The 56,226-nt window shown below is 52.6% G+C and carries 54 protein-coding genes and 2 tRNA genes (1 of these 56 running past the window's edge); 49 read left to right on the plus strand and 7 right to left on the minus strand.

What is annotated here, in order from left to right:
- Window positions 1–213 precede the first annotated feature (213 nt).
- Both LIZ87_RS00830 and LIZ87_RS00835 read left to right on the plus strand, forming a co-directional pair.
- Complete coding sequence (locus LIZ87_RS00830) at window positions 214–1,782, plus strand: hypothetical protein (protein ID WP_227144798.1); 1,569 nt, start codon at window positions 214–216, stop codon at window positions 1,780–1,782.
- Window positions 1,783–1,849: 67 nt separating this feature from the next.
- Window positions 1,850–2,698 (plus strand): DUF2812 domain-containing protein, encoded by an 849-nt coding sequence (locus LIZ87_RS00835; RefSeq protein WP_178316466.1) that lies wholly within the window; start codon window positions 1,850–1,852, stop codon window positions 2,696–2,698.
- Here LIZ87_RS00835 and LIZ87_RS00840 read toward each other — a convergent pair.
- On the minus strand, window positions 2,695–3,558 hold the full coding sequence (locus LIZ87_RS00840) for a TylF/MycF/NovP-related O-methyltransferase (protein WP_227144800.1): 864 nt from the start codon (window positions 3,556–3,558) through the stop codon (window positions 2,695–2,697). The genes LIZ87_RS00835 and LIZ87_RS00840 overlap by 4 nt on opposite strands.
- Before the next feature lie 232 nt (window positions 3,559–3,790).
- Here LIZ87_RS00840 and LIZ87_RS00845 point away from each other — a divergent pair, with 232 nt between their 5' ends.
- From LIZ87_RS00845 to LIZ87_RS00900, 12 genes are all read left to right on the plus strand, one after another.
- Window positions 3,791–4,849 (plus strand): molybdopterin-binding protein, encoded by a 1,059-nt coding sequence (locus LIZ87_RS00845; RefSeq protein ID WP_178316464.1) that lies wholly within the window; start codon window positions 3,791–3,793, stop codon window positions 4,847–4,849.
- A gap of 31 nt (window positions 4,850–4,880) precedes the next feature.
- On the plus strand, window positions 4,881–5,375 hold the full coding sequence (moaC, locus tag LIZ87_RS00850) for a cyclic pyranopterin monophosphate synthase MoaC (RefSeq protein WP_178316463.1): 495 nt from the start codon (window positions 4,881–4,883) through the stop codon (window positions 5,373–5,375).
- The gene (moaA, locus tag LIZ87_RS00855) at window positions 5,372–6,433 is read left to right on the plus strand and encodes a GTP 3',8-cyclase MoaA (protein WP_227144802.1); all 1,062 of its coding nucleotides are present in this window, start codon (window positions 5,372–5,374) and stop codon (window positions 6,431–6,433) included. The genes moaC and moaA overlap by 4 nt, the downstream gene beginning before the upstream one ends.
- 5 nt (window positions 6,434–6,438) lie before the next feature.
- The gene (locus tag LIZ87_RS00860; protein WP_227144804.1) at window positions 6,439–7,437 is read left to right on the plus strand and encodes an MOSC domain-containing protein; all 999 of its coding nucleotides are present in this window, start codon (window positions 6,439–6,441) and stop codon (window positions 7,435–7,437) included.
- Between the two features lie 246 nt (window positions 7,438–7,683).
- On the plus strand, window positions 7,684–8,568 hold the full coding sequence (modA, locus tag LIZ87_RS00865) for a molybdate ABC transporter substrate-binding protein (protein ID WP_227144806.1): 885 nt from the start codon (window positions 7,684–7,686) through the stop codon (window positions 8,566–8,568).
- Between the two features lie 282 nt (window positions 8,569–8,850).
- Window positions 8,851–9,528: a molybdate ABC transporter permease subunit gene (modB, locus tag LIZ87_RS00870; RefSeq protein WP_178316514.1), complete on the plus strand. Its 678-nt coding sequence runs from the start codon at window positions 8,851–8,853 to the stop codon at window positions 9,526–9,528.
- On the plus strand, window positions 9,524–10,681 hold the full coding sequence (locus LIZ87_RS00875; RefSeq protein ID WP_227144922.1) for a sulfate/molybdate ABC transporter ATP-binding protein: 1,158 nt from the start codon (window positions 9,524–9,526) through the stop codon (window positions 10,679–10,681). The genes modB and LIZ87_RS00875 overlap by 5 nt, the downstream gene beginning before the upstream one ends.
- A gap of 144 nt (window positions 10,682–10,825) precedes the next feature.
- Window positions 10,826–11,758 carry an NTP transferase domain-containing protein gene (locus tag LIZ87_RS00880; RefSeq protein WP_227144808.1) on the plus strand — a complete coding sequence of 311 codons (933 nt, stop codon included), beginning with the start codon at window positions 10,826–10,828 and terminating at the stop codon, window positions 11,756–11,758.
- A gap of 76 nt (window positions 11,759–11,834) precedes the next feature.
- On the plus strand, window positions 11,835–12,938 hold the full coding sequence (locus LIZ87_RS00885) for an XdhC family protein (protein WP_178313792.1): 1,104 nt from the start codon (window positions 11,835–11,837) through the stop codon (window positions 12,936–12,938).
- Between the two features lie 208 nt (window positions 12,939–13,146).
- On the plus strand, window positions 13,147–14,355 hold the full coding sequence (locus tag LIZ87_RS00890) for a glucose-1-phosphate adenylyltransferase (protein ID WP_178313789.1): 1,209 nt from the start codon (window positions 13,147–13,149) through the stop codon (window positions 14,353–14,355).
- Window positions 14,349–15,491 carry a glucose-1-phosphate adenylyltransferase subunit GlgD gene (gene glgD / locus LIZ87_RS00895; RefSeq protein WP_178313787.1) on the plus strand — a complete coding sequence of 381 codons (1,143 nt, stop codon included), beginning with the start codon at window positions 14,349–14,351 and terminating at the stop codon, window positions 15,489–15,491. Before LIZ87_RS00890 ends, glgD begins: the two co-directional genes overlap by 7 nt.
- Before the next feature lie 127 nt (window positions 15,492–15,618).
- Window positions 15,619–16,380: an EFR1 family ferrodoxin gene (locus LIZ87_RS00900; RefSeq protein WP_227144811.1), complete on the plus strand. Its 762-nt coding sequence runs from the start codon at window positions 15,619–15,621 to the stop codon at window positions 16,378–16,380.
- A gap of 129 nt (window positions 16,381–16,509) precedes the next feature.
- Here the strand turns inward: LIZ87_RS00900 and LIZ87_RS00905 are convergent, their stop codons facing one another.
- Window positions 16,510–17,088: a dipicolinate synthase subunit B gene (locus LIZ87_RS00905; protein ID WP_227144813.1), complete on the minus strand. Its 579-nt coding sequence runs from the start codon at window positions 17,086–17,088 to the stop codon at window positions 16,510–16,512.
- A 210-nt stretch (window positions 17,089–17,298) separates the two neighbouring features.
- Window positions 17,299–18,141, minus strand: a complete 843-nt coding sequence (locus LIZ87_RS00910) for a dipicolinate synthase subunit DpsA (RefSeq protein WP_227144815.1) — start codon at window positions 18,139–18,141, stop codon at window positions 17,299–17,301.
- A 172-nt stretch (window positions 18,142–18,313) separates the two neighbouring features.
- Between LIZ87_RS00910 and dapA the strand changes: the two genes are divergently transcribed.
- From dapA to LIZ87_RS00950, 8 genes are all read left to right on the plus strand, one after another.
- The gene (dapA, locus tag LIZ87_RS00915) at window positions 18,314–19,219 is read left to right on the plus strand and encodes a 4-hydroxy-tetrahydrodipicolinate synthase (RefSeq protein WP_178316440.1); all 906 of its coding nucleotides are present in this window, start codon (window positions 18,314–18,316) and stop codon (window positions 19,217–19,219) included.
- Between the two features lie 140 nt (window positions 19,220–19,359).
- The gene (gene yedE, locus LIZ87_RS00920) at window positions 19,360–20,418 is read left to right on the plus strand and encodes a YedE family putative selenium transporter (RefSeq protein ID WP_178316441.1); all 1,059 of its coding nucleotides are present in this window, start codon (window positions 19,360–19,362) and stop codon (window positions 20,416–20,418) included.
- Between the two features lie 12 nt (window positions 20,419–20,430).
- Window positions 20,431–20,637 carry a sulfurtransferase TusA family protein gene (locus LIZ87_RS00925; protein WP_178316446.1) on the plus strand — a complete coding sequence of 69 codons (207 nt, stop codon included), beginning with the start codon at window positions 20,431–20,433 and terminating at the stop codon, window positions 20,635–20,637.
- Window positions 20,638–20,811: 174 nt separating this feature from the next.
- Window positions 20,812–21,189, plus strand: coding sequence for a winged helix-turn-helix domain-containing protein (locus LIZ87_RS00930; RefSeq protein ID WP_178316442.1), 378 nt, complete (start codon window positions 20,812–20,814; stop codon window positions 21,187–21,189).
- Window positions 21,156–22,211 carry a selenide, water dikinase SelD gene (gene selD / locus LIZ87_RS00935; protein WP_178316443.1) on the plus strand — a complete coding sequence of 352 codons (1,056 nt, stop codon included), beginning with the start codon at window positions 21,156–21,158 and terminating at the stop codon, window positions 22,209–22,211. The genes LIZ87_RS00930 and selD overlap by 34 nt, the downstream gene beginning before the upstream one ends.
- Window positions 22,212–22,255: 44 nt before the next feature.
- The gene (gene yedF / locus LIZ87_RS00940; RefSeq protein WP_178316447.1) at window positions 22,256–22,912 is read left to right on the plus strand and encodes a sulfurtransferase-like selenium metabolism protein YedF; all 657 of its coding nucleotides are present in this window, start codon (window positions 22,256–22,258) and stop codon (window positions 22,910–22,912) included.
- Between the two features lie 61 nt (window positions 22,913–22,973).
- On the plus strand, window positions 22,974–23,798 hold the full coding sequence (yqeB, locus tag LIZ87_RS00945) for a selenium-dependent molybdenum cofactor biosynthesis protein YqeB (RefSeq protein WP_178316444.1): 825 nt from the start codon (window positions 22,974–22,976) through the stop codon (window positions 23,796–23,798).
- 3 nt (window positions 23,799–23,801) lie between these two features.
- Window positions 23,802–24,932 (plus strand): aminotransferase class V-fold PLP-dependent enzyme, encoded by a 1,131-nt coding sequence (locus tag LIZ87_RS00950; protein ID WP_227144817.1) that lies wholly within the window; start codon window positions 23,802–23,804, stop codon window positions 24,930–24,932.
- A 156-nt stretch (window positions 24,933–25,088) separates the two neighbouring features.
- On the opposite strand, the gene LIZ87_RS00955 is transcribed toward LIZ87_RS00950, so the two are convergent.
- Complete coding sequence (locus LIZ87_RS00955; RefSeq protein WP_178314922.1) at window positions 25,089–25,367, minus strand: DUF2325 domain-containing protein; 279 nt, start codon at window positions 25,365–25,367, stop codon at window positions 25,089–25,091.
- Between the two features lie 258 nt (window positions 25,368–25,625).
- Here LIZ87_RS00955 and LIZ87_RS00960 point away from each other — a divergent pair, with 258 nt between their 5' ends.
- The 17 genes from LIZ87_RS00960 to LIZ87_RS01040 all read left to right on the plus strand — a co-directional run bounded on the left by LIZ87_RS00960 (window position 25,626) and on the right by LIZ87_RS01040 (window position 42,253).
- The gene (locus tag LIZ87_RS00960; RefSeq protein ID WP_334300989.1) at window positions 25,626–26,993 is read left to right on the plus strand and encodes an MATE family efflux transporter; all 1,368 of its coding nucleotides are present in this window, start codon (window positions 25,626–25,628) and stop codon (window positions 26,991–26,993) included.
- 69 nt (window positions 26,994–27,062) lie between these two features.
- On the plus strand, window positions 27,063–27,878 hold the full coding sequence (gene yqeC, locus LIZ87_RS00965; RefSeq protein WP_227144821.1) for a selenium cofactor biosynthesis protein YqeC: 816 nt from the start codon (window positions 27,063–27,065) through the stop codon (window positions 27,876–27,878).
- A 31-nt stretch (window positions 27,879–27,909) separates the two neighbouring features.
- Window positions 27,910–28,518 (plus strand): nucleotidyltransferase family protein, encoded by a 609-nt coding sequence (locus tag LIZ87_RS00970; RefSeq protein ID WP_227144823.1) that lies wholly within the window; start codon window positions 27,910–27,912, stop codon window positions 28,516–28,518.
- 4 nt (window positions 28,519–28,522) lie between these two features.
- Complete coding sequence (locus LIZ87_RS00975; protein WP_178315708.1) at window positions 28,523–29,908, plus strand: MATE family efflux transporter; 1,386 nt, start codon at window positions 28,523–28,525, stop codon at window positions 29,906–29,908.
- Window positions 29,905–31,539 (plus strand): hypothetical protein, encoded by a 1,635-nt coding sequence (locus LIZ87_RS00980; protein ID WP_227144825.1) that lies wholly within the window; start codon window positions 29,905–29,907, stop codon window positions 31,537–31,539. Before LIZ87_RS00975 ends, LIZ87_RS00980 begins: the two co-directional genes overlap by 4 nt.
- 201 nt (window positions 31,540–31,740) lie before the next feature.
- Complete coding sequence (locus LIZ87_RS00985; RefSeq protein WP_227144827.1) at window positions 31,741–31,950, plus strand: helix-turn-helix domain-containing protein; 210 nt, start codon at window positions 31,741–31,743, stop codon at window positions 31,948–31,950.
- Window positions 31,951–32,223: 273 nt separating this feature from the next.
- Entirely contained in the window at window positions 32,224–32,538 is a 315-nt protein-coding gene (locus tag LIZ87_RS00990) for a DUF1540 domain-containing protein (protein ID WP_227144829.1), read from the plus strand.
- A 395-nt stretch (window positions 32,539–32,933) separates the two neighbouring features.
- Window positions 32,934–33,428, plus strand: coding sequence for a translation initiation factor IF-3 (gene infC, locus LIZ87_RS00995; RefSeq protein WP_178314026.1), 495 nt, complete (start codon window positions 32,934–32,936; stop codon window positions 33,426–33,428).
- 29 nt (window positions 33,429–33,457) lie between these two features.
- Window positions 33,458–33,655: a 50S ribosomal protein L35 gene (gene rpmI, locus LIZ87_RS01000; protein WP_178314028.1), complete on the plus strand. Its 198-nt coding sequence runs from the start codon at window positions 33,458–33,460 to the stop codon at window positions 33,653–33,655.
- Between the two features lie 28 nt (window positions 33,656–33,683).
- Complete coding sequence (gene rplT / locus LIZ87_RS01005) at window positions 33,684–34,040, plus strand: 50S ribosomal protein L20 (protein ID WP_178314030.1); 357 nt, start codon at window positions 33,684–33,686, stop codon at window positions 34,038–34,040.
- Window positions 34,041–34,183: 143 nt separating this feature from the next.
- Window positions 34,184–35,107: a DMT family transporter gene (locus tag LIZ87_RS01010; RefSeq protein ID WP_178314032.1), complete on the plus strand. Its 924-nt coding sequence runs from the start codon at window positions 34,184–34,186 to the stop codon at window positions 35,105–35,107.
- The gene (locus LIZ87_RS01015; RefSeq protein ID WP_227144831.1) at window positions 35,104–36,003 is read left to right on the plus strand and encodes a DMT family transporter; all 900 of its coding nucleotides are present in this window, start codon (window positions 35,104–35,106) and stop codon (window positions 36,001–36,003) included. The genes LIZ87_RS01010 and LIZ87_RS01015 overlap by 4 nt, the downstream gene beginning before the upstream one ends.
- A gap of 138 nt (window positions 36,004–36,141) precedes the next feature.
- Window positions 36,142–36,816 (plus strand): ABC transporter ATP-binding protein, encoded by a 675-nt coding sequence (locus LIZ87_RS01020; RefSeq protein ID WP_178316905.1) that lies wholly within the window; start codon window positions 36,142–36,144, stop codon window positions 36,814–36,816.
- Between the two features lie 40 nt (window positions 36,817–36,856).
- Window positions 36,857–38,806, plus strand: coding sequence for a zinc ribbon domain-containing protein (locus LIZ87_RS01025; RefSeq protein WP_178316904.1), 1,950 nt, complete (start codon window positions 36,857–36,859; stop codon window positions 38,804–38,806).
- Between the two features lie 61 nt (window positions 38,807–38,867).
- The gene (locus LIZ87_RS01030) at window positions 38,868–40,034 is read left to right on the plus strand and encodes an ABC transporter permease (protein WP_227144833.1); all 1,167 of its coding nucleotides are present in this window, start codon (window positions 38,868–38,870) and stop codon (window positions 40,032–40,034) included.
- Window positions 40,031–41,182 carry a hypothetical protein gene (locus LIZ87_RS01035; protein WP_227144835.1) on the plus strand — a complete coding sequence of 384 codons (1,152 nt, stop codon included), beginning with the start codon at window positions 40,031–40,033 and terminating at the stop codon, window positions 41,180–41,182. Before LIZ87_RS01030 ends, LIZ87_RS01035 begins: the two co-directional genes overlap by 4 nt.
- A 246-nt stretch (window positions 41,183–41,428) precedes the next feature.
- Window positions 41,429–42,253 (plus strand): metallophosphoesterase family protein, encoded by an 825-nt coding sequence (locus tag LIZ87_RS01040; RefSeq protein WP_178316477.1) that lies wholly within the window; start codon window positions 41,429–41,431, stop codon window positions 42,251–42,253.
- 87 nt (window positions 42,254–42,340) lie between these two features.
- Here the strand turns inward: LIZ87_RS01040 and LIZ87_RS01045 are convergent, their stop codons facing one another.
- Window positions 42,341–44,173: a subtype A tannase gene (locus tag LIZ87_RS01045; protein ID WP_227144838.1), complete on the minus strand. Its 1,833-nt coding sequence runs from the start codon at window positions 44,171–44,173 to the stop codon at window positions 42,341–42,343.
- A gap of 130 nt (window positions 44,174–44,303) precedes the next feature.
- Here LIZ87_RS01045 and LIZ87_RS01050 point away from each other — a divergent pair, with 130 nt between their 5' ends.
- The 4 genes from LIZ87_RS01050 (at window position 44,304) to LIZ87_RS01065 (ending at window position 46,273) form a co-directional block, all read left to right on the plus strand.
- Window positions 44,304–45,251, plus strand: a complete 948-nt coding sequence (locus LIZ87_RS01050; RefSeq protein ID WP_227144840.1) for a LysR family transcriptional regulator — start codon at window positions 44,304–44,306, stop codon at window positions 45,249–45,251.
- A gap of 360 nt (window positions 45,252–45,611) precedes the next feature.
- Window positions 45,612–45,695: transfer RNA gene (locus tag LIZ87_RS01055), tRNA-Leu, on the plus strand.
- A gap of 25 nt (window positions 45,696–45,720) precedes the next feature.
- Window positions 45,721–45,804, plus strand: a tRNA-Leu gene (locus LIZ87_RS01060).
- Between the two features lie 115 nt (window positions 45,805–45,919).
- Complete coding sequence (locus LIZ87_RS01065) at window positions 45,920–46,273, plus strand: MGMT family protein (RefSeq protein ID WP_227144842.1); 354 nt, start codon at window positions 45,920–45,922, stop codon at window positions 46,271–46,273.
- A gap of 38 nt (window positions 46,274–46,311) precedes the next feature.
- Here the strand turns inward: LIZ87_RS01065 and LIZ87_RS01070 are convergent, their stop codons facing one another.
- Complete coding sequence (locus tag LIZ87_RS01070; protein ID WP_227144844.1) at window positions 46,312–47,376, minus strand: HAMP domain-containing sensor histidine kinase; 1,065 nt, start codon at window positions 47,374–47,376, stop codon at window positions 46,312–46,314.
- A gap of 150 nt (window positions 47,377–47,526) precedes the next feature.
- On the minus strand, window positions 47,527–48,201 hold the full coding sequence (locus tag LIZ87_RS01075) for a response regulator transcription factor (RefSeq protein WP_227144846.1): 675 nt from the start codon (window positions 48,199–48,201) through the stop codon (window positions 47,527–47,529).
- 242 nt (window positions 48,202–48,443) lie between these two features.
- Here LIZ87_RS01075 and LIZ87_RS01080 point away from each other — a divergent pair, with 242 nt between their 5' ends.
- From LIZ87_RS01080 to LIZ87_RS01105, 6 genes are all read left to right on the plus strand, one after another.
- The gene (locus LIZ87_RS01080; RefSeq protein ID WP_227144848.1) at window positions 48,444–49,733 is read left to right on the plus strand and encodes an efflux RND transporter periplasmic adaptor subunit; all 1,290 of its coding nucleotides are present in this window, start codon (window positions 48,444–48,446) and stop codon (window positions 49,731–49,733) included.
- A gap of 14 nt (window positions 49,734–49,747) precedes the next feature.
- Window positions 49,748–52,753 (plus strand): efflux RND transporter permease subunit, encoded by a 3,006-nt coding sequence (locus tag LIZ87_RS01085; RefSeq protein WP_178315698.1) that lies wholly within the window; start codon window positions 49,748–49,750, stop codon window positions 52,751–52,753.
- A gap of 29 nt (window positions 52,754–52,782) precedes the next feature.
- Complete coding sequence (locus LIZ87_RS01090; RefSeq protein ID WP_178315696.1) at window positions 52,783–53,985, plus strand: TolC family protein; 1,203 nt, start codon at window positions 52,783–52,785, stop codon at window positions 53,983–53,985.
- Entirely contained in the window at window positions 53,952–55,205 is a 1,254-nt protein-coding gene (locus tag LIZ87_RS01095) for a TolC family protein (protein WP_227144851.1), read from the plus strand. Before LIZ87_RS01090 ends, LIZ87_RS01095 begins: the two co-directional genes overlap by 34 nt.
- Before the next feature lie 203 nt (window positions 55,206–55,408).
- A complete protein-coding gene (locus LIZ87_RS01100; RefSeq protein ID WP_178317230.1) occupies window positions 55,409–55,627 on the plus strand; it encodes a protein pyrBI in 219 nt (72 codons plus the stop codon).
- A gap of 110 nt (window positions 55,628–55,737) precedes the next feature.
- Window positions 55,738–56,226, plus strand: partial view of an MBL fold metallo-hydrolase gene (locus tag LIZ87_RS01105; protein ID WP_227144853.1) — the start only. The gene runs 558 nt beyond the window's last position; the window shows 489 of its 1,047 coding nt (coding positions 1–489); its start codon is at window positions 55,738–55,740; its stop codon lies off the right edge, out of view.

A 56,226-nucleotide genomic window follows, 5' to 3' on the forward strand; every position in this document is an offset into this window, starting at 1 on the left:
ATCCGCTTTTTGTTGTTGCATATTGCAAAGGAAAAGCAGCATGAGAAACATGAGGGAGCACTGCGTTTTTATGAGCGGGGAGACTGCTGAATTAAGAAATAAGGTGAAAATCGTAAGGGAATATTTAAGCTTTCCGGATGTATAGCTGATATAGTATATAATAAGATCACAGCAATTTGGAAGAAGAACGGGCGTATTACGGGAGGTGCAGGGATGGTAAGAGGAGAACGGAAGAAGGCAGCGAAAGCTGCTGCGTGTGTGGCAGCGGCGGTCCTTTTGACAGCATGCTCTTTGAGCGGACAGAAGGACAGGCCGGAGGAGACAAAAAGCACCCTGGAGGAGAGCGAAAAGCCGGACTCCCAGACGCAGGCTGCTGCAGCTGATCCGGAGGCAGCAGGCGAAGCAGCCAAAGAAGAGAGCGCCGGGGAGACAGAGTATGCGACAGGCTTCCAGCTGGTGGAGGGCTACGGCATCTGTGCTCCCGGCAGCGCCCCTGTCTATGTGATGGAGGAGGAGCCGGAGCCCATAGAAACAGAGGGGGCAAAGGCCTGGCTGACAGCTGTTATGTATCAGGAAGGCCGCGTCAGCTACCGGATAACGGTGGAGGATTCCTCCATTACAGTGATACCGGAGGAAGAGATGAAAGCGCTTCTCCGGAAAGAGGAGGAAAATCAGGCGCTTCAGGAGGCAGGCATGCCGGTGCAGTGGGATCCCGGCTATTTTGCCATTGATGAGGAAAAGGGGATCTATGGGCGCAGTGCCTTTGAGAGCAGGGCGGATTCCAAGAGAGATTATATCGAGGGCCAGGGCCTCCATGCGGGTTCCAATGCCAGCATCTCCTCTGTCATGTATGAGGAATTTCTCACAAAGGGCTATGTGACCTCCTATTATGAGTATTTTTCTGATCAATGCCGCCTCTCCATACCGGAACCCCTGGGTGATTATAAGATCCACGTACCGGGCTTTGAGGAGGACATTTCCTTCACCTTCAAGCGGGCCCGGGAGTATAAAGAGCCGGAGGACATACCGGGGATGCATATGGAGGCAGGCTGGGGGATCGCAGCCCAGGGCAGGTGGACAGAGGAAGGACTGGGGATCCGGATCTATACGTGGCCCAAAGAGGACTATTCCATGACAATAAGGCCTTCGCAGCTGGTCTGCGGCAAGGGAAGCAGTTCCTTGTCTGTGGAATCGGTCCCGGGGCCGTATTTTCACACAGACCCGGACAGAGGGCCTGTTGGCATGCCGAAGGGAAGGCCGGCAGAATACTTTCAGTTTGACATACCAAAGGAGTACAGGGACGGAAGCTTCCGGCTTCTGTTTGACACGGTATATATACAGTCCGGAGAAGAGGGAGAGTGCGTCACGATCCCTGTTTCAGCGGATGAGATATCCCTTGATAAGGAGATCCGTTTCCGCGACAGTACGCTTCACCTGATTAGCGCGAAGGCTCTGGAAAATCCTTACTTTTACGGCAATATCAACGGACAAGATATAAAAAAACCGGCGGTTTATGTGACTGCAGAGTGCGCCCTGCAGGACAGCACCATGTTCCTGAGGGGAGAGGCTTTTTCGCAGACAAACCCGCAGGAAATTGCCCGTTCCTATGAGCGTGCCTATGTATCGGCGGACTATGGGCCCGGAGATCAGGGAGCGGCGGAAGGCGTGCTTCAGGGCTTCTATGCATTTTATGACCAGGGAGAGACAGCGACAAGGATCTATTTCCAGTATCCGTCTTATATCTGGAAGCATCATTTTTCTGTTGATGTAAGGCCGTACTAGAAATGTGAGTGACGCAGTACACTAGAACGAGCTTAAAATTGCAGGAAAGCAGAAGGGAGGCAGAAAGATGGAGCGGAAGATAAAAAGTATAATGGGCCTGCTGGATTTTCCCAACAGGATTCCCGGAATAGAGGCGTATCTGGAGGAGCAGGCGGAAAAGGGTTGGTTTTTAGATGAATTTTACGCGTCCTCAGGAGCCGTGTTCACCAGGGGAAAGCCCAGAAAATGCAAGTACTATGTGACCTATGCCGCTGTCCAGCCGGAGCTTTACAGGGAGGGGGAATGGAAGTACATAGGAACCTTTGGCAAGGCCGCTGTTTTGGAATCGGACACAGGAGAAAGGCCGCCGGAGGGCAGCAGCGAGCGCCTGCAGTATGAGTCCGCAAAGTATGCTATCTGGACCAGGATCATGCCCCTTGCCTGGCTGGGCGTGCTCTTGATGGCCTTCTGCCTGTGGCTGGACCTGCGCTCCGCACTGTGGGGCACAGGCATGGCAGGACTTCGGATCGCACTGGAGATTTTGGTCTTTCTGCCCTTGTGCATGATCGCGGTGGGGGAGTCACTCTGGATCATAAGGAATAACCGCCGGATGAAGCGGGGGCAGGACATTTTATGGGGCCTGACAAAGCCCGGATCCGTCCTTTTATGGGCCTGGGAGCTTCCTTTTATTGCGTTTGTTGTGGGCAATGGGATGATCAATGGGATGGTAAAGGGAGAAAGACTGTATTCACTGATATGGTTTGTATTTATCCTGCTGCTCCCTGCTGCCAACCTTGTGTTTATGGAGATATTTGAAGGAAGGCGGCGCAGGAAGGGAGAGGAGGGGAGCGCTGACTGGACAGGGGCAAGGCTTGCGTTTATGATCATTATGATAGTGATCTGCCTTATCATCCTTGCGGCAGCCAGACGGTTTTAAAGCTGGTAAGGCCGGATGATCACTGCGCTTCCGTGCAGGTCGCACAGAGGTACAAGAGGCAGACCTCCATGGCGGGCCTCATAGCTGTCTACCGCTTCATGGGCCCCACGAAAGCGGCTGTTGTTGTAATCGTGGAGGAGTATCATGCCCCCTGGGCTTAGGCGCGGATAGAAGAACTCCAGTCCGGCCAGGATCGGTGCATAGAGGTCTGCATCCAGGCTCACAAGGGCAAAGTGCTCTTTTTCAAGACCATCTGCAGTATCAGGGAAAAAGCCCTTCCGTATGACGGCTTTCTCAGGAAAAGGAAGCCGGGAGAGGACAGTCTCTTCGCTGGTATCAGAGAAATCTCCTGTGGCTGCTTTTGAAAAAGAGCGGCTTTCTTCCACAGAGATATCCCTGGTGTCAAAGCCCTGGAAGGTGTCAAAGAGGTACAGAGTCCTCTGAGGAAAAAGGGCATTGAGCTTCCAGGCCGTATCCCCCTTATAAACGCCCAGCTCGGCGATGGCCCCGGCTGTCCGGCATTCCTCCAGCCGTTTTGCCATGAAGTGAAGGGTGGCGCTGCGGATATCAAAAAACTGGTACAGCTCCTCAAGGAGAAGAAAACGTCCCCGAAAGCCGCAGGCTTCTGCCTGGCTTTTGAGGGCGTTTGTGCGTTCATGGTCCGTAACGCCGATGAGGGCAAGATCGGCCTCCAGCCCGACAGCCTGTTCAATGGACATCACGGGGATCCCTGAGAGTCTGGTTTCCCACAGGGAGGAATTGTTGTCGCCGAAGGCCAGCAAATGTATCTTTTCCTGCCTTAAAAGCCCGGCGGCCTTTTTGCCGAACTGGCCGGCACCTAAGATAATGAGAGTATTCATGTGATCGATCATCCTTTCAGAAGGCCATAGCGTGCTGCCGGTATCGGGCAGCCGGGTCCGGCCCATCACTCTATAGTTTACCATTTCCTGCGGCTGATTGAAAAGAGGATTAACAGCAAAGTTTTACAGATGTGCAACAGGTGTAGTATAAATCACTTTACAATCATAGGGAAACATGGTATCTTATATTTAGCGTTATTTTAAAAAATAAATAACGGCGGAGGGTGACAAAATGAAACTGATCAAAACAGTAGATGCAGAGGGAACCGTATTGTGCCACGACATTACCCAGATCATCAAGGGTGTGACAAAGGATGCCGTATTCCGCAAGGGACATGTGGTGACAAAGGAGGATATCCCTGTACTTTTAAGTGTAGGAAAGGACCAGCTCTATGTATGGGAGAAGGAAGAGGGGATGCTCCATGAAAATGATGCAGCCGAGATCCTTTGCGCCATGTGTAAAGGAGAGCACATGGAGCGCTCCCAGGCAAAGGAAGGAAAAATTGAGCTGAAGGCAGCCTGCGACGGGCTGTTAAAGGTAGATAATAAGGGATTAAAGGCGGTCAATGGCTTTGGGCAGATGATGATCGCATCCCGTCATGGGAATTTTGCAGTGAAGAAGGGTGATAAGCTGGCAGGGACCAGGATCATCCCTCTTGTGATCGAGGAGACAAAGATGGAGGCAGCGAGGGCAGCAGCCATGGAGGCCACAGGAGGCCGGCCGATTTTGGAGCTGAAGCCATTTGTACATAAAAAGGTGGGGATTGTTACCACGGGAAATGAAGTATATTACGGCCGTATCAAGGACACCTTCACTCCTGTGATCGAGGAGAAGCTGAAGGAATTTGACACGGAGATCATTGATCATGTGACATGGAATGACGATGATAAGAAAGTGACAGCCAGTATTTTGGACATGATCGGGAAGGGAGCAGACGTGGTAGTCTGTACAGGCGGCATGAGCGTTGACCCTGATGACAAGACGCCCTTAGCCATCAAGAACACAGGGGCGGACATCGTGTCCTATGGCGCTCCGGTGCTGCCGGGAGCCATGTTCCTGCTGGCATATTACCATGTGACAGAGGGGGAGAATCCTCGTACTGTGGCAGTGATGGGACTTCCGGGCTGCGTGATGTATGCAAAGAGGACCATTTTTGACCTTGTCCTGCCAAGAGTAATGGCAGACGACATGGTGACGCCGGAGGATCTGGCAGCCTTAGGCCAGGGCGGACTGTGTCTGAATTGTCCGGTCTGTACCTTCCCCAACTGCGGGTTCGGAAAAGGAATTTGATTATAAAAGGAACAGATGGAAGGAAGAAACAATGGAATTTACCCATTTTGACGACCAGGGCAATGCCCTGATGGTAGATGTTGGTGATAAATCAGATACAAAGCGGGAGGCTGTGGCAAAGGGCAGCATTTTCATGAGCCCGGAGTGCTTAAAAAAGGTCATGGGCGGGACTATGGCAAAGGGAGATGTGCTGGGTGTCGCCAGGGTGGCAGGCATCATGGGAGCAAAGAGGACTTCTGATCTGATCCCTCTGTGTCATATCCTGAACCTGACAAAGCTGACCGTGGACTTTACCATTAAGGAAGAGAGTAACGAGATCGAAGCAGCCTGCACAGCAAAGACAACAGGGAAGACTGGGGTGGAGATGGAGGCCCTGACCGGGGTGTCTATTGCCCTTTTAACGATCTATGATATGTGCAAGGCCGTGGATAAGACCATGGAGATCGGAAACATTTATCTGGAGCATAAATCAGGGGGAAAAAGCGGGGAATTTGTGAATCCCCGTGCTAAAGGGACAGAGCAATGAAGGATTCCAAAAACAGAACCATTGATTATATGAGGATCTCCATTACAGACAGGTGCAGCTTAAGGTGCAAATATTGTATGCCCTACGGGGTGGAATGCGTGCCAAGGTGGGATATCCTGTCGTTGGAGGAGATCGAGGCAATTGCCATAGCAGCCGCTGGTCTTGGCATCAAAAAGATCAAGGTGACAGGGGGAGAGCCTCTGGCACGCAAGGACTGCTGCCAGCTGGTGAGGCTTTTAAAGTCTGTCCCTGGCATAGAAAAGGTCACCATCACCACCAACGGCGTCCAGCTGGGACAGTATCTGGACGGACTGGTGGAAGCGGGGATCGATGGCATCAATATCAGCCTGGATACCCTGGACAGGGAGCTGTACCGGGCGATCACGGGAAGGGACGCCCTGGGAGACGTGATGGCAGCCCTTAAGCGGGCAGCTGGCCTTCCGATCCCGGTGAAGATCAATGCAGTCTCCATTGATTTTAAAGAGATCGCAGTCCGGGCCGGATGTCCTGAGGCCAGCGCAGACTGGAGGAGCCTCACAGAGCTTGCCAGGGAATACCCGGTGGATGTCCGTTTTATCGAAATGATGCCCATTGGTTACGGAAAAGAGTTTAAGACTGTGAATCACGAGGACCTTCTGAAGGAGATGAGGGAAACCTATCCGGATATGGAGGAGGATGAGAGCGAGCACGGCTTTGGCCCGGCAGTTTATTACCGTGTGCCGGGATTTCTGGGAAGCATTGGTCTGATCAGCGCGATCCATGGAAAGTTTTGTGCAAGCTGCAACCGGGTACGTTTGACATCCCAGGGATATTTAAAAAGCTGCCTCTGCTATGAGGACGGCGTGGATCTGAGAGAGATCCTGCGTGGGGGAGAGACGCGGCCGGAGGGAGATTGCCACTATTTCTGGCCTGCCGGAAGGAAGCCGGGGGATAGGGAGCTTCAGAGGAGGCTTACAGAGGCAATGGAAAGGGCCATTCTCATGAAACCGGCAGCCCACTGCTTTGAGAATCCAGGCAGGATCACAGAATCTCACAATATGATATCAATCGGAGGATAATAGAAATGTTGGATGAAAACAGCAACAAGAAGGCAGAAGCCGTAGCCGGGCAGGAGGTCTGTCCGGGTCAGGGAGTAGTCCGCGCTGTCTGTATCAGTGAGAAAAAGGGAGTGGAGAAGCACTCTGTTCCGGAAGGCCATTTCCTTGTCAATTTCGGCATCGAGGGAGATGCTCACGCAGGAAACTGGCACCGCCAGGTAAGCCTTCTTTCGTATGATAAGGTAGAGGCCTTCAACCAGAGGGGAGCCAATGTAGAGGACGGCGCCTTCGGGGAAAATCTGGTAGTGGCAGGCCTGGATTTCAGGTCAATGCCGGTGGGTACCAGGCTGTATGCAGGCACGGTGGAGCTGGAGATGACACAGATAGGAAAGGAGTGCCACAGCCACTGTGCGATCTATAAGCGCATGGGCGAGTGTATCATGCCCAGAGAAGGTGTGTTTGCAAAGGTGTTAAAGGAGGGCGTGATCCGTCCCGGAGATGTGATGCGCGCAGAGCCTCCGGCAGCTGACCGTCCGTTTACAGCGGCAGTGATCACCTTAAGCGACAAGGGAGCAAGGGGAGAGCGCAAGGACGAGAGCGGCCCGGCAGCCAAGGAAATGCTGGAGCAGGCAGGCTATGATGTGGTGGAGCTTCTGCTTCTGCCCGATGAGCCGGCCCAGTTAAAGACACAGCTGATCCGTCTGGCAGACAGCCGCCAGGTGGACCTGGTACTCACAAGCGGCGGGACCGGCTTCTCCCTGAGAGATCAGACGCCGGAGGCCACTATGGCGGTGGCGGACCGCAACGCTCCGGGCATTGCCGAGGCGATCCGCTATAAATCCATGGCAGTGACAGACAGGGCGATGTTAAGCAGGGGCGTGTCCGTGCTGAGAAAGGGAACGCTCATTGTGAACCTTCCCGGAAGCCCCAAGGCTGTAAGGGAAAGCCTGGGCTTTATCCTGGATTCCTTAGACCATGGGTTAAAGATCCTGCGGGGAAGCGCCTCTGAATGTGCCAGAAGATAGGAAATTTCCGGAAAAACAGAGTGCGGCAGTAAACAGTTACAACAGAATATAGGGATATCGGTGTTTTGGCATGTACCACCTGCACGTATATCGGAAATGGAAAGCCCTTACCGGGAAAGGCAGGTGGGCGTATCCTTCTTGAACGATATTCTCAGATGAGTATAACGACCGACTCCATATCTTTCTATAGAAGGTCAAAATCCTTTTTGGCCCCGACATCATTATATAGGAAAAGGAGTAGGAAAAATGAAAAAAAGTATTTGTACCATGATGGCAGCAGTGATGGCAGCAGGAATGCTGGCAGGCTGCGGCAGCAAGCCTGCACAGACAGCTGCACCAACTACAGCGGCAGCAACAACTGCAGCCGAGACGACCGCAGCAGAGACAGAGGCTGCCGAGACGGAAAGTGAGCAGGGAGAGGCTTCCGGAGAGTCTGTAGAGATCCTGGTAGCAGCAGCAGCCAGCCTGAAAAATGCATACGAGGATGAGCTGATCCCCATGTTCCAGAAACAGTATCCAAATGTGACCGTAAAGGGGACCTATGACAGCTCAGGCAAGCTCCAGACACAGATCGAAGAGGGACTGGAGGCAGACGTATTCATGTCTGCAGCGACAAAGCAGATGAAGGCTCTGGATGAGGAGGGCATGATCGCTTCCGATACCATCACAGACCTGCTGGAGAACAAGATCGTTCTGATCGTTCCCGCAGGCAGCGAGGCAGGCCTTGAGAAATTCGAGGATATTGAGAAGGCAGAGAGCATTGCCCTGGGCGATCCGGCCAGTGTACCGGCAGGCCAGTATGCCCAGGAGGCGCTGACAAGCTTGGGGATCTGGGACAGCATCCAGGAAAAGGTAAGCTTTGGAACTAATGTGACAGAGGTATTGAACCAGGTAGCGGCAGCCAGCGCAGATGCAGGAATCGTTTATGCTACTGACGCAGCCAGCATGGCAGATCAGGTGACGGTTGTAGCAGAGGCCCCGGAGGGCAGCCTGTCAGCAAAGGTCATCTATCCGGTGGCTGTTGTAAAGAATACTGCTCATGAGAAGGAAGCAAACGACTTTGTAGAGTTCTTAAAGACAGAGGAAGCAATGGCAGTATTTGAGGCATACGGCTTCTCCGCTGGAAATTAAGACATAAGAGAAACCAGCAGGCGGGATTACCGGAGCCTGCGCATTGATATAAGTCAGCCGGGCAAAGGCGGCCAGGTTCACTGGCCGCCTTTGCCAATAAGGCATCCGGTAAAGTGCGCCAGTGCCGCCTATCCGGCGGCAGGATTTTCATAGTAAACCTGCATGCGCCCGGCGGACGGACGTGCCACCGCACCGCGAAAGCCTGGCGGGCGCACTTGGCATACCTGAATACATGCCGCCTATCCGGCGGCAGGATTTTTATAGTAAAGAGAGAGGTACTATATGGACTGGTCTCCGATAATCATTTCAATGAAGACAGCCAGCCTGTCAATTTTCATCACATTTTTCCTGGGACTGTTTGCGGCCTGGGCCGTAGTCAGCATGAAAAACGAAACCTGGAAAATGATATGGGATGGAATCCTTACACTGCCAATGGTGCTTCCTCCTACGGTAGCAGGTTTTTTTCTCCTGTATATCTTTGGAGTGAAGCGTCCCGTAGGGCAGTTTTTTATTGAGTATTTCAGTGTAAAGATCGCATTCTCCTGGTTTGCTACCGTTATTGCGGCGGTCACTATGTCCTTTCCTCTGATGTACCGCTCCGCCAGAGGCGCCTTTGAGCAGGTGGATCAGAACCTGGTGGCAGCAGCCCGCACCTTAGGTATGGGGGAGTGGGATAATTTCTGGAAGGTGCTGTTTGCCAATGCCATTCCCGGTGTTTTAAGCGGAGGCGTATTGGCCTTTGCAAGGGGCCTGGGAGAGTTTGGAGCAACCGCCATGATCGCGGGAAATATTGCAGGCAAGACAAGAACCCTTCCCATGGCTGTTTATTCCGAGGTGGCAGCGGGAAATATGGATGCTGCCTACCGGTATGTAGCAGTGATCGTAGTGATTGCGTTTATCTCCATCATACTGATGAATCTGAGCGCCTTAAAGGCAGGAGGACATAGAGGTGGCAATTAATACAGAACATGATCTCCGTTTAGGAGCAGAGATAAAGAAGAAATTAAAGGGCTTTGAGCTGGATATGGATTTCACAGCGGGAAAGGGATGCCTCGGCATCCTGGGTCCATCGGGCTGCGGAAAGAGCATGACCTTAAAATCCATTGCCGGCATTGTGACACCGGATAAGGGCAGGATCGCCCTCCAGTACGCCCAGGGGGAGGCGGCAGGAGGCAGGGTGCTCTACGACTCCTCCCTGAAAATAAACGAGTGTCCCCAGGCCCGCAGGGTAGGCTACCTGTTCCAGAACTATGCCCTGTTCCCAAATATGACAGTGGAAGAAAATATCATGACCGGCTTAAAGGGAAAATGGGCCAAAAAGGCAGTGGGAGGCCGCAGGCCGTCTGTGATGTCAAATGACGCAAGGCGGGCAAAGGTGAAGGAAATGATCGGCCGCTTCCGCCTGGATGGCCTTGAAAAGCGCTACCCGGCCCAGCTGTCAGGCGGACAGCAGCAGAGAGTGGCTCTTGCCAGGATACTTGCCTATGAGCCGGAGGTGCTGCTCCTTGACGAGCCGTTTTCCGCTATGGACACCTATCTGAGGGAGGGCTTAAGGCTGGAGCTGGCAAAGGTGCTTGCGGAATACGACGGCATTTCCATCATGGTGACCCACGACAGGGATGAGGCCTACCAGCTCTGTGGCTCCCTCATGCTGATGGACCAGGGGAAAATGCTGGTACGGGGAGGGACCAGGGAGCTGTTTGCAAACCCGGTAACCTGTAAGGCGGCCAGGCTCACGGGCTGCAAAAATATTTCCAGGATTGAGCGGATCGGTGAACGGCGCATCCGGGCAGTGGACTGGAATGGACTGGAGCTAGTGACAGAAAGCCCTGTAAGTGATACAATTACGGCAGTAGGCATCCGTGCCCATGATTTTGAGCCTCTGTCCGAAGGGGAAGCGGCAGAGTGGAAGGGAAAGGAGGAGGGGAATCTGATTCCGGTAAAGGATCCGGTCATCTCCGAAATGCCCTTTGAGTGGTACATTACCCTTGACAATGGCCTGTGGTGGAAGACAGAGAAGACCATCCATACCCATGATACGGCGGGTGTGGTCCCCTCATGGCTGCGGATCGCGCCGTCAGCCCTTATCCAGCTGACAGGGGAGCTGCCATAGGGCAATAAACCTACATGCGCCCAGCAGCCATGCGCGCCACCGCACCGCAAAAGTCTGGTGGGCGCATTTGACATACCTGAATACATGCCGCCTATCCGGCGGCAGGATTTTCACAGTAATGAAACAAAAGACAGGAGGAGCAGTATGAAAACAGGGGCGGTCATTGTGGCGGCAGGCCACAGAAGCAAGAGCTCAGCCTTTCAGCCTATGCTTCCCATAGGCGACAGTACGGTGATACGGCGGATCATCATCACGATGAAGATGTCAGGCATCGACCCTATTGTGGTGATCACCGGGATGAATGGAGATGAGCTGGAAAAGCATATAGCCAACCTGCGGGTAATATGTCTGCGCAATCAGGAATATGCTTCTACACAGATGTTTTACAGCATCTGTATGGGCCTCAACTATATTGAGGATCTGTGCGACAGGGTATTGCTCCTCCCTGCTAAATTCCCCATGCTCCTGCAGAATACGGTTAAAATGCTCATGGATTCCGATTGCGGCCTGGTCTGTCCTGTGTATGACGGAAAAAGAGGCCATCCGGTGATGGTCTCCTCTGGATCGATCGCCAGTATCCTTCATTTCCGGGGAGAAAAGGGATTAAGGGGATATTTGAGCCAGGAGGCAGAAAAGGGCAGAGTGGAGGAGATCCCGGTAGAGGATGAGGGCATTATCATGGCGGTGGAGTCGGACGGGGATTGCCATGATAAAAGGCTGAAGGACCAGCGCATCGAGATCCATCCCCTGCTTCAGCTCACTCTTGAGCGGGATGAGAGCTTTTTTGGCCCTTCCATGGCCCATTTTCTCTCTCTGGTGGACCATACAGGGTCCATGCAGACTGCATGCAGGCAGATGCATATGTCCTACACAAAGGGATGGAAGCTGTTAAAGACTGCGGAAAAGCAGCTGGGCTATCCTCTTTTGGTGACACGCTCCGGCGGAGCGGACGGAGGGTTTTCCCAGCTCACGCCAAAGGCAAAGGATTTTCTGGAGCGCTATCTCCAGATGGAAAAGGAAATAAGAGAAGAAGGAGAACGTCTCTACAGGAAATTTTTTATAGATACGAGCACTTAGGGTCTGAATCGTCCGCGAGGTCTTTTCGAGGGTTGGCGCTCAACTATTTTTATGTCTAGGAAGGTTGGAAACAGATATGAGAACATTGTTTGGGGAATTAAAGGAATTGTTAAGCCGCGGGGAGGAGGCCGTGCTGGTGACGATCATAGCCAGCTCAGGCTCCACACCCAGAGGAGCAGGCTCCAGGATGCTGGTGACAGAGAATGGCATCTGCTGCGGCACCATCGGAGGCGGCGCAGTGGAATACAGGGCAATGCTGACGGCCATGGAAGCGTTAAAGAACAAGGCTTCCTTTACAAAGGGCTTTACCCTCACCAGGAATCAGGTGGCAGATATCGGAATGGTCTGCGGCGGCGATGTGGTGGTCTATATCCAGTATGTGAGCCCTGAGAATGAAGCATTTTTGGAGCTGTGCAGCAGGGTGCTGGAGGCTCTGAAAAAGGATGAGGACAGCTGGCTTTTGCTGGACATTACAGATGAGACCTGCTGGGGGATGGGCCTTTACTGCCGCAGTGAGGACAGAAAGAGCATTCTTTGCCTGGGGAAAGCAGGCGGAGAGAACAGCGGCATCCCTGCAGCAAAGGACGCTGGCTGCAAGGCTGACCTGCTATCCCAGTGGGAAGCCCTCTTTGACACCAGGGCTGTTCAGAAGGAGATCGGCGGAAGAAAGCTTTACGCAGAGCCTCTTGTCCAGGCGGGTACTGTCTATATTTTCGGCGGCGGCCACGTAGCCCAGGAGCTGGTCCCCGTCCTTGTCCATGTGGGCTTTCGCTGCGTGGTGATGGACGACAGGCCGGAGTTTGCTAACCGGTCGGTATTTCCTCTGGCAGAAAAGACAGTTGTGGGAGACCTTTCACACATCTCGGACTATGTCTCCATCAACCCCTGGGATTATGTGTGTGTCATGACAAGAGGACATCAGTTTGACTATTATGTACAGAACCAGGCTCTGGCCTTAAAGCCTGCCTATATCGGCATCATGGGAAGCCGCAGCAAGATCAAGGTGGTAACAGAGAAGCTGATGGAGGACGGATACGCCAGGGAGGAGATCGAAGCCTGCCACATGCCCATCGGCACACAGATCCATGCAGAGACTCCGGCTGAGATCGCCATCAGCATTGCCGGAGAGCTGATCTCCATCAGGGCCGGACGGCTGGGAAGCCGGAAACAGCGTCCTTGATATTTGGTAAAAATACCATATACTTCCAGCAAAAAAACCATAGACAATCCCTGCAGGGGGCTTGTTTATGGTTTTTTATGGATTATTTTACCAATGCTAGTCGTAAATATTACAAAAAGGTAAAATTTTTTAAACAAAAGACTGTCCGTATTTTCCGTTTTATGGTACAATATCAACATAAGTATTCTAAAAGCAGGGGGATATAACCATGGCAAAAGAAATGATTGCAATGCTTCTTGCCGGCGGTCAGGGTTCGCGCCTTTACGCATTGACCCAGAAGCTGGCAAAACCTGCAGTTCCCTTCGGAGGAAAATATCGTATCATCGATTTCCCCTTATCGAACTGCGTGAATTCCGGTATCGATACAGTAGGTATTCTCACACAGTACCAGCCGCTGGTGCTGAATGAGTACATAGGCAATGGACAGCCTTGGGATTTAGACCGTCTTCACGGCGGAGTTCATGTGCTTCCTCCTTATCAGAAGGCTTCGGGCTCTGACTGGTACAAGGGCACAGCCAATGCAATCTACCAGAACATTTCATTTATTGAGCGCTACAATCCACAGTATGTCATCATTCTTTCCGGTGACCAGATCTGTAAGCAGGATTACAGCGATTTCTTAAGATTCCACAAGGAAAAGAACGCAGAGTTCAGCGTAGCTGTTATGGAGGTTCCGTGGGAGGATGCATCCCGTTTCGGCCTCATGGTAGCAGACGAGAATGACAAGATCACAGAGTTCCAGGAGAAGCCGAAGAATCCAAAGTCTAACCTGGCTTCCATGGGTATCTACATCTTCAACTGGGATATCTTAAAGAAGTACCTGATCGAGGATGAGGAGGACCCGAACTCTGAGAACGACTTCGGAAATAATATCATCCCGAATCTGTTAAAGGACGGCCGCAATATGTACGCTTACCACTTTGACGGATATTGGAAGGATGTAGGAACCATCCCATCCCTTTGGGAGGCGAATATGGAGGTCCTGGATCCTGAGCACAGCGGAATCAACCTTTTTGATACTGACTGGAAGATCTACAGCCGCAACAGCGGTATGACCGGCCATAGGATTATGGGAGATGCTGTTGTAGAAAACTCTATGATCACAGATGGCTGCCGCGTTGAGGGCAATGTAAAGCACTCCATCCTGTTTGCCGGCGTTAAGGTGGAACCGGGAGCAGAGGTAGAGGATGCTGTTGTTATGGGCGGCACAGTCATTAAGGCAGGTGCAGTGGTGAAGCATTGTATCATAGCCGAGAACGTGGTAATTGGTGAGAATGCAGTCGTAGGCGCAATGCCGTCTGAGGGCGAAAAGGGCGTAGCAACCGTAGGCCCAGGCGTTTACATCGGAGACAATGCGAAGATCGGCCCCAATGCCATGGTTAATAATAATGTAAAAGGCGGTGAAGAACAATGGTAAATTCCAACGCAAATGCACTGGGCGTTATTTTCCCAAACAGCTATGATACTCTGGTTCCTGAACTGGTAGGCGAGCGCCTGATGGCCTCCATCCCATTTGCAAGCCGTTACCGCATGGTGGACTTCATCCTTTCCAGCATGGTAAACTGCGGTATTGACAATATTTCACTGATCGTACGTAAGAATTATCATTCCCTGATGGATCATCTGGGCTCCGGCCGTGAGTGGGATCTGACCCGTAAGAACGGCGGACTCAACATCGTTCCTCCTTTTGCTGAGAAGACAGTGAAGGTTTACAACGGACGTGTGGAGGCTCTGGCAAGCATCCTTGATTTCCTTCGCTCCCAGAAGGAGAAATACGTGGTGATGGCAGATACCAACATCGCAGTAAACTTTGATTTCAAGGCCCTGATCGAGGCACATATGGCAAGCGGCGCTGACGTGACTGTTGCGTACGCTGAGGAGGAGATCCCTCAGGCTGATATGGAAGCCCATGCACTGAACAAGGCCATGTACTATACATTGGACCTTGAGGATGGCCATGTAAAGAAGATCCGTATCAATGCAAAGGATGCCGGTATTCAGAACTTCTCCATGAACATCTACATCATGGACAGGGAGCTTCTGATCGATCAGATCAGCACTGCTTATGTACGCGGCTATGTATACTTTGAGCGCGATATCCTGGCTCCGAACCTGGATAAGCTGAATGTACAGGCATACCGCTATGACGGCTATATGGCACGTATCAGCGACATGAAGAGCTACTTTGACGAGAATATGAAGCTTCTCGACGGCAGCAACCTGGATGCTCTGTTTGAGGGCAACCCGATCTATACTAAGATCCGTGATGACAACCCAACCAGATACATCGACGGCGCAAAGGTGAAGAACACCATGGCAGCTGACGGCTGTGTGATCGAGGGCGAGGTTGAGAACTGCGTTCTGTTCCGCGGCGTTAAGATCGGAAAGGGTGCAAAGGTGAAGAACTGCGTGCTGATGCAGGATACTGTTGTTGAGGCGGGAGCAAAGCTGGAGTACATCATCACAGATAAGAATGTAACCATTTCTGCGGATAAGGATATCAAGGGCACAGATACCTTCCCGGTATATGTTGCAAAGTACCAGACCGTATAAGGAAGAAATAAAATGACGGGGTGCTGCGAATGCAGGCTTGTCCTGAAGGCTGCTGGCGTTTTACGGAGGCAGAGGCTTTGGGGAGCTGTATGACTGCAGCACCCTTTTTATGTGAGGAGAAATGAATATGCTGAAAAAAATATGGGCTGTGTATTTCAGCCCCACAGGAGGAACGAGAAAGGCTGCCCTGCTTTTGGCAAAGAGCATGGGAGAGCAGGTAATGGAGCTGGATCTGTTGAAGGAGGAAGACAGGAGGTGCATGTTTTCACCTGAGGATATGGTGGTAGTGGGAGCCCCGGTGTTTGGAGGCAGGATACCAGGGCTGATGGCAGACTATTTAAAGGAGATCAAGGGGCAGGGAGCAATGGCTGTGACAGCGGCTGTCTATGGCAACAGGGCTTTTGAGGACGCCCTGCTGGAGTTAAATGACTGCTTAAAGGCACAGGGCTTTCAGATCCTGGCTTCCGCAGCCCTGCTTGCGGAGCACTCCATGGCCAGGGAAGTGGCAGCAGGCCGTCCTGACAAGGCAGACGAGGATGTGATCAGGGGCTTTGGCGAGAGGATACTCCGTAAGCTGGAGCAGGGGGAGAAAAGTGCGCCCCTTACACCGGGGGATTTCCCCTACAGGGAATGGAAAAAGATGCCCTTTGCCCCAGTGGCCTCTGATGCCTGCACAGCCTGCGGTCTCTGTGCCAGACAGTGTCCCGTAGGAGCGATTTCCACGGAGGATTTAAAGAAGGCAGATACGGACAAGTGTATCCTCTGTATGCGCTGCAGCGCCGTCTGTCCCGCCGGGGCCAGAGCTCTTCCGGCCCCGGCCAGAGAGGGTATCAGCATGAAGCTTCTGCCTGTGAAGGGGATCCGGCGGGAGAATGAGCTGTTTCTATGAAAGATTCGCCGCTGCAAGGCGGCACGAAATTCAGGTATGCCAAGTGCGCCCGCCAGGCTTTCATGATGCGGTGGCGCATCCACCCGCCGGGCGCATGTAGGTTTCTATGAAATAGCTGAGTGAAGGAATTTAGCAGATCACCGGCTGCAGCTGGCGGCCCTCCAGGGCGGCCTTCAGAGTTTCCTGGATCAGCTCTGTGCGGGCGATCATGGAATTAGGCTTCTTTTTGGGATCATCCTGGGAAAAGGGAACAAAGTAAATGTGCTTTGTGTTGAACAGCAGGCCGATATTCTTAAAGTTCATGCCCAGGGCGTCATTGGTGGATACAGAGAGCACAAGGGGCTTTTCATTTCGCAGATGGGCTTTGGCTGCCATGAGCACCGGGGTGTCCGTGATGCCGGAGGCCAGCTTTGCCAGGGTATTGCCGGTGCAGGGGGCGATGAGGAGGATATCCAGGTAGCCCCCAGGCCCTATGGGCTCCGCCTCCTCGATTTTCAGGATGGGGTCGCGGCCAGTGAGGCCGGATATGCGCTGGATATAGTCAGCGGTGTTTCCGAAGCGGGAGTCCGTTGCCTGCACATTGGCAGAAAAGATGGGGTAGACGCTGGCTCCTGTTTCCACCAGCTTTTTGATCTCCTGCTCCATTTTGCTGAAGGTACAGAACGAGCCTGTCACTGCCAGGCCGATATTCTTTCCTTTTAGATCCATAGAGATGTTGCTCCTTTCTGAATGGCCTGGCTTTGCCGGGCCATATTGGCAGCTATAAATGTGTAACAGTTCAGACGAGGCATCTTCTTGCCCGGCCAGGCCGGACAAGAAGCATCGGATGTCCATCCGATGTGGAAATCTATGAAAAAATGGCCTTACAAGCAAGCTTGGCGGCTATTTTTTCATAGATTTCCCCGCCGTCTGAACTGTTCATAAATGTTCTGTCACGGCCTGATACAGGATCTTTGCCGCTGCCTTTGGGCAGTAGAGGCCGGGAAGTCCTGGGCAGGACTTTGCCCTGAGGCCTCTTTTTTTACAGGCCGTCAGGTCGATCCCGCCTGGGGCAGAGGCCAGATCCAGGAGGACGGCATCCTTTTTGGCGGTCCTCAGGGCGGAGTCGTCCAGGACCAGGGACGGGATGGTATTGAAGATAACGTCAAAGGAGGATAGGGAAAAGCTGCAGAAGGGGAAGGGGGTTCCCAGATGCATGCAGCGTAAGCCCTGGGAATAGGCCAGAGCCAGGCGGGCTTTGCTGCGGTCAGCTGCCGTTACCCGGACATCTAAGGCCGTAAGCTTTCTTGCAAGAGTCTCTCCGCAGCGGCCGTAGCCTGTGATCAGGCAGCTGCTGTGGTGGAGAGCGCCGGGGCTTAGGACAATGGCCTCAGCAATGGCTCCTTCTGCTGTGGCAACGGTATTTTTCAGAGCCACATCCTCCATTTTCATGAAATCATAGACAGGGATGTCTTCTGTCCGGCAGCGGCTTTTCACCTGGTCCGGGATATTTCCTCCAAACAGGATGTGACCCTTTTTCAGACAGGAGAGAAAGGCCAGGATGGGAAGAGCTTCCCCTTCTGCGGCAGAAAACAGCTCTGTTCCATTTTTGGTAAAAGGGAGGGGAGAGAGAATGACATTTGCCTGTTCCATTGCATCAGCAAGGGAGGGCTGAGCCTGCTCCTGCCCTCTGTAGCGCATGACAGGAAAGCCGTCATTTTCCAGATACTGCTGCAGATAGTCCTGGCGGCTGTCTCCGCCTATGATGAGAAATCGCTTCATGGATGGACATCTCCTTTTCATACATGTTTTACGGATGGAGGCCTTTTCCGCGGTTTGTTCCGGGGAGGAGGCCTCATAGTGATTTATATGTAAAAAAGAATGAAAAGGTGTTGGTAGCAAAGGAAAAAAGACAACATATTTTGGTAATATGAACAGGAAAGAAAGTGAATATATGAAGAAAGAGATTTTTAAAGGCTCCGCCGTGGCGCTGGTGACGCCGATGGATGAGACAGGGGCAATTGATTATCGAACATTGGAGCGCCTGATCACGTTTCAGCTGGACCATGGAACAGATGCGATCCTTGTAAATGGTACCACCGGAGAGTCCGCTACCTTGAGTGACCAGGAGAAGCTGGAGGTGCTGTCATTTGCCGTAAAGCAGGTGAAGGGAAGGGTTCCTGTGCTGGCAGGCACAGGCAGCAATGATACGGTCCATGCAGCGGAGCTCTCAAAGGAGGCAGAGCGTCTGGGGGCAGACGCCCTGCTTCTCGTAACGCCCTATTACAACAAGGCTTCCCAGGAAGGGCTTGTCTGTCATTTTACGAAGATCGCAGACAGCGTACGCCTCCCTGTACTGCTGTACAATGTCCCCACGCGAACAGGCGTTGACATTGCACCGGAAACCTATCAAAGGCTTGCAGGACATCCGGGGATATACGGCGTAAAGGAGGCAGGAGGCAGCCTGTCCCGGATCGCAAAGACAGCCGCATTGTGCGGGGAGGATTTCCACATCTATTCGGGAAATGACGATCAGACATTAGCCGTCCTGGCGCTGGGCGGCAAGGGCGTGATCTCCGTCCTGGCTAATGTAATGCCTGACAGCATGAGCCGCATGTGCAGCGCCTTTTTCGCAGGCGACCTGAAGGAAAGCCGCCGCCTGCAGCTTGCACTCCTGGACATGATGGAGGCCATGTTCTGGGACGTGAACCCGATCCCGGTAAAGGCTGCCCTTTCCCTTATGGGGATGGGGGAGGAGAACTACAGGCTCCCTCTTACGCCCATGGAGGAGGGGAAGAAGAGGAGGCTTCGGGAGATTATGATCAAAAAATGTTTGCATATTCCTAAAAATCTGTTATAATCAATAAACAGAGAGTAGCAGTTGGAGCTTTATGCTGAAAGAGAAGATAAAAGCCGCCCTGACCATGGCAAGATGGTTATGAGCGGCTTTTTTGCTGCAAACGTTATTCTCGATAAAAAATAACGAGAGGGAGTATGAAAATGGAAGGTAAGATGAATCCAAAGGCAGCGCTTATTTTGTGGGGAGGTGTTCTGGGGCTTGTGGCAGCCTGCCTGGCATTTCTGGGAAATCCTGGGAATATGGCTTTTTGCATTGCCTGCTTTATCAGGGATATGGCAGGAGCAGCGAAGTTCCACACAGCGGCAGTTGTGCAGTATATGCGCCCTGAGATCGTAGGGCTGGTGATCGGTTCCTTTCTGATCTCGCTGGTTACAAAGGAATACCGCTCCACAGCAGGCTCATCACCTGTGATACGCTTTCTGCTGGGCATGGTGACGATGATAGGGGCACTGATCTTTTTGGGCTGTCCCCTGAGAATGGTCCTGCGCATGTCTGCAGGAGACTTAAATGCATATGTAGCCTTTGTGGGCTTCGCCCTGGGAGCAGCTACAGGCTGCCTGTTCTTAAAGAAGGGCTTTAGCCTGGGCAGGGCTTATGATACACAGAAGGAGAACGGCTACATACTTCCGGCGATCTTGGCAGCATTATTTTTGCTGAGTGTGACAACTGCTGTATTTGCAGTGAGTACGGAGGGACCGGGAAGCCTTCATGCACCGGTGATCGCGTCCCTTGCCGGTGGTCTGGTATTCGGAGCCGTGTCTCAGAAGTCAAGGACCTGCTTTGCAGGCGGCATCCGTGACGTGATCCTGATGAAAAACTTTGACCTGCTTTCCGTGATCGGCGGCCTGTTCCTGGTAATGCTTGTGTACAATCTGGCTACGGGACATTTCAGCCTGGGCTTTGAGGGACAGCCTGTTGCCCACACAGAGAGCTTGTGGAATGCGCTGGGCATGTATACGGTGGGCTTTGCAGCCGTCCTTGCGGGAGGCTGTCCCTTAAGGCAGCTGATCCTGGCAGGACAGGGCTCTGCTGACGCAGCTGTCAATGTGCTGGGCATGTTTGTGGGAGCAGCTGTCTGCCACAACTTCGGCCTTGCATCCAGCGGCAATGGCACGACTCCTGCCGGCAGGATCATGTGCCTGGTATGTATTGCTGTTTTGTTTGTGATCGCATTTACATGCAGAAGAAAAAGGAGTTAAGGAGGTAAGATGATGGGAGAGATCGATGTAAGAGGGCTGTCATGCCCGGAGCCAGTGCTGATCGTGATGGATGAGATGGATAGGGATCCCAAAGCAAAGCTGGTAGTGCTGTCAGATGCAGCCCACACAAGGGACAATCTGGTAAAGCTGGCCCATGAATATGGAAGGACAGCAACTGTTTCCATGAGGGGAAGGGATTTTGAGATTACAATTGCATAATGGGCAAAATCTGCTATAATAATTTTGTAACTGTCCTGAATAACTAACTTGGAGCTTTATGCAGATAGATGAAATGGAAAAGCCGGTCTGCGCCGTGTCTAGTGGAACGGCCGGATGGGCTTTTTGCATGGAGACGTTATTCTCAAAAAAACATAACCGAAAGGCGGTAGCAACATGGATAACAGGGAACTTCATTATGGCATGTCTCTGAAGCTGTATTTTGATGGAAAGGCCTTTGGACCGGGGATTGCCAGGCTTTTGCGTGAGATCGAGAAGACAGGCTCCCTGCAGAAGGCGGCCCAGTCCATGAATATGGCCTACAGCAAGGCCTGGAAGATACTTCGGGAGTCAGAGAAGGCCTGGGGCTTTCCTCTGACAGACAGGGAGACCGGGGGAAAGGATGGCGGAGGCTCCACGCTGACACAGGAGGCAGTGAAGCTGGTGGCTGCATATGACAGCTTCCAGTCAGAGGCCCGCGGAGCGCTGGACTGCCTGTTCCAAAAATATTTTGCACCAGAATGGATAGAGGAGTTAAGGAGGAGCAAAGAGTGAAGCAAGAAGAAATTGTATTCTGTAAAGGCGGGGGATGTACTGCAAAGCTGGGGCCCGGAGCCCTGGCACGGGTGCTGGATAAGCTTCCAAAGGTGAAGGATCCCAATCTTCTGATCGGGTATGAGGGCTCGGACGATGCCGCAGTGTACCGCCTTGGCCCGGATCTGGCCATTGTCCAGACATTGGATTTCTTTCCGCCTATGGTGGAGGATCCCTATACCTTTGGGCAGATCGCAGCAGCCAATGCCCTAAGCGATATCTACGCCATGGGCGGGGACGTGAAGACTGCCTTAAATATCGTGTGCTTCCCGGAGGCTATGGATCTGAATATCCTGGGCAAGATCCTGCTGGGGGGAAGTGAAAAGGTGCATGAAGCAGGAGGCGTCCTGGCAGGAGGACACTCCATCGCGGATTCCGATGTCAAGTATGGGCTCTCTGTCACAGGGACGATCCATCCGGATCACGTGTTTGCCAACAGCGGATGCAGGGAGGGGGATGCCCTTATCCTGACAAAGCCTCTGGGAGTGGGCATTGTCTGCACAGCTTCCAGGATGAAGGCAGCCTCAAAGGAGGCCATGGATCTGGCTGTGAAGTCCATGACAACATTGAACAAATATGCCTCTGAGATCGTGCGTAAATACAGGGTCCATGGATGTACCGATGTGACGGGCTTCGGCTTTTTGGTCCACCTGTGTGAGATGCTGGAGGAGAATTACAGCGCTGTCATTTACAAGGACTCCATCCCCTTCATACCGGAGTGCCCTGACTATGTGGAGGAGTTCTACCTGACAGCTGCCGGGCAGAGGAACCGCAACCATGTAGAGGCGAAGGTGGAGTTTGTGGACTGCAGCTTTGCCTTGGAGGAGATCCTGTACGATGCACAGACCTCAGGCGGGCTTCTGGTGTCCATGGACAAGGAGGACGCAAAAAAGGCCATAGAGGAGCTGAAGGCTCTGGGACTTCCCTGTGCCATTGTGGGAGAGGTGACAGCGAAGAGGGAAAAGGCTGTGACAGTGAGATAACGGAAGGTTTGCCGCATGAGGGTTTGGAAAGGAGAATTGATATGATGAAATTAGATGAGAGAGGAAAGCAGTGTCCGCTTCCGGTAATTGATGCAAAGAAGGCTCTGGAGGCATGTGCTCCCGGCGAGATCGTGGAGGTCACAGTGGACAATGAGATCGCGGTTCAGAATTTAAGCAAGCTGGCTTCCCATAAGGGGCTTGCATCCAGGTTTGAAAAGGTGGGAGACAGAGAATTTGTGGTGTCCATTGAGGCAGGAGAGAAAAACGTGGCAAAGACTGGCAATTCGGCAGATGGAGCCAGTGCTGCAGGGCAGGCGGAGCCTTCCTCAGAGGATGAGGTTTCCTGCCAGCCCGACAGCCGCAGGCGCGGTATGGTGGCAGTGATCTCCTCCAATCAGATGGGGCAGGGGGACGAAGCTCTGGGAAAGCTTCTCATGAAGGGCTTTGTGTATGCCCTTACTCAGCAGGATGTGCTGCCTGAGACCGTACTTTTATACAACAGCGGAGCATTTCTCTCCTGTGAGGGTTCTGAAAATCTGGAGGATCTAAAAAACCTGGAGGCTCAGGGAACAGAGATCCTGACCTGCGGCACCTGCTTAAACCACTATGGACTGGGAGATAAGTTAAAGGTGGGCAGTGTCACCAACATGTATGACATTGTAGAGCGTATGACAGGCGCAAAGCTTTTGGTGCGCCCATAGGAAGTCAGGAATAAAGCCCGGCAGTTACCGTTCACAGCAGGGCTATGAAAGGATAGGAACAATGGACAGGAAAGAACAGCTGATCATCGTAAGGGGGGCAGGGGATATTGCCACCGGGACCATCCACAGGCTATGGCGCTGCGGTTATCCGGTGCTTGCGCTGGAGACAGGCTTCCCATCAGCGATCCGCCGCCAGGTGGCATTTTCCGAGGCAATCTATGACGGCTCCAGCGAGGTGGAGGGCGTTGTCTGCCTCAAGGCCTCAGGCTATGAGGAGGCCATGGAGCTTATGAAGGAAGGCGTGGTCCCGGTCATGACCGATGAGGATTGTGCCGTATTAAACAAGGTGCGGCCGTGGGCGCTGGTGGATGCCATCCTGGCAAAGAAGAACATGGGGACCACAAGGGATATGGCAGACAAGACCATCGGATTGGGACCAGGCTTTACGGCGGGAACGGACGTGGATATTGTCGTTGAGACAAAAAGGGGACACAACCTGGGGCGCATCATAGGAAATGGAAGCGCCATTCCAAACACAGGAGTCCCTGGGATCATCGGAGGCTACGGGAAGGAGCGAGTCATGCATTCCCCGGCAAAAGGGATCTTTCTGGGAAAATGCAGGATCGGCGATAAGGTGGAGAAGGACGACACCATCGCAGTGGTAGTTACAGGACATGGCGAGGTTCCCGTAAAGGCAAGCCTTACAGGACTTGTGAGGGGTATCATCAAGGACGGCTACCCCGTGACAGAGGGCCTTAAGATCGCTGACATCGATCCCAGAGAATCGGAGTACGCCAACTGCTTTACCATATCAGACAAGGCCAGATGCATTGCAGGCTCCGTGCTGGAGGCCCTGCTGTATCTGGAAATGAAACAGGGGTATTAGAAAATGATCTATCTTGATAATGCTGCAACCTCCTATTATAAGCCGGAGGCCGTTGCCCAGGCTGTGGCAGATGCGATCCGGACCATGGGGAACGGCTCCAGAGGCACCCATCCTGCTGCCCTTCAGAGTTCGCGGATCGTCTTTGAGACAAGGGAGCTGCTGTCAGAGCTTTTTCACGGAGATGGGCTGGAGCAGGTTGCCTTTACAGCCAATTCCACAGAAAGCCTGAATATTGCCATAAAGGGTGTGATCGGTCCGGGAGACAGGGTCGTGACAACGGTGCTGGAGCACAACAGCGTCCTGAGGCCCCTGTACGAGCTGGAGAGAGCCGGCACAGAGCTGGTGATCGTGGGATGCCGGGAGGAGACAGGCAGCCTTGACTATGATGCATTAAAACAGGCTATCATTCCCGGTACAAAGGCAGTTGTCATCACCCATGCCTCCAACCTGACCGGAAATGTAACCGATATCAGGCAGGTAGGGACATGGTGCAGGGAGGCAGGAGCTTTGCTGATCGTGGATGCCTCCCAGACAGCGGGAGTATTTCCGATCAATATGAAAGAGGATGGAATTGACATCCTGTGCTTTACAGGCCATAAGGGCCTAATGGGGCCCCAGGGGACAGGAGGTCTTTGCGTGAGAAGCGGCCTGACTGTCCGTCCGCTGCTGACAGGCGGAAGCGGCATTATGACCTACTCCAAAAGCCATCCCCAGGTAATGCCTACAGCCTTGGAGGCGGGCACTTTAAACGGTCACGGGATAGCGGGACTGAGAGCGTCTCTTCTCTATATAAAAGAAAAAGGGATCGATGGGCTGCGCAGGCGGGAGCAGGCCCTTATGCGGCGCTTTTACGCTCAGGTGAAGGAGATTCCGGGGATCCGTATTTATGGGGACTTTTCACAGGAAGACAGGGCGGCCATTGTGGCCCTGAATATAGGAGATGAGGATTCCGGCCAGGTCAGCGATTATCTGGCCGAAGAGTATGGGATCTATACCCGCTCAGGCGGCCATTGCGCTCCTCTGATGCACCAGGCTCTGGGAACAGTGGACCAGGGAGCAGTCAGGTTCAGCTTCTCCCACTTTAATACGGAGGAGGAGGCAGACAGAGCGGCACAGGCGCTGCGGGAATATTAAGGCACACAGCGGTCATCTGGCCGGTCTGCGTATTTGCTGCTCTGGCCGTAAGATAGCCTGGGTCCGCAGGAAAAATAAAATGCACAGCCTTCAGATCATAGGGACATCTGTTACCGGATATCCATATCATTTGAAGGCTGTGCATTTGTTTCTTTGCTAACAGCGGCAGGCCAGGATCTCTGTGAGAGCGGTGCCGCTGCTGGTATGACAGCGGACGATCTCCGTATCAAGACCATTTACCTCGTCTAAGGCGCATTTGATCATTTTGTGGGAGACGGTGTTTGTGAACAGCACCAGAAGATCAGGCTTTCCGATCTGCTTGTCAAGGCTGGCACTCATCTGGGTAAAAACCTTTGCCTTGCATTTATAATTTTTACAGATTTTTTTATACTGGCTCACCATACGGTCATGACCGCCGATAATCACAACGCTCATTGGGAAATCCTCCTTGTTAAGACTATGTAAATTATGGTATACTTTGTGAAGTGGATACAGAAATTGGTTAGTTAAAACTAACTTTTCTCTATCATAGCGTATTCTCACAAAATTGTCTACCCCTGCAGATGATAAGATTTATCAATAACTGCCCTGTGTCCTGGGAGAGACGACAGCCATTGACCGTAAGGGAGGGCCCTTAAGGATAACGATTCCCGGGGCAGACAGTAGGAAGGGAAAGACAATGTGCGGGAAGCAATGAAGGAGGTCTTTTTATTGGAACATTCAGAAAAAACAGTCCTGTTTGAGGAGGCACCCATTCCAAAGGCGGTCATGACCCTTGCGGTGCCTACGATCATAAGCTCTCTTGTGATGGTGCTCTACAACCTGGCAGACACCTATTTTGTGGGAATGCTGGGTAACCCGGTGGAAAATGCAGCCGTTACCCTGGCAGCCCCTGTGCTCCTGGCCTTCAACGCAGTGAACAACCTGTTTGGAGTGGGAAGCTCCAGCATGATGAGCCGGGCACTGGGGAAAAAGGATCTGGATACGGTGTACAAAAGCTCTGCCTTTGGGTTTTACTGTGCCCTCATCAGCGGAGTCGCATTTTCAGCAGCCTATACCGTGTTCAGCCAGTCCCTTCTTGTGATCCTGGGAGCCAGTGAGGAGACGGTGGCTGCCACCAGAGAGTATCTGAAATGGACAGTGACCTGCGGAGCTGCCCCTGCCATTTTAAATGTAGTCCTGGCCTATCTGGTGAGAGCGGAGGGGGCCTCCCTCCATGCCAGCATTGGGACCATGAGCGGATGCCTGCTGAATATCCTCCTGGATCCGGTATTTATCCTTCCCTGGGGCTTGGATATGGGAGCCGCCGGGGCCGGCCTTGCTACATTTTTGTCCAACTGTGTGGCCTGCCTCTACTTTTTCATCCTGCTCTTTGTGCGGAGGGGAAAGACCTGCGTCTGTATCCTGCCCTCCATGTTCCGGTTCCAAAGAGCCATTGCCCTTGGGATCTGCGGCGTGGGTATTCCGGCGGCCATACAGAATCTTTTGAATGTAACGGGAATGACAGTGCTCAATAACTTTACCTCCTCCTTTGGACCGGATGCAGTGGCGGCTATGGGTATTTCCCAGAAGATCAATATGATCCCCATGTACATTGCCCTGGGCTTTTCACAGGGGATCATGCCCCTGGTGAGCTATAATTACGCCAGCGGGGACAGAGGGCGCATGAAGGAGACCGTCCTGTTCTCTGTGAAGCTGTCCATCTCTTTTATGGCTGCTGTGGCTGCTGTGTATTATTTCTGTTCCGGCGGACTGATTTCCCTTTTTATGGAAAATGAAGCGATCATTGCCTACGGAAGCCGTTTCCTCCATGGACTTTGCCTTGCGCTTCCCTTCCTGTGCATGGATTTTCTGGCAGTGGGTGTGTTCCAGGCCTGCGGAATGGGAAAGAAGTCCCTTGTCTTTGCGCTGCTGCGCAAGATCGTTCTGGAGATACCGGCCCTTGTGATCTTAAACAAGCTGTTCCCGCTTTATGGCCTTGCCTATGCACAGCCTGCGGCAGAGGTCATCCTGTCGGCGGCGGCCGTTATGGTGCTGGGGAGAATATTCCGGACACATTGAGTTTGGAAGGGTTTTGTGGTAATATGGTTGGAGCGGTGCAGATGAAATGGAAGAAAAGGGGATAGAGGGATGAAGGCCTGCTATTGGAACAGTGAAGGAAGATGGAGCAGAGGAAATACGCTGTGGGAGGCATTGTCACTGGACAGCCGTATGGGACAAACTCCCTATGTGATCGCATTTTCAGGCGGAGGAGGAAAGACCTCCCTTATACGGCGCCTTGCCTGGGAGGGCAGGGAACGGGGACTGAAGGTGCTGGTGACTACTACCACCCATATGCAGGTCCCAACACAGTTTGGCGTGCTGGATGGGCCGGCGGGAGAAGTGGAGGCCATGATCAGAGATCAGAAGATCGCGGTATCCGGTCATCCGGAGGGCAATGGAAAGATCGCATTCCAGGGCTGGGAGTATTACAGGGACATCAGCCGCCTTGCCCAGCTGGTGCTGGTGGAGGCCGACGGCTCCAAACGCCTGCCAATGAAGGTACCGGGACCGGGAGAGCCTGTGATCCCGGAGGATACTGCCTTGTCCCTGTGTGTATATGGCCTTTCGGCACTGGGAGGCCGTGGGGAGGATGTGTGCTTCAGGCTCCGGGCAGCAGAGAACATCATGGAACAATATGGAAGGAAAGACTGGAGAAACGGAGAGCATAGTATAGGAGTCCCCTTATGGCACATCATTCCCCAGGACATGGAATGCCTCATGACCCATGGCTTCCTCCTCCCCATGAGAAGAGAGGCCCCGTCCATGGCGGTCATTCCCGTATTCCATCAGGCTGACAGCCCGGAGGCGGAGGCAGTGGGAAGGCAAATGCTGGAGCGTATGGGGGAGCGCGGAGGCGTGGTATCAGGGCGGCTGAAAGAGGAGCCCTCCTTCCTGTGGTTTTAGAACAAAAAAGAACAGAAAGCAGCATCAGAACATGAAATTATCAATGATATACATGGCTTCCGGTTTTGGAAGCCGTTTTGGTGAGAATAAGCTGTTAGTCCCCCTTTTTGGGAAGCCCCTGTATCTATATGGCCTGGACCATCTGATCCGGGCAGCAGGGCTTTTGATGGAGCGGGGCTGGGAGAAGCCGGAGCTTATTGTGGTATCCCAATACCGGGAGATATTGGAGGAAGCAGAGAGGCGCTCCCTTCCCGGCATTTTCAATGGCAGGAGCAGTGAAGGGATCACAGCGTCCCTAAAGCTGGGGACAGAGGCAGCTTCAGAGGACGCGGAGGGTTATCTCTACTTTGTAGCGGACCAGCCGTTTATGGGCCCGGCCACGCTGGCAGCCTTTGCAGAGGGCTTTTGCAGAAGCGGCCGTGGGATGGGCTGCGTGTGTGCGGATGGGAGGACCGGGAATCCGTCGGCTTTCCGCTCGGTATACAAGGAAGAGCTTTTGAAGCTTCAGGGAGATAAGGGCGGAAAGCAGATCATGAGGGCCCATCCCAACGACGTGTGGAAAATGGAGGTTCCCGGCCGGGAGCTTAAGGATATTGACACGCCGGAGGATTTTAAGAGCTTCCAGAAAGGAATGGGATAGACATATGAGTACAAAAGAGAACGATTTTTCCACCGGGAGCGTGGTGGGAAATATCTTAAAGCTGGCTGTGCCGATGACCCTGGCCCAGCTGATCAATGTGCTTTACAATATTGTGGACAGGATCTACATTGGCATGATACCGGAAAATGCCACTCTGTCCCTGACAGGATTGGGACTATGCCTTCCCATTATTTCCATTGTCATTGCCTTTGCCAATCTCTTCGGAATGGGCGGTGCGCCCTTATGCTCCATTGAGAGGGGGCGGGGAAATGAACAGGAGGCGGAAGCGATCATGGGCAATTCCTTTGTCATGATGGTCCTGGTGGGGATCCTGCTCACAATGGCCGGCCTTTTGGTAAAGCGTCCCATGCTCTATCTTTTTGGGGCCAGTGACGCTACGATCAGCTACGCAGACGCCTATGTCACCATTTACCTGCTGGGAAATGTGTTTGTCATGACAGGCCTGGGCATGAACAGCTTCATCAATTCCCAGGGCTTTGGCACTGTGGGAATGATGACGGTCCTGCTGGGCGCTATTGCCAATATTATGCTGGATCCCCTGTTTATCTTCGTATTCCACATGGGAGTGAAGGGTGCGGCCCTTGCTACCATTTTATCCCAGTTTTTGTCAGCCCTTTGGATCCTGCGTTTCCTGACTGGAAAGAGGACCATACTGAAGCTGCGTCCCTCAGCCATGAAGCTGGAGAAAGAACGTATTTTGCGCATCATGGGCCTGGGAATGTCGGGCTTTACCATGTCCATCACCAACAGCTCTGTACAGATCATGTACAATGCCATGCTGCAGAAATTCGGCGGCGACCTTTATGTGGGCATCATGACTGTGATCAATTCCGTCCGTGAGGTCATTTCCATGCCGGTGACAGGCGTCACCAACAGCGCCCAGCCTGTTCTGGGATATAATTACGGCGCAAAGGAGTACGGCAGGGTGAAAACAGGGATCCTGTTCATGGCTGCATCCAGCATCCTCTATACGGTGGCTGTCTGGGCCTTTGTCCATCATTTCCCTGAGCCGTTTATCCGCATGTTCAACAGGGAGGGAGACCTGGTGGAGGCCGGGATCCCCGCTATGCGCGTTTACTTTTTCGGATTTTTCATGATGTCCCTGCAATTTGCCGGACAGTCCGTATTTGTGGGCCTGGGCAAGGCGAAGAAGGCGGTGTTCTTCTCCATTTTCCGCAAGGTCATCATTGTCATACCTCTTATCATCATCCTGCCCACGCTCTTTGGCCTGGGGACCACAGGGATCCTCATGGCAGAGCCGATCTCCAACTTTATCGGCGGTGCGGCCTGCTTTGGGACCATGCTGCTTACGATCTGGCCGGAGCTTACCAGGGGAGAAAGGGAGAAAGAAGAGGAACGCAGAGCATGAAGATGGGGACAAGATACGGCATGGGGAAAAGGCTTCTTCTGGCCATGGCCCTCTCCTCCTTTTTTCTTGCCACGGGCTTTGCCAGGGCAGCGGACCACGCAGGAGGGGGAGCAGGCTATTTAAAATCAGCCACCTACTATTCCGATGACTGGGTAGTGAACTTCTGGAACAGCGAGAGCATCCATATGGAGGAGGAGCTGGCTCAGATCGCGGCCGACGGCTTTAACAACATTATCCTTGCAGTGCCATGGAGGGAGTTCCAGCCTGGGATCTCCCCATGTACCTACAATGAGTACGCCTGGCAGAAGCTGGACCGGGTGATGGAGGCGGCGGAAAGAGCGGGCCTAAGCGTAATGCTCCGGGTGGGCTATACCTGGGATTACTGCGGAAAGGAATCCGTGTTAAACCGGTATCAGGGCCTGATCTACCATTCCGAGACAAGGGCTGCCTGGCTCCAGTATGTGGACAGGCTCTACCGCAGGGCTTCCGCCCATGGGAATTTCTGCGGAGGCTTCCTTACCTGGGAGGATTTCTGGAATTTTACGGAAAATGCCGCCAGGCTGGGCCGGGGAAATGCCAGCAGGGCCATTGCCCAGGCCTGCGGCTATACCGGGTACGCCAGCCTCCACTACAGCTTAGAGGAGCTGGAGGAAATGTACGGTCATTCCCTGGCTTCCTGGGAGGAGCTGTATATGCCCTCAAGGGATTCTTATGCAAGGAAGGTGTTCTTTGAATATTATGACCAGTTTTTAAATGAGCTTTTGTCGGAAAGCCAGACAGTGTTCCCTGATCTGTCCATGGAGGTGCGTTTAGATATTGATCCTGTGAACCAGGGAAACGGGATCATGGAGGGAGCTCCCCATTATACCACCTTCTCCTGTGGGAATTCCTCCTACACAAGCGCCATGTTCAGCGTTTCCATGGGCTTCTTAAGCCAGTATGAGAGGGTGGGAGCAGCGGAGGCAGCTGCCAATGCCCCCTATTTCCTGGAGGAGCTGAAGGCGTACAATGGGGGAAAGCCCATTTACATTGACCAGTTTTTATTCACAGACAACACGGAGGGCTTTGAGAACAATGCCCAGCTGCGGCCGGAGGAAAAGCCCTTGTACCTGGACATGGCTCCCGGCTTTTTAAAGCCCCTGACCATGGGATACGGTATCTGGACCTACAGGGATTACGGAGACAACAAGGTGTTCAATTCCCAGTTTGCCCTGGGAAAGGAGGGTTGGGAGTTTTCCGGGGACTGCCGTGTGACAGAGATTAACGGCAACAAGACAGCGCGCTTATCCTCCGGAAGCCGTATACGCCAGGACACGGGAAGCCGTATGACAGGCACTGCGGGACAGGATACCAATGTCCGCTTCCGCCTGCGCGGAGAGGGCAGCTGCACCGTAACGGTCCAGGTGGGAAGCCAGACAAAGACAGTGGCTGCCGGAAAACAGTCCGTACAGGAGGTTGTATTCAAAAACTGTGCTCCTGTGGACATTTCCTTCTCCTGCATGGGGAAGGGTGCTGCCTATGTGGATGATGTGAATGTTTACACCTGCATCTCGGAGGGAGAGCTTTATCAGATGGACGGCTCCGAGGGAAGCTGCATTGATGCCCTGCGCCGGATGAACAGAAGTTTATAATGAAATTTGGATATCCTGATTGCCAGTTTGATGGAAGAGCTGGCAGTCGGGGTATCATTTTTTGAATAAATACGAAAAACTTCGCAATCCTGATTGACTTTTTTTTATATAAACACTAAAATTAAAAGGGACAGAAGTTGGATTAGTAGACATACCGTTTACAGTATTGAGTTGAGACGCAGAAAAAGGAGAAAAGGTTAGATGTCTGGGCAGATAATAAAAAGGACTCCGTTTGGAACAGAAGTCAAACTGGAGCTTGTTCGACGCGGAATGACAGGCAGGGATTTTGCAAAGAGTATAGGGATAAAAGAGTCCACTCTGTGCGATGTAATGGCCGGAAGAAACAAAAGTGAAGCTACAATGCGTAAAATAATAGAGGGATTGGGACTATCAAATTACGGCCCTCAATAGTACAGCTATGACTTTATTCCCGCGAAGCAATGAGCCAAGTAGCCGTGCTTGCACGGATATTTGACGGTACTTGTTAAAGCAGAAGATAACACGAATCAAAACCATCAATCCGCGCATACTATCCTTGCTATGAAAACATCGCCGCCGCAAGGCGGCACGAAATTCAGGTATGCCAAGTGCGCCCGCCGGGTTTTCATGGTGCGGCGGCGCGTCCGCCCGCCGGGCGCATGTAGGTTTGCTGTGAAAATGTTCATGAACAAGGAGGAAACTGCAATGACAAAGCTGGAATGTAGTGTAATGAACTGTGTCCACAATTCTGACCGCTGCTGCTGCAAGAACGCAATTTTAGTAGACGGTGACAAGGCAAAGGATTCAGGGGACACCTGCTGCGCAAGCTTCGATGAGAACCGGGGAGGGATGTTTACCAATCTCTTTAAGACCCCGGAAACCAGACTGGATGTCACCTGTGATGCTGTAAAATGCATCTACAACGATGACCACCGCTGTACTGCCGAAAAGATCAGCATCAACGGCAACGGAGCCTCAGAATTTGACCAGACAAGGTGCAGCACCTTTAAAGTAAAATAAGACTCAGTTTCAGCATCACCCGGATACTGGCAGAAATGCCGGATATTCGGGTGATTTTCCCTAAAAGGCGGCTAAGTGCTTCTAATGTTCTGTAAAGTCGCTCCAGCCGTCCTCCCGGCAGCCAGGGTGCAAAATGCGGAAACTCAAGAAAAAAACAGTTGACAAACATCACAAAATATAGTATAGTAACATAAGTTGTGAGAACGACTGACAGGAAAGCAGGTATCCGCCTCACCCCGGCACGAGCAAGTGACCTGGGTTCATAGCTGAAAGCAGTTTGTTGTGCCGTGATGACGGCTGGCAGCAGGCAGTTTTGTAGTGTTTGATAAGCGGATGGTCTGACTATCCGCTTTATTTTATTTGACATATGGAGGTGTACGACTATTAGCGAATTAATGATCAACGAACAAATCAGGGACAGGGAAGTTAGACTGATTGGTGAGGATGGAGAGCAGTTGGGAATCATGTCTGCAAGGGATGCGTATAAGCTGGCCCAGGAAGCAGAGCTGGATCTGGTAAAGATTGCTCCTACCGCAAAGCCGCCGGTATGTAAGATTATCGACTACGGCAAGTACCGTTATGAACTGGCACGCAAGGAAAAGGAAGCCAGGAAGAAGCAGAAGGTAATCGAGATAAAGGAAGTTCGTTTGTCTCCCAATATCGACACCAACGACTTGAACACAAAGGTTGGGGCTGCCAGGAAGTTTTTGGAAAAGGGCGATAAGGTGAAAGTTACCCTTCGTTTCCGCGGCCGTGAGATGGCCCATATGTCCAAATCAAAATACATTCTGGACGATTTCGCTGAAAGTCTGGCCGACATCGCAGTCATTGACAAGCCTTCCAAGGTAGAGGGAAGAAGCATGGTAATGTTTTTAACTGCAAAACGTTAAAATAGAAAGTCTTAAGGAGGAATTTTACAATGCCAAAGTTAAAAACCAGCAGAGCTGCAGCAAAGCGCTTTAAAAAGACAGGAACCGGTAAGTTAGTCCGCAATAAAGCTTACAAGTCTCACATCTTAACTAAGAAGTCCACCAAGAGAAAGAGAAATCTTAGAAAAGATATCGTTACCGACGGCACAAACGTAAAGGTAATGAAGAAGATTTTACCATATCTGTAAGTTTGAATTGTAGAAGGAGGAATTACCGATGGCAAGAGTTAAAGGCGGTTTAAATGCAAAGAAGAAACACAATAGAATCTTAAAGATGGCAAAGGGCTACAGAGGCGCACGCTCCAAGCAGTACAGAATTGCAAAGCAGTCTGTTATGCGCGCACTGACCAGCTCCTACGCAGGCAGAAAAGAGAGAAAGAGACAGTTCAGACAGCTGTGGATCGCACGTATCAACGCTGCTGCACGTATCAATGGTTTATCCTACAGCAAGTTCATGTACGGCTTAAAGCTGGCTGAGGTTGATTTAAACCGTAAGGTTCTTTCCGATATGGCGATCAACGATGCAGAGGGCTTTGCAAAGTTAGCAGAGCTGGCAAAGAGCAAGCTTGCATAATTGAACGGTATTTTTGATGAAGGCATTTCTGGTTCACAAATAAGTGGCTGGGGATGCCTTTCTGATTTCATAGGAAACTTCGTTCCCTATGAAATCAAAATGCTCTGCAAGGATTCTTTTTCATATCGCAGGAGGAAATAGGTATGGCACAAAAGGACAGAACAGCCTCCCTGCTGGTGATCGCTGCCGGCATCTGCTGGGGTATCATAGGGGTATTTTCAAAAAGGCTGTCGGCAGCAGGTTTTTCCCCGGTGCAGATCACCTTTGGGAGAAGTCTGGTGACGGCGGTGGTGCTGACGGTTATGCTGGCTGTGAAGCATCCGGAAAAGCTTCGGATCAGCTGGCGGGACGGATGGATGTTTCTGGGAACAGGGCTTTGCAGCATCGTGTTCTTTAATATCTGCTATTTTATTGCCATTGAGCTGACCTCATTGTCCGTGGCGGCCATCCTTTTGTATACGGCTCCCAGCATTGTGATGGTGCTGTCGGTACTGCTGTTTAAAGAGAGGTTCACGGTGAGAAAAGCCTTGGCTCTTGCTTTGGCCTTTGGGGGCAGTGTGCTGGTCAGCGGTTTTGGGTCAGGGCCGGTAACGGCAGCAGGGATTCTGGCAGGCATGGGGGCCGGCTTTGGATATGCATTGTATTCCATCTTCGGGAGATATGCCCTTGCAACGTATGACACCTTCACAGTAACGGCCTGGACCTTTCTCGTGGCAAGCCTGGGGCTTTTAGGCTTTTGCCGCCCATTGGAAATGTTTTCTATTGGAATGTCTTCCCCAAAAAGTTTTGTGACGGTGCTGCTTCTGGGGATGATCTCCACTGCGCTTCCCTTTCTTCTATATACAGAGGGGCTTCGCAGGATGGAGTCGGGAAAGGCGTCTATTCTGGCCTCCATGGAACCGCTTACGGCTACAGTGGCAGGAATCTTTTTGTTTCATGAGAAGATGACGGCGGCGGGAGCCGGAGGCATAGGGCTTATTCTGGCAGCAGTGCTTTTGTTAAACAGCAAAAGCAGAAAGGAAAAAGGGCCCATAAGGGAGGAGCAGGCCCGGAGGAGGACAGCATGAGAAAAGCATTGATTTATGGAATTTTAGCCTCATTTTTCTTTGCATTTACGTTTATCCTTAATAGAAGTATGAACCTGTCAGGGGGGTTCTGGCTGTGGTCGGCCTGCCTGCGCTATCTGTTTACTCTTCCGATTTTGGCAGTCATGCTGGGGAAGAGCGGCGGCCTTATGGAGGCTTGGACAGAGATGAAAAAGGCTCCGGGTCCCTGGGTCTTATGGAGCACCGTGGGCTTTGGGCTGTTTTACGCACCCCTTACCTTTGGCTCCGCCTTTGGAGAATCCTGGCTGGCAGCAGCCACCTGGCAGCTGACCATTGTGGCAGGCGTCCTACTGACTCCTCTGTGGGGGAAAACGATACCGGGAAGGAATCTGGCTTGGGCATTTGTGATACTGGCTGGGATTTTCCTGCTGCAGATCCCGCAGATGAGGCAGCTGGAAGGAAGGGTCGTGGCACTTACATTGATCCCTATTCTGGTGGCAGCATTTTCCTATCCCCTGGGAAACAGGAAAATTATGGAGATATGTCCGCCTCATTTGACAACGCTGAAGAGAGTGTACGCCATGACCCTGTGCAGCATGCCCTTTTGGCTGGCAATGTCCGGTTGGGCCCTGCTGAAGGCCGGTCTTCCGGGGCGTGATCAGGTATTTCAGTCTCTGCTGGTGGCATTATTTTCCGGAGTGATCGCAACTGTACTGTTTTTTAAAGCAACAGACATGGTGAAGGGAAATCACAGACAGCTGGCGGTGGTAGAGGCCACGCAGTCAGGAGAAGTGCTCTTCACGCTGCTAGGCGGTATTTTCCTGCTGCAGGATCCGGTTCCGGAGCCAGTGGGACTTTTGGGAATTGCGGTGATCGTAGGAGGGATGATCGGGAACAGCTTGTCAGCGGGAGCGTAAGTGCTGCAGGTTGGTGCGCATAAGTAGTTTCGGGCGGAGCAGCTGCGAAATTAAGAAAGACGTAATAATATGTATTTTGCAATAGGATTGCCTATATGATATACTAAATAAATACACAGAAGTGAAGGGCAGGTAGTTATGTTAGCAGTGTCAGGAGTCTGCAAATCCTATGGGAAACATCACATTTTAAATGGGATTGAGCTTAAGGCTGGTCCCGGTGAGTGCGTGGGTATTGCGGGGAGCAATGGCTGCGGGAAGACCACCCTTTTATCCATCCTGGCAGGAGCGCAGAAGGCGGATAGGGGAAGCATCCTTTTAAATGGAGAGGAAGCGGTGGGCCATCCCGCTGTTTTTGCCAAAGGGGCGGCCTATGTGCCTCAGGAGAATCCGCTGATGGAGGAACTCTCGGTGAGAGATAACCTGCTTTTGTGGTACAGAGGCAGCAGAAGGGACATGGAAGAGGACTTAAGGAATGGCCCGGCTGCTATGCTGGGGATCCCGGAGATGCTGAAGAAGAGAGCGGGGACGCTGTCCGGCGGCATGAAGAAGCGGCTGAGCATTGCCTGCGCCCTGTCAAACCATGCCTCTCTCCTCATCATGGATGAACCGGGAGCGGCCCTTGATCTGGAGTGCAAGGAGGCTATACGCGCCTATCTGAAGGGATACATGGCAGGAGGCGGGGCAGTGGTGCTGACATCCCACGAGCTGGAGGAATTTTCCCTGTGTACCAGGATGTATGTTTTGAAGGAAGGCAGATTAAAGGAAATCGACAACGGCCTTACAGCCAGCGAGCTGATCGGGCAGTTTCGGTAAATAGAGTAAGAAACAATAGACTACAAAGGGAGGAAAATGAATGAAGTGTTTAAGATGCGGAGCAGAGCTTCCAGATGATGCAAAATTCTGTTCGGAATGCCAGGCCCCCACAAGGTCAGTGCCTGAGGTGGAAGAAGCGCCGAAAGCAGAGGACAAGGGGACAGACGCAGCAGAGATAGAGGAGGCGAAGGGAGCAGAGGAGGCCGGGGAGACGGACTCCAAAACCGAAGCCCAAAAGCCGGAAACAGAGAGGCCCTCAGAGTCCTCAGACGGGACAGCACAGCCCTCAGGCCAGCAGTCCCCGGCTGCGGCAGCCCCTGCTCCGGCCGGATCCGACCAGAAGCCCAACAAGAAATTTATGAAGATACTGGCAATTGTGATCGCTATTGCCGCTGTCTTCTCCATCGGAGCCCTGGCCTACAAGAAGATGACTGCAAAGGATCCCAAAGAGGTGGTCATTGCCGCCTTTGAAAATGCGTTCCCGGAAGATCAGGTATCACCGCTGGAGGAGCTCTTTGGCCTGACCGAATTTGCAGATACCTCAGCCACTACAGACAGGGAAGGCGGACTGACCTTAAAGCTTGACAGCTGTTCGGAGGAGGAAGTGAATGCCTACGCCGGAAGCGGACTGCGTTTAGCCGGAAGGAACGATGTGACTGGCGGCAAGTCAGATTTTAACATGGGCGTGATCTATTCCGGTATGGATCTTGTCAATCTGAATATGTACTACGGGGACGAGACACTGATGCTCAATGTTCCGGAGCTGTCCAACCGCGTATTTACCATTGACTTGAGCGAAGGCTTAGAGGACAGGATCAAGAATTCACCTACTATCGCTCCTCTGCTGGAGGAGAGCGGCGTTGATGTGGAAGGCCTGTTTGCCTATTTTTCAGAGCAGCTGGAGAAGAGCACATCAGGAGATGGGGCACAGGAGTCCTTTGATCTGGAGGCTCTGATGGAGCGCTACAGAGAAGGCTGCAAGGCCCAGGACAACTTTAAGGAAGCCCTGACAGTGGAGAAGGCAGAAAAGGGAACCTTCACCGTTGATGGAAAATCCTATTCCTGCGATGGCTATTCTGTCCTTATCAGCAAGGCTGCCATGATCGATTTCCTGCGCACATCCTCTGATTTCTTCCTTCAGGATGAGACCTTAAAGGCAGATTTCCTGAATCAGCTGGAGGCAACAGTGAAGATGAGCGAGCTCATGGGCACCACCTTTGCAGGGGAGCAGCCTAAGACAGCAGCCGAGATGCAGCAGGAGTCCTATGAGCAGGTAGAGGATGCTGTGGACCAGATGATCGGATATCTGGATGAGGCATTGAACGATGTGGAGATGACGGTCTACGTCACAAAGGAAGGAGTTCTCGCCGCTGTAGATGGAACGACCTCCCTGGATATCGAAACAGAGGATGAAAACTTCACCGCTAATGTGGATTTCAGCCTGCGCCTGGAGGGAGGGGCTTACCCGGCCCAGAACATGAATGGAACAGTCCGTCTCTACGATGACGAGTCCACGGTGGACGTAAGCTTTGTAAAGCAGGGAACCTACGATGGAAAATCTCTTACCTGCGACATGTCCTTTGACTTGAATGCAGAGGGAGAAGGCGAGGACGATAAGTTTGCAGTGACAGCAGCCTATACAGGCACCTATTCCTCCGAGGATGGAGCCTACCATGTAGCTCTTGAGGGCGGCTCTGACGGCTCCCAGATATTCAAGGTTTCCATGAACGGCGTGATCGATGAGCTGGAGAAGGGAAAGACCTTCCATGCGGATATCGATGCCCTGGAGATCTCAGCAATGGACAATGCTGTGAATGTTGTTCTCAGCGGAGAATACTACTTTAGGCCTCTGACAGAGGAGATCATTCCGCTGGAGGGCGACACCATGGATGTGCTGTCAGCTACCCAGGAGGAGTGGTCAGCAGTGGGAATGGAAATGCTGTTTGGTGTGATCGGACTGTCAGGTCAGTTAGGCGCACCTCTGAATTAAAGAGCGCAAATACGACAAAAGGACAAAGGACAGGGGAATAATGAGTGCACGTCTGGTTTATATGAGACTGGAATGTAAGCGGGCATTAAAACGGCTTCCCCATATGGCAGCAGGGGCAATCGTACTATTATTTTTAATGGGTGCGGTTGCCCTTTTGGCAGGGAAAGCGCTGTATGGTGGGCAGGTTTCAGGAAGGATCGCCGTGGGAGTGGTGCTTCCTGAGGGCGATGCCCTGGCAAAGCAGGTAATGTCCATGATAGGCTCTCTGGAGAGCGTGAAAAGTCTCTGCGATTTTACGTACATGGATAGGGAAGAGAGCAGGAGCCGGCTGGAGCAGGGGGAATTGTATGCTGTGATAGAGGTGCCTGAGGACTTTGTACAGGACATCATGAATGGAACAAATACCCCCATCTCCGTGCTCCTGCCCAGGGGAGCGGGGATCGAAAGCCGCATTTTCCGGGAACTCACAGAGGCGGGGGCGGCAACCCTGGGTTCCAGCCAGGCGGGAATATATGCCGGTGATGAGCTGTTAAGCCTCTATGGGCTGGCGGATTCCATCCCGCAGCTGGAGGCGGACTTAAACCGGATCTATCTGGCCTACAGTCTTCCGAGAATGGACTATTTTAAGCAGGTCAGGGTAAATGCTACCGGTGACGTGGATACCCTTGTCTTTTACGGCATCAGCATGTCTGTTTTTCTTCTTCTGCTGAGTACCATACCGGTATCAGGATTTCTTCTGCCCCACAGCCGGGTCATGAGGCAGAAGCTGGCCCTGGCAGGCGTAGGAGGAGGTACAGTGGCCGGATCCCGCATCCTGGGGCTGACCCTGCTGTTTCTCGCTCTGGGGATCCCCTGCTCTGCTGCGGCAGCGTGGTTTGGCGTCATGGAGTGGCAGGCGCCCACAGCAGCAGCCATATTGCTGGTGTGCGCAGCAGCAGCCTCTGTGGCAGTCTTCCTCTATCAGGCGGCGGGCAGTCTGCTGGGCGGAGTGCTGCTGTTGTTTTTAGGAGCAGCGGTCATGCATTTTCTGGCAGGGGGCTTTCTTCCGCTGGTCTTTTTGCCCTCGGCCTTAAGGGTGGCAGCGCCCTTCATTCCCACCTACATACTGATGGAGGGCGTGAAGATGATGGTGACAGCTGCATGGGCTCCGGAAATCTTTGGCAGGCTTTGCGTTCTGACTGCGGCAGGTTTTGCCGCCAGCCTGGCAGTGGAGGTGGGAAGAAGATGAATAAGGCAGCAATATGGTTTTGGCTTTCCTGCAAGCGTTATTTAAAGCGCCTGCCCTTCCTGGCAGTGCTTCTCCTTCTTCCCCTGGGAGCAATGGTAATCCGCAGAGCAGAGAAGAAGGGGGATGAAAAGATACAGATCGCCGTCTGCTCTCTGGATCAAGAGGGCAGTCTGGGCAGCCGCCTGGCAGACAGCCTGGCCAGCCGCCCATCCTCCGAAGAGGAAGGCATGTTCTTCTTCTACCTGTGCCGTGATAAGGAGCAGGTGAAGGAGGAGGTAGCCTCCAGAAGGGCAGAGTGTGGGTATGTGATCTGCGAAGGGCTGGAGGAAAAGCTGGATCACAGGCAGTTCAAGCGTTCCATTGAGGTATACTCGGCTCCATCTACCGTAGCGGCCGCCCTCTCTACAGAGACCGTGTTCGCAGCTCTCATGGAGCTGTATGACAAGGAGCTGCTCATGGACTATGCAGGGGACGGGGAGGCTTTCCAAAGCCTGGGAGAACCAGGCAGTCCTGAGCGGCAGGAGGCCCGCCAAAAAGCGGGAGAGCTCTATGAGAAATGGACAGAAAATGGAAGCACCTTTCGCTTTGTGTATTTTTATGGTGAAGAAGGCGGCAGGGAAGTGGGCGAAGGGCTGAAAAACGCTGGAGGAGAGAGTGGGAGCGGAACCAGGAGGACCGCTGGAGCCGAGAAAGCCCCTGGCTTATTTCCAGTAAGAGGCTTGGCCGCTGTCTGCATTTTCATCACAGGGCTTTACGGGGCAGTGGTTCTGGGGGAGGATGAGAAGAGGGGGCTGTTCCATCCCCTTGACTGCCAACTGCGCTTTCCATGCCAGCTGGCCTCCCTGGCAGCTCCTGTCACACTGGCAGCCTGTGCTGGCCTTCTGGCGGTATGGGCAGGCGGGGAAGGAGAGGAACTTATCAAGGAGCTGGGGGCGATGACCGGCTATGCGGCAGCCGTCACGGCAGCAGCCTGGGCCTTAAAGCTTATATGCCCCAGCCCCCAGGCCCTGTGCTGCACGATTCCCTTTTTCATTATTGGGAGCCTGGTATTCTGTCCGGTGTTCATCAATGCAGGGAAGCTGTTTGAAGGCTTTGATCTGGCCGGGAAATGTTTCCTGCCCTATTACTATTTGAGGATATTTAGTTAAAGTAAAAGAAAAACAGACCGGAAAGTGGAGACAGTGACATTGGAGACTTTGGAAACCCAGGCAGAAAACGGTTGACAAATGGACTGCCCAAATTTATACTAAATCCATATGACATGTTGAAAAAGCGGCAGGGAAAAACGAACAGTAAGCGGGGTATTCCCCTGATATCAGGCGGAAAGCAGGAGGGCTTTCCGCCTTGTTTTGTCTGCGGGCTATCATACATGAGAGGAGAAGGAGGGACAAGCTATGACAGAGGGACCTATACGGGCAGCGGTCATGGCAGATACCCACGGCGTGCTGAGGCCGGAGGTAGAACGGATATTGGAGACATGTGATGTGATAATACATGCGGGTGATTTTGACAACCAGCTGACCTACCACAAGCTGTCGACAGATTCTCCCCTGTACGCTGTGCGGGGCAACAACGACAGAGGCTGGTCAGGGGGGCTTCCGCTGATAAAACGGTTTTCCCTGGGAGGGGTGAAGTTTATCATGGCTCATGAGCGAAAAGACATTCCAAGCGCTCTCGGAGACACCCAGGTGGTGATCTACGGCCATTCCCACATGTACCAGCAGCAGGAGATAAGCGGCAGGCTCTGGCTGAATCCCGGAAGCTGCGGCTACAAGCGCTTTACGCTTCCTCTGTCCCTGGCAGTGATGACAATTGAGGACGGGAAGTATTCCGTGGAGACTATCTGGCTGGAAAAGGGCTACGGAACCCCGGGGGCGGCCATTGCCCAGCGCAGCAAGCCAAAGGAGAGCCGCTACGAAAAGCAGCAGAAGCGCTACCGCCAGAAGCAGAAGGAGAGGGCAGGCCAGGCTGCGGGCCTCCAAAAGGCAGTATCCCCGGAGGAGGAGTCCAGGGACAAGAAAAGCGAGCTTTTCCTGCTGGCAAGGATTCTTCGCCAGAAGAAGGCCGGCAGTGCGCCGGAGTGGGCAGCGGAGAACCTGAATGCGGATATTGGCCTGGTGAATGCGGTGTATGCTGTCTGTGACAGGCTGCCGGAGGCGGACGCCCGCTGTATCCAGGAGGAGCTCTGTAAAAAGGATAACGGGCTGAAAAGAACATAAAATAAGGCTGCTGCCAACTTGCGATACGCTTCCGGGGAAAAATCCCGGATCCGCAATTCGGCAGCAGCCTTTATGATTTGCAAAAGCCTATTGGGCAAGGCAGCCGTTTACCCATTGGATAAAGTTCTCAGTAGGGCTGCCTGTCCGTTCCGCCATGGTGTGACCCTGGGCCCATATCGTTTCAAAATCCACCTGGCACCCATAGTTTTCAAGGGCCAGAGCAAGATTCATCTCTGTTGAGAGGGCGGTGTCCCCCTGGGTGATGCCGGTGCGTATGCGCCAGTAGCCTGCTACATTTGAAGTTTGATAGCCCTCATAGTAACTGCAGAGGTAGTACATAGGGTTATACATATTCATCCGGACATCCACAGTATTGCCGAGGATATCCTGCTTTGACAGATCTGCGGCATATGCGGGTCCATAGGCCTCATTGTCCTTTAAAAGCTCTGCCATGATAGGATCAAAATGAGTGCCTGCCCCGTCTCCGTAGCCGAAGAGGACATTTTCTCCCTGAGTCCCCTCCAGATCATCGAAGGCCCCTATGTTTTTGCTGGCTTTCTTGCAGGCTTTGACAAAATCCTCCACGCTTGTGATGGAAGCAGTATGGGAGGCGCTGTCGTAGCTGACCCACCGGGTATCCTGATTCAGGCTGTCAATATAATCCTGAACAGTTTCATAGGTTTGAGGCTCTGCTGCCTCCTGCTCGGCCAGTCCGCGGTTGATGCCGTCATTCTGCAGCCGGCCGTATTCATCCACAAAGCCGCCGGTGATGTCATTCCCTCCGGGAAGCCCATCTCCATCCGGAGCGCCGCCCATGCCAGGAGCCCCATCCCTGCCGGGAAAGCCCCCTCCGGGGAGACCGCCTCCCATTCCCTTTCCTGAGGATGGGGTATAGGGAAACGAGGTATCCTCCAGGAAATGGTTAAGGGAGGTTTCAATGACTGTCTTCATATAATCATAGTAGGATCCTGCTTGATAGATCCCGGTTTCGGAGGCGTCCAGGGTCAGAAGGGCTCCCTCCTCATCCTTTAATCCGAGGCTGTTAATGTAGAGGGCGAAGGCCTGGGCCATGCCGTTGGAAAGAGTCTGCATTTCCTCATCCAGCCCAGTGCGGCTGACGCCCATATTCCACTCATAGGCCTCATTGGCATAGTCAAGATTTGTCACCGGGCACCAGCACATGGAGCCGGCTACGGCGTCGCTGATATCCATCACGGCCCCAATTGCCTCCAGATAAGGAAGGTAGAGTTCACTGTCCCCGGTGGCCCCCATAAGGGCGCTCTGGGCGCCGCCGCCGCTCATTCCGAAGGTGAAGATCCGCTCCATACTGCCGGGGATACTTCCCTCATTATAGCGGATATAGCGGACCGCTGCCTTGAGATCCGTCACCCCTGCAGGGGCGCCCTCCTCCCGGCCGCGGCAGCCTGCATTTACATAGATAAAGCCTGCCTGTGTATAATCAGCGGCGGCGCTTACATAATCCGCTGGGGCCGCCATGGCGGAATAGCCGGGAGTGTTTACGGGAATCACGATAGGCGCCGTCATGGCTGTGTAGCTGCCAATGGCCCCCTCCTCCTTAATCCGGCAGGTGTAGGTGCCGTCGTTGTTGTCCTGGGCCTCCATATAGGCCTCCGGCACAAAGATCCCCAGGGTCTCATATGCGGGAGCCGCCGGGCTGGCACAATAGGGGATTTCGATCTGCCAGTATACGCCGTCCTCCTCGTTATAATTCCATTTTGACGGATCGATCAGGGAAAGGGAGGCAGCCGATGCTTCCTGGGAAGCTGTTTCCGGCTCAGGGGAGGTTTCCGCTGCAGCTGTTTCTGGCTCTTTTGAAGGTTCGGCCGCGCCTGATCCGGCGCAGCCGGAAAGAGCGAGGGCCGCGGTAAAGGCAAGGGCTATCCATGTTCTGTATCTCATATTGAAAAGGTCTCCTTTCTTCACTTTGTTGCAGTCTTATTTTAGCCAATTCACCAGTGACATACAATTCGTTTTCGTGTATAATTAAGTCGTAATTGGAATAAATCATGGAGAGGCCGCTGTTATGGATATGAATCATTTGAGAGAATTTACTGTGCTGGCCGAGACAAAAAGCTACTGGGAGGCTGCTTACCGTCTCTTTCTCAATCAGTCAATTCTGTCCAAGCACATAAAAGCAATGGAAGCCGAGCTTGACGCGCCCCTATTTATCCGCACCACGCGAAAGGTGGAGCTGACAGAATTTGGCGAGGCGCTGCTTCCCTATGCCAGGGATATTACGAAACTACACTTTGAGTATTCTGCCAAGCTGATGCAGATGCAGAATTACCGGAAGGGCCTGATCTCCATGGGCAGCCTTCCGGCTATGGCCCAGTACCATATTACGGATCTTGTGCTGGAGTTTGAGAGAAGCTGTCCCGAATACAAGATCAAAATCACGGAGGATGATCCGAAGCAGCTTACAAGGCTTCTGCTGGACAGGGGCTGCGAGCTGGCTTTCCTGCGGGAAATGAAGAAGACGGAGGCTCTTGACAGGGAACTTGAAGGGCCTCTGGAGCGGCTTCCCTATGTGACGGACCATATGATTGCAGTGCTTCCCCTCAGCCATCCTCTTGCAGGCAGAGAGGAGCTTACCCTGCGGGATCTGAAGAACGAGGCCTTTGCCCTTTTAAAGGAAAATACAATGATGCACGATCTCTGCTGCCAGGCCTGTCAGGAGGCGGGTTTTATTCCAAACATTATTTTTACCAGCCACCGCCTGGACAGTATTCTGGATATGGTGACAAAGGGCGGCTGTGCGGCCCTCCTTATGGACCGTCATGTGGAATATCCGCTGGAATCTGCCTTTGCGCTGAATCCGCCCTTTGCAGCAGTGAGGATCGTCCCATCCATCGAGACGTCCATCTCCTTGTGCTGGAAAAGAGGGGAGCCACTTTCTCCGTCAGGGGCCAGGTTTGTAGAATTTTTCAGAAACCGGGATGCCTCATGCCCAAAAAGCCCAGGCCAGAGGAGCGGATGATTTCATGGTAATCTGGAGCGCTTCTTATATCAAACACTTAGTTCCTTTGGCGCGTTACAGTTCAGGCGGCTGCTGGGAGAGCGGCTGGCGCTCCGGTTTCGGACATAAGAAGCACTAAGACACCTGATTTTTCCTAAAAGCCAGAGCAGCATCAACGCAACTCGCTGCGCTCAAACAATCATTGATGCTGCTCTGAACGGAAAAACCAGCTGACTAAGTGCTTCTAATGTCCTGCAAAGTCGCTCCAGCCGCTCTCCCAGCAGCCGCCTGAACTGTAACTTTGGCGCTAAAAGAAATAGAAAAAAATTGCAAAAAACTATTGCCAAAATCATCTTCCTGTGCTATACTATCATTCGTGTTGCGGGAGTGCTGGAATTGGCAGACAGGCAAGACTAAGGATCTTGTGGGTGTATGCTCGTGTGGGTTCAAGTCCCATCTCCCGCACTGATTGTGAGAACAATCAAAAAACGCAGAAGTGGCGGAATTGGCAGACGCGCACGGTTCAGGTCCGTGTGGTAGCAATACCTTGAGGGTTCGACTCCCTTCTTCTGCAGGACAGGGATCCAGGCTTTGAGAGAGGCCTGGATTTTTTGTTTCATAGGAAACTCCTCCGGAGCCTCCTGTGATACAAAAAGCCCGCCTTTTATATATTTATCGAGGTGATCTCCATGGATTTCTATAAACGTGTGGGAATTGTGTGCCGGGCAGTGCCCGAGGGATGTGTGGCGAGCTACGGACAGATCGCCCTTCTCTGCGGCAGGCCCAGGAATGCCAGGCAGGTAGGCTATGCACTGAATAAGGGAAGGGCAGGGGAGGTTCCGGCCCACCGGATCGTAAACAGCCAGGGCTTTTTGACAGGAGCCCTGGCCTTTGATCATCCCGATCTCCAGAGACTTCTTCTAAAGAAGGAGGGAGTGGAGGTATCCTGCGAAAACAGGGTAGACCTGGGAAAATTTGGGTGGAAGAACACCCTTAAGGAAGCGTTGGAGCTTAAGAGGCGGTTTGAAGAGCTGGGGATCTGAGCCTGGCTTGTCCATACAGGCAGTGGAAGCTTTCATGTTCAGGAAATTTCTGACCTGTACTCCGGCAGGGATACGGTAAAAGTGGTCCCGATACCGGCCTCGCTCTGTACATCGATGGTACCCTTGTGGAGCTCCACGATCTTCTGCACCACTGTCAGGCCGATGCCGTTGCCCTCAGTGGTGTGGGAGGGGTCTCCCTGGTAGAAGCGGTCAAAGATATGGGCCTTTGTGGCCTCCTCCATGCCGCAGCCATTATCCAATATCTGGAAAACCACCATATCATGTTTTCTGTGGAGCTTGATCTTGATCTTTCCCTTTTCCGGGGAAAATTTGATGGCATTGTCAATGAGGTTGATCCAGACCTGGTTTAACAGGTCACGGCTGCCATGATAATCCAGCTCATCCATATCGATGATCAGCTCGATCTCCTTTTTCTGCCATTTGGAAGCCAGAAGGAGGATGGACTGGCGGATCTCCTCTGACAGGCCAAAGGTCTCCATATCCGATAAAATGTTCAGCTTTTCAATCTTAGACAGATTCAGCACATTGGTGGCAAGCTGGGAAAGGCGGTTGGACTCATGGATGATGATATCCAGGTATTCTTCCCGCTCCTGGCGGCTTAAGCTGTCGCTTTTTAAAAGCCTGGCAAAGCCCCTTAGGGAGACGATCGGAGTCTTGAACTCGTGGGAGAAGTTGTTTATGAAATCAGAGCGCAGCAGCTCTGTATTTTCCAGCTCCTGGGCCATGCGGTTGAAGCTGTCGGAGAGGCGGACAAACTCCTGGGTCAGATCCAGGTGGATGCGCACATGAAAATTCCCGTCCGCCAGCTGGTTGATGGCCTGGATCAGCTCCTGGACAGGCCTTAAGGGGACACGGCTGAAAATGACAGTAAGGGCAACGCCCACAACAGCGCTTATCACCATAAGCAGGGGGATAGGACGCCAGAACTGGGGCATACCGATGTCTGCATGAAACCGGAACCGGAGAGTCAGGTACATGAGAAAGCCCTGGAGTGTCATGACAGTCAGCATGATCAGGAAAATGCCGGCGGTCAGTATCACCAGCAGCTTTCGGAACGGATTTTTGGATCGCTTTTCTTTCATGGGTATTAACGCCTTTCTAAGATAAATGTGCGGTCAGTATCTCCTTGGATCCGGTTCTGAGGGCGCATATGACGGATCCAGAGGCAGGCTGGCGGAAACGGCAGAAACAAAAAGCCGCGGCCGTGAAGCCATAAGTCCGGAGTATGGTATTTAAAGATGTTTAACCGCCTTGTATCCCAGCCCTCGTATGGTTTCAATGGAAAATTCCGGGTAGCCCTCGAACCGCTTTCTCAGCCGGTTCACATGCACGTTAATGGTATTGTCATCAGATTCGGACTCCATTCCCCAGATCTCGTCCATCAGCTGTATTCTTGTAAAAATCTTTCCCGGATAGGACAGCAGCTTGTAGAGCAGGTAAAATTCCTTCTTGGGAAGGGTCTGACTCTCGCTTTGTCTGGTAACGGTCAGGGAATCATAGTCCAGCACCACCTGTCCAATGGTGATCCTCCGCTCATTTACGATCCTGGCACGCCTTAAGAGGGCGCGGATGCGCAGGATCATTTCTTCCTCATCCACAGGCTTTGTCATATAGTCGTCTGTTCCCACAATAAAGCCCTTCCGCTTGTCCTCCGGCAGCTGCTTGGCCGTTACCATGAGGATGGGCAGATTGTAGTCCGCTGCCCGCAGCTGCTTTGTCAGCTCATAGCCGTCCATGCCGGGCATCATGATATCCAGGAGGACCAGATCAATGTGTGTCCTGTCCATCACAGCCAGGGCTTCATAGCCGTCTGCCGCTGTGACAGGCTGAAAGCCGTGCTCCTTCAAGACTGCCTCCATTAATTTTCTCGTGTTCTTGTCATCTTCCACTACTAATATCTGAAACATGTACATTCCTCCGGGATCTTGGCGCCGGTTTCCCGGCTGTATTATGGTTACGAAGTATCAGCAAAACGCGCCAGTGACGCGTTTTGCTGGATTATAGCACGAATTTATTAAGTGAACATGAATAAAACACAAAAAGTTCACAGTTAAAAGGTAAAATGCAAGGGATTTGTTAATCTTCAATTTATGTTAGACGATTAATATATAGGGCGTATGTATGAAAATGGGTAAAGGAGACGAGGCACATGGAAAAGAGCAAGAAGATAAAACTGGGGATTGCTGCGGCTGTGATCGTGGTGATAGCTGCTGTGGCAGTCCGTCATTTTTCAGGAGGAAAGAAGGGAGGCATGAGGCCGGACATGGGCGGAGGCCAGGGAGCCAACATATCCATGGTGCGGGCAGAAAAGCCTGCCACCGGAGATATCCGTCTTACCACCGGGCTGACTGGTTCTGTGGAGCCTTCGGATGTGGTGTACGTCTATGCAAAGGCCTCCGGAGATGTGACCTCTGTGCTGGTATCTGCCGGTGATACCGTAACCCAGGGACAGCTTCTGTGCGAGATCGATACGGAGCAGGTGGAGACAGCGAAGAATTCCATGGAATCCGCAGCAGTTTCACTTTCAGAAGCCCAGAGTACCTTAAACAGGATGCAGATACTCTACAACAGCGGCGATATTTCCCCTCAGGAGTACGAGCAGTACAGCAACAAGGCAAAGTCCGCTTCCCTGCAGTATGAATCCGCAAAGCTTGCCTATGAGAGGCAGGTGGAATACAGCCAGATCACAGCGCCCATAAGCGGAAAGATCGAGAGCTGCGACATCGAGGTGCACGACCGTGTGAACCAGAACGCGCAGCTGTGCGTGATCGCAGGAGAGGGAGATAAGCGGGTTTCCTTCTATGTGACAGAGCGGATGATGGAAAATATCAGCGTAGGAGATGTCCTGGATATCCAGAAGGACGGGAGCACCTATGAGGCCTATATCAGCGAGATCAGCTCCATGGTGGATTCAGCCACAGGACTTTTTAAGGTAAAGGCAGAACTTTCAAAGGCAGACGGCATTGCCACTGGAAGCACCGTAAAATTAAATCTGGTGACACAGCACACGGAAAATGCCATGGTGGTGCCGGTAGACGCCATTTACTACAGCGGCGGCGATGGCTATGTGTACATATATGACAATGGAACCATCCATATGGTGCAGGTGGAGATCGGCCTGTACGATTCCGAATATGCAGAGATCTTAGGCGGGCTTTCCGCAGATGACCTGGTGGTCAGCACCTGGAGCTCTAATCTGTACGAGGGAGCAACCGTACAGTTAAGAGGGGAAAATGCTTCCCAGACCGATGGGCAGCATGATGGCGGCCAGGGGCAACCGGCAGTTCAGGGCCAGGCAGGAGTCCAGGGCCAGCCCGGAGCCGAGAGCCGCGATAACGGGCCGGGCCAGGGGCCAAAAGAGGACGCGGTCCAGCCGGCACAGGACACGGATAAGGCACCAAAGGCCGGTGCGGGCGAGACAGGCAAGCAGGCAGAATAAGGGAGGCAGCACATATGGGATTGACAAGATTTGTATTAAAACGGCCTGTTACCACAGTCATGGTCCTTCTGTGCCTGCTGGTATTCGGCATCAGCTCCGTATTCTCGGCAACTCTGGAACAGATGCCTGACACGGACACCCCCATGCTGATCATCATGGCCCGCTATTCCGGCGCAGGGCCGGAGGACATTGCAGAGCTGATCACAGAGCCCATTGAGGATGAGGTAAGCACCCTGGAGGGTGTTAAGAGCATGAGCTCACGGTCCCGTGACGGCAGCGCCATGATCATGCTGGAATATGACTATGGCTACGATATGGACGATGCCTACAATGAAGTGACAAAGGTGCTGGACCGTCTGGACCGCCAGCTTCCCGATGACGTGGACCCTTCTGTCATGGAGATGAACAACAATGCCAGCGCAACCATGATGATCTCCATTTCCCACAAGACACAGGCAGACCTGTATGACTATGTGGATCAGACCATTGTGCCGGAGATCGAAAAGCTGACCTCAGTTGCCCAGGTGGACTCCATGGGCGGCTCCTCCGAATATATCAGGATCGAGCTTCAATCAGAGAAGATGAAGCAGTATAATGTCACCATGAACAATATCCAGACAGCCATGAGCACCGCGGACCTTTCCTATCCTTCAGGAAGCGCCGTATCAGGAAATCTGGAGCTGTCCGTCACCACCTCCCTTGAGAGCGATACCGTAGATGACTTAAAGCGCGTCCCGATCATTTCAGGAAGCGGCCAGATCGTATATCTGGAGGATATTGCCAATATATATGAGGCAGAGGAGGAGCGGGGCGGCATTTCCCGCTACAATGGCCAGGAAACCATCTCCCTGTCCATCAGCAAGAACCAGAGCAGCACGGCCATGGACGTATCCGCCCAGGTGACAGAGGTCATCAACAGCCTGATGGCAGAGGACAGCGATCTGGAGATCACTGTGGCAAGGGATCAGGCGGACAGCATTTCCAGCTCCCTTAAGGACGTTGCCTCCACCATGGTACTGGCTGTTATCATCTCCATGGCCATCATCTTTATCTTTTTTGGAGATTACAAGGCATCCCTGATCGTAGGAAGCTCTATCCCCACCTCGATCCTGATGTCCCTGATCCTTATGACCTCCGTGGGCTTTTCCCTGAACGTTATCACTATGAGCGCCCTGGTGCTGGGCGTTGGTATGATGGTGGATAACTCCATTGTTGTGCTGGAGAGCTGTTTCAGGGCAACGGACACACAGGAGGACAAGGGGATCTTAGGCTATGCAAAGTCGGCTCTTGGAGGCACGGGCATCGTGGTGCAGTCCATTATCGGCTCCACCATCACCACCTGCGTGGTATTCATCCCGCTGGTATTCCTTCAGGGAATGACGGGGCAGATGTTCAAGCCCTTGGGCTATACCATCGTATTCTGTATGACAGCATCCCTGTTTTCGGCTATGACGGTGGTCCCCCTCTGCTATATGATGTATAAGCCAAAAGAGAGAATGACTGCTCCCATGAACCTTCCTGTGGAGCGCATGCAGAATTTTTACCGCAAGATCATGCCCGGCATACTAAAGCACAAGGGAATGGTAATGCTCTTTTCCGTAGGCCTGGTAGCGCTTACCTTCTACCTGGCAAGCGGCATGGAGGCAGAGCTTATGACCTCCGATGATACCGGTACCATCAGCGTGAGCATTGAGACAAGGCCCGGCCTTCTGACAGAGCAGGCAAACGACATGCTGTCCCGTGTGGAGGAGATCGTTGCCTCCGATGAAAATGTAGAATCCTATATGCTGCGCTACAACAGCGAGAGCGGTACAGTCTCCGCTTATCTGAAGGATGACAGGACAGTGGAGACAGAGGATCTGGCAGAGCAGTGGGAGAAGGAGATGTCCGACATTGAAAACTGCACCATTACCGTAGAGGCCTCCAGCTCCATGAGCTTTATGGGAAGGAGCAGAGGCTACGAGGTTATCCTTGAGGGCACACAGTATGATGAGCTCAAGGAGGTCAGCGATAAGATCGTAAAGGAGATGACAGACCGCACAGACGTGATCAATGTTCATTCCAGCATTGAAAATACAGCGCCTGTTGTTACTATCAAGGTTGACCCTGTGATGGCGGCGGCTGAGGGGCTGACAGCCTCGCAGATCGGAAACTATGTGAGCAATCTTCTGGACGGAGTGGAGGTCACCACCCTTGATATCGATGGACGTGAGGTCAGTGTGATGGCAGAGTATCCGGAGGACGAGTACAGGACAGTAGACCAGGTTCAGGGCATTATCATCAGCAAGCCCTCCGGCGGCTATGTGGCTCTGTCCGATGTGGCTGAGATCTACTACAAGGACAGCCCTGCCTCCATCACAAAGTCAGATAAATCCTACCAGATCACGATCACAGCTGATTATACAGGCGGAAATGTAAAGACCACCATTGATAATGAGGTTATAAGCCCCAACCTGTCGGGCACCATCACCACAGGCGTCAACAGCAGGGACAGAATGATGGCGGAAGAGTTCTCTGCCCTGTATAAGGCGATCGCCATAGCAGTATTCCTGGTATTCGTGGTAATGGCAGCCCAGTTTGAATCGCCGAAGTTCTCTTTCATGGTTATGACCACGATTCCCTTCAGCCTGGTGGGCTCCTTCGGCTTCCTGAAGCTTACAGGAGTCACCATCAGTATGACCTCTATCCTGGGCTTTTTGATCCTGGTTGGTACGGTTGTAAATAATGGTATCCTCTATGTGGATACAGTGAACCAGTACCGTATGACAATGGATCTGAAGACCGCCCTCATCGAGGCAGGAGCAACGCGTCTGAGGCCTATCCTCATGACCAGCCTTACTACCATCCTGTCCATGATCCCAATGGCCCTTGCCATGGGAGACAGCGGCTCCACCACCCAGGGCCTTGCCATTGTAAACATCGGCGGCCTGTCTGTGGGCGTGCTGGTGGCCCTGTTCATCCTTCCTGTATATTACGCCCTTATGAATGGCAACAGGAAACGTGTTGTCCTTGACATTTAATATATCATATAGAAATGAAGAAGGTGAGAATGTTGAAGAGTATCAATGCCAGAAGGGCCTTTGCCCCGAAAAATGCAGTCAGAGTCTTGCGCGCAGGCTGCCTTGCCGGTGCTTTCTGCCTGGCAGGAGCTGATCTTACCGCTTTTGCGGGAAGCCCGGAATTTGCCTACACAGCAGAAGAGTGGGCCATGCTCCGGGATAATAAGCTGGAGTACGGGGAGATCGCAAAGCTGGTGCATGAGTACAATAATACTGTGATAAAAAACCAGATCGATTACGAAGAGTACCGCGGCGAGGACCGGGATGACATTTCCGAGGATTACTATGATGCGGCAGACGAGATCTACGGCAGGCTGGAATACCCGGATTCCACCTCCACCAACTTTGCCAGTGAGCTGTCCTCCTTTTTGACCAGCCAGATACAGGCGGACAATCTAAGGGAGCAGGGCGATGACAATGTAGATGACGGCGACAGCAAGAAGCTGGGCTATGACAAGACAGAGGCAGAGCTGGTAAAGCAGGCCCAGCAACTGATGATAAACTATTGGAGCCAGACCTACAGCCTGGATAGCATAAAAGCAAACGGGGAGCAGGCCCGGGCCAGCTATGATTCCATGGTCGTGAAGCAGAGCGCCGGAATGTCCACCCAGGCCCAGGTGCTGTCTGCCAGGGAGGCAGTGGACTCTGCAGAGGCCTCCTTTTTGTCAGCCCAGAGCAATGTGACAAAGACAAAGGAGAACCTGTGCCTGATGCTGGGCTGGACCTACGGGGCGGAGGTGGAGATCTGTGAGCTGCCGGAGCCGGATATGGACTGGATCGCTTCCATTGATCTTGCGGCTGACGTGGCAAAGGGGCTGGAAAATAACTATAGCTTAAGGATCCTGGAACGCCAGATAAATAATGCCAGGAACACCTCCAACAAGGCGAGTTTAGAGCAGAGCTACAAGAGTCAGAAGGAGACAGCAGCCACCAATATAGGAAGTGCCTACGAGCAGCTTCAGATCGCAAAGTCCAATTATGATCAGGCTGTCCAGTCATTGGCTCTCCAGGCAGATAAGATGGCTTCCGCTGAACGGAAGATGGCAGCAGGCACCATTAACAAAAACGAGTACATTCAGCAGAAATACGCCTACACCACAGCAGAGGTGAGCGAAAAGACAAGCCGCCTGTCCCTCCTCACAGCCCAGAACAACTATGAATGGGCGGTAAACGGACTGGCAAGCGTATCATAGGAAGGGAGGCGGATAGATTGAAGAAGTATTCGATCATTTTGGCAGGCCTGTGCCTGTCCGCTTCCATGGTTTTCGGCGGCACTGCAACGGTCATGGCGGAGGAAGGTCAGGCTGATCTGACGGAAACGGCAGCGGATCAGGAGGCCGGTACGTCTGCAGGCCAGAGCGCCGGCGACTCATCCGCCTCCGCTGTACAGGTGGAATATGGAAATTTAAGGGAATTATTAAAGCAGGGCAACCTCACCTTGAGCAAAAGCTTTTCAGACTACCAGCAGAACCTGGATGATTACCAGGAGATCTGGGATACCCTAAAATGGGAGCAGAGCAAGATGGAGAGCGAGGCAGAGGATATGGAGGACAGGGCCGGGGACCTGGATGAGGAGGAGATGGAAACTGCTGCCGTCTACGCCTCCAATGCCGCCATGCTAAAAAATTCCGCCAGCCGCATTTATAAGCAGCTGGACAACATGGCCAGCACCAGAAGCACAAAGAGTCTGGAGAAAATGGCAGATACCTATACCATTTCCGCCCAGACCATGATGAACTCCTATAACCAGCTTCGGGAGCGCAGGCAGGCCCAGGAGGCCGCAGTGCAGGCAAAGGAGGCCTCCTTCGGCACTGCGGGCCGCAGATACGAGGCCGGCGCCATCACTGCAGATGAGCTTAAGGAGGAGGAGACATCTCTGGCCCAGGCAAAGAATACCCTTGCCTCCTTAAGAGAGCAGGAGGCCCAGACAAGGGCCGGCTTTCTCACCATGCTGGGCCTTACAGGCCGGGAAGTGACGATCGGCAGCATTCCGGAGCCGGATCTGGCCGCCATTGCTGCCATTGATTTTGAAACAGACAAGCAGAGGGCGGTAAACAACAGCTCCAATGTCCAGAATGAACGCCACGCAAAGGCAAGCAGCACCACCCAGATCAACAACCGCTTCAAGCGTGTGGCAGAGGCCGAGGGGACAGAGGAGGCCTCCATCACAGCTGCCTATGAAGCGCTGTTAGCCTCCCGGTCCCAGTATGAGGCGGCCTTAAATGCTTATCAGAGCGCAGAGCTTATCTACCAGTCCCTGGAGCGCAGGAAACAGGCGGGAATGCTCTCCAACACAGAGTACCTCCAGGGGATCGCTGATTACAATGGAAAGAAGGCCAATAAAGAGATCGCTTCCATGAATCTGGTTCAGGCCTATGAGAGCTACTGTTGGGAGGTAAAGGGCCGGGGATAAGACAAAGGACGCAAAAAATTGTGATAAAATGCAAAGAGCGGATTGTGCAGGGACGTTATATTGTGAAAATGCACAAAAATATCCGCTCTTTTCCTTTTCAAAAAGTCACAAACTTTTTTCAGACAGAGATTTTTCGCTGACATTTCTTTTTTGAAAATGATAAAATAATAGTAGAAATTTTAGAAAAGGAGACTAATTGTTTTATGAGAAGAATTGTAAGCGCCTGCCTGTTACAGACCATGCGGTTTGATGTGACCCACGATGCAGATCCAAAGAGGGATTATGAGATTTACTGCAATAAGCTGAAAAAAGAAGGAACAAAGTTCTTTATCGAGGAGACAAAGACAGAACCCGATGGCTCCCTGATCGTTAAGATCAAGAAACAGTATAATTCTTACAAGACAGACGGATACTTAGATTAAAAAAGAAGGCTGCAGGCCAGGAGAGGGCTTGCAGCCTTTTCACATATTGCAAAATGAAGCTTGTGCCGCTATAATAATAACTAGCAATAAAGGCAAAGGGGATATGTTACATGAAAATGAAAGACATGCGGCAGAGGATGCCGGGTATCTATGAGGTAAGGCTTTCAGCCAACCAGAACAGCATTGATGAGATCAACATATTCCTGATCCCCGGAAAAAAGGGAGAGCGCAGCCTCATGATCGATGCCGGCTTTAAGAAGCGCAGCTGTCTTGCAAAGATGGAAAAGGTCCTCTTTACTCTGGGCATTACCTACGATAAGCTGGATATTTTCCTCACCCATAAGCATCATGACCACTCAGGACTTGCCAGTGAGTACGCCAGCCTGGGAGCCAGGATCCTCATGAACCCGGAGGAGAACAGGCATCACTATGACTGCCTGTATTACAACCATGACCACGGCACGGATGAGGACCAGTACAGGGTCCTTCGGAGTGTGGGAGTGACCCCGGAGGGAACGCCGGAGATCTGGGAAATGTTCATGGAGATCAGGCGCCGGGTGATGGAAAACCGGGGCTGGGAATTTGAAGTCCACCAGTTT

Source organism: Lacrimispora sp. 210928-DFI.3.58, from assembly GCF_020554865.1.
Taxonomy (GTDB): domain Bacteria; phylum Bacillota; class Clostridia; order Lachnospirales; family Lachnospiraceae; genus Enterocloster.

What these genes read in the sequence shown, in the direction of transcription:
- LIZ87_RS00830 (WP_227144798.1), top strand. Translation starts at nt 214, where the DNA reads ATGGTAAGAGGAGAACGGAAGAAGGCAGCGAAAGCTGCTGCGTGTGTG.
- LIZ87_RS00835 (WP_178316466.1), top strand. Translation starts at nt 1,850, where the DNA reads ATGGAGCGGAAGATAAAAAGTATAATGGGCCTGCTGGATTTTCCCAAC.
- LIZ87_RS00840 (WP_227144800.1), bottom strand. Translation starts at nt 3,558, where the DNA reads ATGAATACTCTCATTATCTTAGGTGCCGGCCAGTTCGGCAAAAAGGCC.
- LIZ87_RS00845 (WP_178316464.1), top strand. Translation starts at nt 3,791, where the DNA reads ATGAAACTGATCAAAACAGTAGATGCAGAGGGAACCGTATTGTGCCAC.
- moaC (WP_178316463.1), top strand. Translation starts at nt 4,881, where the DNA reads ATGGAATTTACCCATTTTGACGACCAGGGCAATGCCCTGATGGTAGAT.
- moaA (WP_227144802.1), top strand. Translation starts at nt 5,372, where the DNA reads ATGAAGGATTCCAAAAACAGAACCATTGATTATATGAGGATCTCCATT.
- LIZ87_RS00860 (WP_227144804.1), top strand. Translation starts at nt 6,439, where the DNA reads ATGTTGGATGAAAACAGCAACAAGAAGGCAGAAGCCGTAGCCGGGCAG.
- modA (WP_227144806.1), top strand. Translation starts at nt 7,684, where the DNA reads ATGAAAAAAAGTATTTGTACCATGATGGCAGCAGTGATGGCAGCAGGA.
- modB (WP_178316514.1), top strand. Translation starts at nt 8,851, where the DNA reads ATGGACTGGTCTCCGATAATCATTTCAATGAAGACAGCCAGCCTGTCA.
- LIZ87_RS00880 (WP_227144808.1), top strand. Translation starts at nt 10,826, where the DNA reads ATGAAAACAGGGGCGGTCATTGTGGCGGCAGGCCACAGAAGCAAGAGC.
- LIZ87_RS00885 (WP_178313792.1), top strand. Translation starts at nt 11,835, where the DNA reads ATGAGAACATTGTTTGGGGAATTAAAGGAATTGTTAAGCCGCGGGGAG.
- LIZ87_RS00890 (WP_178313789.1), top strand. Translation starts at nt 13,147, where the DNA reads ATGGCAAAAGAAATGATTGCAATGCTTCTTGCCGGCGGTCAGGGTTCG.
- glgD (WP_178313787.1), top strand. Translation starts at nt 14,349, where the DNA reads ATGGTAAATTCCAACGCAAATGCACTGGGCGTTATTTTCCCAAACAGC.
- LIZ87_RS00900 (WP_227144811.1), top strand. Translation starts at nt 15,619, where the DNA reads ATGCTGAAAAAAATATGGGCTGTGTATTTCAGCCCCACAGGAGGAACG.
- LIZ87_RS00905 (WP_227144813.1), bottom strand. Translation starts at nt 17,088, where the DNA reads ATGGATCTAAAAGGAAAGAATATCGGCCTGGCAGTGACAGGCTCGTTC.
- LIZ87_RS00910 (WP_227144815.1), bottom strand. Translation starts at nt 18,141, where the DNA reads ATGAAGCGATTTCTCATCATAGGCGGAGACAGCCGCCAGGACTATCTG.
- dapA (WP_178316440.1), top strand. Translation starts at nt 18,314, where the DNA reads ATGAAGAAAGAGATTTTTAAAGGCTCCGCCGTGGCGCTGGTGACGCCG.
- yedE (WP_178316441.1), top strand. Translation starts at nt 19,360, where the DNA reads ATGGAAGGTAAGATGAATCCAAAGGCAGCGCTTATTTTGTGGGGAGGT.
- LIZ87_RS00925 (WP_178316446.1), top strand. Translation starts at nt 20,431, where the DNA reads ATGGGAGAGATCGATGTAAGAGGGCTGTCATGCCCGGAGCCAGTGCTG.
- LIZ87_RS00930 (WP_178316442.1), top strand. Translation starts at nt 20,812, where the DNA reads ATGGATAACAGGGAACTTCATTATGGCATGTCTCTGAAGCTGTATTTT.
- selD (WP_178316443.1), top strand. Translation starts at nt 21,156, where the DNA reads ATGGATAGAGGAGTTAAGGAGGAGCAAAGAGTGAAGCAAGAAGAAATT.
- yedF (WP_178316447.1), top strand. Translation starts at nt 22,256, where the DNA reads ATGAAATTAGATGAGAGAGGAAAGCAGTGTCCGCTTCCGGTAATTGAT.
- yqeB (WP_178316444.1), top strand. Translation starts at nt 22,974, where the DNA reads ATGGACAGGAAAGAACAGCTGATCATCGTAAGGGGGGCAGGGGATATT.
- LIZ87_RS00950 (WP_227144817.1), top strand. Translation starts at nt 23,802, where the DNA reads ATGATCTATCTTGATAATGCTGCAACCTCCTATTATAAGCCGGAGGCC.
- LIZ87_RS00955 (WP_178314922.1), bottom strand. Translation starts at nt 25,367, where the DNA reads ATGAGCGTTGTGATTATCGGCGGTCATGACCGTATGGTGAGCCAGTAT.
- LIZ87_RS00960 (WP_334300989.1), top strand. Translation starts at nt 25,626, where the DNA reads ATGAAGGAGGTCTTTTTATTGGAACATTCAGAAAAAACAGTCCTGTTT.
- yqeC (WP_227144821.1), top strand. Translation starts at nt 27,063, where the DNA reads ATGAAGGCCTGCTATTGGAACAGTGAAGGAAGATGGAGCAGAGGAAAT.
- LIZ87_RS00970 (WP_227144823.1), top strand. Translation starts at nt 27,910, where the DNA reads ATGAAATTATCAATGATATACATGGCTTCCGGTTTTGGAAGCCGTTTT.
- LIZ87_RS00975 (WP_178315708.1), top strand. Translation starts at nt 28,523, where the DNA reads ATGAGTACAAAAGAGAACGATTTTTCCACCGGGAGCGTGGTGGGAAAT.
- LIZ87_RS00980 (WP_227144825.1), top strand. Translation starts at nt 29,905, where the DNA reads ATGAAGATGGGGACAAGATACGGCATGGGGAAAAGGCTTCTTCTGGCC.
- LIZ87_RS00985 (WP_227144827.1), top strand. Translation starts at nt 31,741, where the DNA reads ATGTCTGGGCAGATAATAAAAAGGACTCCGTTTGGAACAGAAGTCAAA.
- LIZ87_RS00990 (WP_227144829.1), top strand. Translation starts at nt 32,224, where the DNA reads ATGACAAAGCTGGAATGTAGTGTAATGAACTGTGTCCACAATTCTGAC.
- infC (WP_178314026.1), top strand. Translation starts at nt 32,934, where the DNA reads ATGATCAACGAACAAATCAGGGACAGGGAAGTTAGACTGATTGGTGAG.
- rpmI (WP_178314028.1), top strand. Translation starts at nt 33,458, where the DNA reads ATGCCAAAGTTAAAAACCAGCAGAGCTGCAGCAAAGCGCTTTAAAAAG.
- rplT (WP_178314030.1), top strand. Translation starts at nt 33,684, where the DNA reads ATGGCAAGAGTTAAAGGCGGTTTAAATGCAAAGAAGAAACACAATAGA.
- LIZ87_RS01010 (WP_178314032.1), top strand. Translation starts at nt 34,184, where the DNA reads ATGGCACAAAAGGACAGAACAGCCTCCCTGCTGGTGATCGCTGCCGGC.
- LIZ87_RS01015 (WP_227144831.1), top strand. Translation starts at nt 35,104, where the DNA reads ATGAGAAAAGCATTGATTTATGGAATTTTAGCCTCATTTTTCTTTGCA.
- LIZ87_RS01020 (WP_178316905.1), top strand. Translation starts at nt 36,142, where the DNA reads ATGTTAGCAGTGTCAGGAGTCTGCAAATCCTATGGGAAACATCACATT.
- LIZ87_RS01025 (WP_178316904.1), top strand. Translation starts at nt 36,857, where the DNA reads ATGAAGTGTTTAAGATGCGGAGCAGAGCTTCCAGATGATGCAAAATTC.
- LIZ87_RS01030 (WP_227144833.1), top strand. Translation starts at nt 38,868, where the DNA reads ATGAGACTGGAATGTAAGCGGGCATTAAAACGGCTTCCCCATATGGCA.
- LIZ87_RS01035 (WP_227144835.1), top strand. Translation starts at nt 40,031, where the DNA reads ATGAATAAGGCAGCAATATGGTTTTGGCTTTCCTGCAAGCGTTATTTA.
- LIZ87_RS01040 (WP_178316477.1), top strand. Translation starts at nt 41,429, where the DNA reads ATGACAGAGGGACCTATACGGGCAGCGGTCATGGCAGATACCCACGGC.
- LIZ87_RS01045 (WP_227144838.1), bottom strand. Translation starts at nt 44,173, where the DNA reads ATGAGATACAGAACATGGATAGCCCTTGCCTTTACCGCGGCCCTCGCT.
- LIZ87_RS01050 (WP_227144840.1), top strand. Translation starts at nt 44,304, where the DNA reads ATGAATCATTTGAGAGAATTTACTGTGCTGGCCGAGACAAAAAGCTAC.
- LIZ87_RS01065 (WP_227144842.1), top strand. Translation starts at nt 45,920, where the DNA reads ATGGATTTCTATAAACGTGTGGGAATTGTGTGCCGGGCAGTGCCCGAG.
- LIZ87_RS01070 (WP_227144844.1), bottom strand. Translation starts at nt 47,376, where the DNA reads ATGAAAGAAAAGCGATCCAAAAATCCGTTCCGAAAGCTGCTGGTGATA.
- LIZ87_RS01075 (WP_227144846.1), bottom strand. Translation starts at nt 48,201, where the DNA reads ATGTTTCAGATATTAGTAGTGGAAGATGACAAGAACACGAGAAAATTA.
- LIZ87_RS01080 (WP_227144848.1), top strand. Translation starts at nt 48,444, where the DNA reads ATGGAAAAGAGCAAGAAGATAAAACTGGGGATTGCTGCGGCTGTGATC.
- LIZ87_RS01085 (WP_178315698.1), top strand. Translation starts at nt 49,748, where the DNA reads ATGGGATTGACAAGATTTGTATTAAAACGGCCTGTTACCACAGTCATG.
- LIZ87_RS01090 (WP_178315696.1), top strand. Translation starts at nt 52,783, where the DNA reads ATGTTGAAGAGTATCAATGCCAGAAGGGCCTTTGCCCCGAAAAATGCA.
- LIZ87_RS01095 (WP_227144851.1), top strand. Translation starts at nt 53,952, where the DNA reads ATGGGCGGTAAACGGACTGGCAAGCGTATCATAGGAAGGGAGGCGGAT.
- LIZ87_RS01100 (WP_178317230.1), top strand. Translation starts at nt 55,409, where the DNA reads ATGAGAAGAATTGTAAGCGCCTGCCTGTTACAGACCATGCGGTTTGAT.